The 54,631-nt window shown below is 73.1% G+C and carries 53 protein-coding genes (1 of these 53 running past the window's edge); 23 read left to right on the forward strand and 30 right to left on the reverse strand.

What is annotated here, in order from left to right; translation table 11 throughout:
- On the reverse strand, positions 1 to 511 hold the 5' end (the start) of the coding sequence (locus ACFV46_RS08210) for a discoidin domain-containing protein (protein WP_385497462.1). 1,553 nt of this gene lie to the left of the window's left edge; the window shows 511 of its 2,064 coding nt (coding positions 1–511); it begins with the start codon at positions 509 to 511; the stop codon falls past the left edge of the window.
- A 241-nt stretch (positions 512 to 752) separates the two neighbouring features.
- Between ACFV46_RS08210 and ACFV46_RS08215 the strand changes: the two genes are divergently transcribed.
- On the forward strand, positions 753 to 2,690 hold the full coding sequence (locus ACFV46_RS08215) for a glycoside hydrolase family 5 protein (protein WP_385497464.1): 1,938 nt from the start codon (positions 753 to 755) through the stop codon (positions 2,688 to 2,690).
- On the opposite strand, the gene lpdA is transcribed toward ACFV46_RS08215, so the two are convergent.
- The 3 genes from lpdA to ACFV46_RS08230 all read right to left on the reverse strand — a co-directional run bounded on the left by lpdA (position 2,680) and on the right by ACFV46_RS08230 (position 6,794).
- The gene (gene lpdA / locus ACFV46_RS08220) at positions 2,680 to 4,092 is read right to left on the reverse strand and encodes a dihydrolipoyl dehydrogenase (protein ID WP_376729824.1); all 1,413 of its coding nucleotides are present in this window, start codon (positions 4,090 to 4,092) and stop codon (positions 2,680 to 2,682) included. The two genes, ACFV46_RS08215 and lpdA, sit on opposite strands and share 11 nt — an antisense overlap.
- Positions 4,093 to 4,238: 146 nt before the next feature.
- Positions 4,239 to 5,135, reverse strand: coding sequence for a hypothetical protein (locus ACFV46_RS08225; RefSeq protein ID WP_385497465.1), 897 nt, complete (start codon positions 5,133 to 5,135; stop codon positions 4,239 to 4,241).
- Between the two features lie 180 nt (positions 5,136 to 5,315).
- Positions 5,316 to 6,794 (reverse strand): glutamate--cysteine ligase, encoded by a 1,479-nt coding sequence (locus ACFV46_RS08230; RefSeq protein ID WP_361929078.1) that lies wholly within the window; start codon positions 6,792 to 6,794, stop codon positions 5,316 to 5,318.
- 303 nt (positions 6,795 to 7,097) lie between these two features.
- Between ACFV46_RS08230 and ACFV46_RS08235 the strand changes: the two genes are divergently transcribed.
- Positions 7,098 to 8,315 carry an MFS transporter gene (locus ACFV46_RS08235; protein WP_385497466.1) on the forward strand — a complete coding sequence of 406 codons (1,218 nt, stop codon included), beginning with the start codon at positions 7,098 to 7,100 and terminating at the stop codon, positions 8,313 to 8,315.
- Between the two features lie 49 nt (positions 8,316 to 8,364).
- A complete protein-coding gene (locus ACFV46_RS08240; RefSeq protein ID WP_361929082.1) occupies positions 8,365 to 8,649 on the forward strand; it encodes a DUF6332 family protein in 285 nt (94 codons plus the stop codon).
- Here ACFV46_RS08240 and ACFV46_RS08245 read toward each other — a convergent pair.
- From ACFV46_RS08245 to ACFV46_RS08255, 3 genes are all read right to left on the reverse strand, one after another.
- Entirely contained in the window at positions 8,610 to 9,275 is a 666-nt protein-coding gene (locus ACFV46_RS08245; protein WP_361929084.1) for a response regulator transcription factor, read from the reverse strand. The two genes, ACFV46_RS08240 and ACFV46_RS08245, sit on opposite strands and share 40 nt — an antisense overlap.
- Positions 9,272 to 10,537, reverse strand: coding sequence for a sensor histidine kinase (locus tag ACFV46_RS08250; protein ID WP_385497467.1), 1,266 nt, complete (start codon positions 10,535 to 10,537; stop codon positions 9,272 to 9,274). The genes ACFV46_RS08245 and ACFV46_RS08250 overlap by 4 nt, the downstream gene beginning before the upstream one ends.
- A gap of 92 nt (positions 10,538 to 10,629) precedes the next feature.
- Complete coding sequence (locus tag ACFV46_RS08255; protein WP_385497469.1) at positions 10,630 to 11,322, reverse strand: TetR/AcrR family transcriptional regulator; 693 nt, start codon at positions 11,320 to 11,322, stop codon at positions 10,630 to 10,632.
- Positions 11,323 to 11,478: 156 nt separating this feature from the next.
- Here ACFV46_RS08255 and ACFV46_RS08260 point away from each other — a divergent pair, with 156 nt between their 5' ends.
- Positions 11,479 to 11,928, forward strand: a complete 450-nt coding sequence (locus ACFV46_RS08260) for a nitroreductase/quinone reductase family protein (RefSeq protein WP_376729814.1) — start codon at positions 11,479 to 11,481, stop codon at positions 11,926 to 11,928.
- Between the two features lie 18 nt (positions 11,929 to 11,946).
- On the opposite strand, the gene ACFV46_RS08265 is transcribed toward ACFV46_RS08260, so the two are convergent.
- A complete protein-coding gene (locus ACFV46_RS08265) occupies positions 11,947 to 13,185 on the reverse strand; it encodes a geranylgeranyl reductase family protein (RefSeq protein WP_361929095.1) in 1,239 nt (412 codons plus the stop codon).
- Between the two features lie 133 nt (positions 13,186 to 13,318).
- On the opposite strand from ACFV46_RS08265, the gene ACFV46_RS08270 reads away from it, so the two are divergent.
- Positions 13,319 to 14,674 (forward strand): dipeptidase, encoded by a 1,356-nt coding sequence (locus ACFV46_RS08270; protein ID WP_361929097.1) that lies wholly within the window; start codon positions 13,319 to 13,321, stop codon positions 14,672 to 14,674.
- A gap of 37 nt (positions 14,675 to 14,711) precedes the next feature.
- Here the strand turns inward: ACFV46_RS08270 and ACFV46_RS08275 are convergent, their stop codons facing one another.
- From ACFV46_RS08275 to ACFV46_RS08285, 3 genes are all read right to left on the reverse strand, one after another.
- Entirely contained in the window at positions 14,712 to 15,755 is a 1,044-nt protein-coding gene (locus ACFV46_RS08275; protein WP_361929099.1) for an NUDIX domain-containing protein, read from the reverse strand.
- Between the two features lie 146 nt (positions 15,756 to 15,901).
- A complete protein-coding gene (locus tag ACFV46_RS08280; RefSeq protein WP_361929167.1) occupies positions 15,902 to 16,231 on the reverse strand; it encodes a hypothetical protein in 330 nt (109 codons plus the stop codon).
- A 31-nt stretch (positions 16,232 to 16,262) separates the two neighbouring features.
- The gene (locus ACFV46_RS08285; protein WP_385497470.1) at positions 16,263 to 17,255 is read right to left on the reverse strand and encodes a TIGR01777 family oxidoreductase; all 993 of its coding nucleotides are present in this window, start codon (positions 17,253 to 17,255) and stop codon (positions 16,263 to 16,265) included.
- 184 nt (positions 17,256 to 17,439) lie between these two features.
- On the opposite strand from ACFV46_RS08285, the gene ACFV46_RS08290 reads away from it, so the two are divergent.
- Positions 17,440 to 19,461 carry an NPCBM/NEW2 domain-containing protein gene (locus ACFV46_RS08290; RefSeq protein ID WP_385497472.1) on the forward strand — a complete coding sequence of 674 codons (2,022 nt, stop codon included), beginning with the start codon at positions 17,440 to 17,442 and terminating at the stop codon, positions 19,459 to 19,461.
- A 19-nt stretch (positions 19,462 to 19,480) separates the two neighbouring features.
- Here the strand turns inward: ACFV46_RS08290 and ACFV46_RS08295 are convergent, their stop codons facing one another.
- Complete coding sequence (locus ACFV46_RS08295; RefSeq protein WP_385497473.1) at positions 19,481 to 20,434, reverse strand: ROK family protein; 954 nt, start codon at positions 20,432 to 20,434, stop codon at positions 19,481 to 19,483.
- Between the two features lie 171 nt (positions 20,435 to 20,605).
- Here ACFV46_RS08295 and ACFV46_RS08300 point away from each other — a divergent pair, with 171 nt between their 5' ends.
- Both ACFV46_RS08300 and ACFV46_RS08305 read left to right on the forward strand, forming a co-directional pair.
- A complete protein-coding gene (locus tag ACFV46_RS08300; RefSeq protein ID WP_361929109.1) occupies positions 20,606 to 21,703 on the forward strand; it encodes a LacI family DNA-binding transcriptional regulator in 1,098 nt (365 codons plus the stop codon).
- 6 nt (positions 21,704 to 21,709) lie between these two features.
- The gene (locus ACFV46_RS08305; protein ID WP_376729819.1) at positions 21,710 to 22,486 is read left to right on the forward strand and encodes a hypothetical protein; all 777 of its coding nucleotides are present in this window, start codon (positions 21,710 to 21,712) and stop codon (positions 22,484 to 22,486) included.
- Positions 22,487 to 22,508: 22 nt separating this feature from the next.
- Here ACFV46_RS08305 and ACFV46_RS08310 read toward each other — a convergent pair whose 3' ends face one another.
- From ACFV46_RS08310 to ACFV46_RS08330, 5 genes are all read right to left on the reverse strand, one after another.
- The gene (locus tag ACFV46_RS08310; RefSeq protein ID WP_385497474.1) at positions 22,509 to 23,807 is read right to left on the reverse strand and encodes a DUF6986 family protein; all 1,299 of its coding nucleotides are present in this window, start codon (positions 23,805 to 23,807) and stop codon (positions 22,509 to 22,511) included.
- A gap of 187 nt (positions 23,808 to 23,994) precedes the next feature.
- Positions 23,995 to 24,957 carry an electron transfer flavoprotein subunit alpha/FixB family protein gene (locus ACFV46_RS08315; RefSeq protein WP_361929118.1) on the reverse strand — a complete coding sequence of 321 codons (963 nt, stop codon included), beginning with the start codon at positions 24,955 to 24,957 and terminating at the stop codon, positions 23,995 to 23,997.
- A gap of 51 nt (positions 24,958 to 25,008) precedes the next feature.
- The gene (locus tag ACFV46_RS08320) at positions 25,009 to 25,797 is read right to left on the reverse strand and encodes an electron transfer flavoprotein subunit beta/FixA family protein (RefSeq protein ID WP_385497476.1); all 789 of its coding nucleotides are present in this window, start codon (positions 25,795 to 25,797) and stop codon (positions 25,009 to 25,011) included.
- Positions 25,798 to 26,039: 242 nt separating this feature from the next.
- Positions 26,040 to 26,549, reverse strand: coding sequence for a flavin reductase family protein (locus ACFV46_RS08325; protein ID WP_385497477.1), 510 nt, complete (start codon positions 26,547 to 26,549; stop codon positions 26,040 to 26,042).
- A gap of 209 nt (positions 26,550 to 26,758) precedes the next feature.
- Complete coding sequence (locus tag ACFV46_RS08330) at positions 26,759 to 27,172, reverse strand: thioredoxin family protein (RefSeq protein WP_361929124.1); 414 nt, start codon at positions 27,170 to 27,172, stop codon at positions 26,759 to 26,761.
- Between the two features lie 76 nt (positions 27,173 to 27,248).
- Between ACFV46_RS08330 and ACFV46_RS08335 the strand changes: the two genes are divergently transcribed.
- A complete protein-coding gene (locus ACFV46_RS08335) occupies positions 27,249 to 27,665 on the forward strand; it encodes a DUF4395 domain-containing protein (RefSeq protein WP_376729822.1) in 417 nt (138 codons plus the stop codon).
- Positions 27,666 to 27,852: 187 nt separating this feature from the next.
- Positions 27,853 to 28,587 (forward strand): lysophospholipid acyltransferase family protein, encoded by a 735-nt coding sequence (locus ACFV46_RS08340; RefSeq protein WP_361929130.1) that lies wholly within the window; start codon positions 27,853 to 27,855, stop codon positions 28,585 to 28,587.
- 98 nt (positions 28,588 to 28,685) lie between these two features.
- Here ACFV46_RS08340 and ACFV46_RS08345 read toward each other — a convergent pair whose 3' ends face one another.
- Genes ACFV46_RS08345 through ACFV46_RS08355 form a run of 3 tightly spaced genes read right to left on the reverse strand, consistent with a single transcriptional unit; the run spans position 28,686 to position 31,950 of the window.
- The gene (locus ACFV46_RS08345) at positions 28,686 to 29,756 is read right to left on the reverse strand and encodes a low specificity L-threonine aldolase (RefSeq protein WP_361929133.1); all 1,071 of its coding nucleotides are present in this window, start codon (positions 29,754 to 29,756) and stop codon (positions 28,686 to 28,688) included.
- On the reverse strand, positions 29,753 to 30,502 hold the full coding sequence (locus tag ACFV46_RS08350; RefSeq protein ID WP_361929136.1) for an SDR family oxidoreductase: 750 nt from the start codon (positions 30,500 to 30,502) through the stop codon (positions 29,753 to 29,755). The genes ACFV46_RS08345 and ACFV46_RS08350 overlap by 4 nt, the downstream gene beginning before the upstream one ends.
- Positions 30,503 to 30,552: 50 nt before the next feature.
- The gene (locus ACFV46_RS08355; RefSeq protein WP_385497479.1) at positions 30,553 to 31,950 is read right to left on the reverse strand and encodes a DUF6421 family protein; all 1,398 of its coding nucleotides are present in this window, start codon (positions 31,948 to 31,950) and stop codon (positions 30,553 to 30,555) included.
- A gap of 386 nt (positions 31,951 to 32,336) precedes the next feature.
- Here ACFV46_RS08355 and ACFV46_RS08360 point away from each other — a divergent pair, with 386 nt between their 5' ends.
- Positions 32,337 to 33,020, forward strand: a complete 684-nt coding sequence (locus tag ACFV46_RS08360; protein ID WP_361929142.1) for a glycerophosphodiester phosphodiesterase family protein — start codon at positions 32,337 to 32,339, stop codon at positions 33,018 to 33,020.
- Here ACFV46_RS08360 and ACFV46_RS08365 read toward each other — a convergent pair.
- Positions 33,010 to 33,597, reverse strand: a complete 588-nt coding sequence (locus ACFV46_RS08365) for a GNAT family N-acetyltransferase (RefSeq protein WP_385497480.1) — start codon at positions 33,595 to 33,597, stop codon at positions 33,010 to 33,012. The genes ACFV46_RS08360 and ACFV46_RS08365 overlap by 11 nt on opposite strands.
- A 71-nt stretch (positions 33,598 to 33,668) precedes the next feature.
- On the opposite strand from ACFV46_RS08365, the gene ACFV46_RS08370 reads away from it, so the two are divergent.
- Entirely contained in the window at positions 33,669 to 34,061 is a 393-nt protein-coding gene (locus tag ACFV46_RS08370; protein ID WP_385497482.1) for a VOC family protein, read from the forward strand.
- 6 nt (positions 34,062 to 34,067) lie between these two features.
- Here ACFV46_RS08370 and ACFV46_RS08375 read toward each other — a convergent pair whose 3' ends face one another.
- Both ACFV46_RS08375 and ACFV46_RS08380 read right to left on the reverse strand, forming a co-directional pair.
- Positions 34,068 to 34,604: a MarR family transcriptional regulator gene (locus ACFV46_RS08375; protein WP_361929151.1), complete on the reverse strand. Its 537-nt coding sequence runs from the start codon at positions 34,602 to 34,604 to the stop codon at positions 34,068 to 34,070.
- A complete protein-coding gene (locus tag ACFV46_RS08380; RefSeq protein WP_385497483.1) occupies positions 34,601 to 36,040 on the reverse strand; it encodes an FUSC family protein in 1,440 nt (479 codons plus the stop codon). Before ACFV46_RS08380 ends, ACFV46_RS08375 begins: the two co-directional genes overlap by 4 nt.
- Before the next feature lie 144 nt (positions 36,041 to 36,184).
- On the opposite strand from ACFV46_RS08380, the gene ACFV46_RS08385 reads away from it, so the two are divergent.
- From ACFV46_RS08385 to ACFV46_RS08395, 3 genes are all read left to right on the forward strand, one after another.
- Positions 36,185 to 36,727, forward strand: coding sequence for a DUF5134 domain-containing protein (locus tag ACFV46_RS08385; protein ID WP_385497484.1), 543 nt, complete (start codon positions 36,185 to 36,187; stop codon positions 36,725 to 36,727).
- A gap of 167 nt (positions 36,728 to 36,894) precedes the next feature.
- On the forward strand, positions 36,895 to 37,596 hold the full coding sequence (locus ACFV46_RS08390; protein WP_361937287.1) for a phosphatase PAP2 family protein: 702 nt from the start codon (positions 36,895 to 36,897) through the stop codon (positions 37,594 to 37,596).
- 156 nt (positions 37,597 to 37,752) lie between these two features.
- Positions 37,753 to 38,439, forward strand: coding sequence for a TetR/AcrR family transcriptional regulator (locus tag ACFV46_RS08395; RefSeq protein WP_385497486.1), 687 nt, complete (start codon positions 37,753 to 37,755; stop codon positions 38,437 to 38,439).
- Here the strand turns inward: ACFV46_RS08395 and ACFV46_RS08400 are convergent.
- Entirely contained in the window at positions 38,427 to 39,923 is a 1,497-nt protein-coding gene (locus ACFV46_RS08400) for an LVIVD repeat-containing protein (protein ID WP_376728517.1), read from the reverse strand. The genes ACFV46_RS08395 and ACFV46_RS08400 overlap by 13 nt on opposite strands.
- 63 nt (positions 39,924 to 39,986) lie before the next feature.
- On the opposite strand from ACFV46_RS08400, the gene ACFV46_RS08405 reads away from it, so the two are divergent.
- The gene (locus ACFV46_RS08405) at positions 39,987 to 40,670 is read left to right on the forward strand and encodes a DUF305 domain-containing protein (protein ID WP_385497487.1); all 684 of its coding nucleotides are present in this window, start codon (positions 39,987 to 39,989) and stop codon (positions 40,668 to 40,670) included.
- 30 nt (positions 40,671 to 40,700) lie between these two features.
- On the opposite strand, the gene ACFV46_RS08410 is transcribed toward ACFV46_RS08405, so the two are convergent.
- The gene (locus ACFV46_RS08410; RefSeq protein ID WP_376728515.1) at positions 40,701 to 41,156 is read right to left on the reverse strand and encodes a DUF6214 family protein; all 456 of its coding nucleotides are present in this window, start codon (positions 41,154 to 41,156) and stop codon (positions 40,701 to 40,703) included.
- 199 nt (positions 41,157 to 41,355) lie between these two features.
- Between ACFV46_RS08410 and ACFV46_RS08415 the strand changes: the two genes are divergently transcribed.
- On the forward strand, positions 41,356 to 42,735 hold the full coding sequence (locus tag ACFV46_RS08415) for an FAD-dependent oxidoreductase (RefSeq protein ID WP_385497488.1): 1,380 nt from the start codon (positions 41,356 to 41,358) through the stop codon (positions 42,733 to 42,735).
- Here ACFV46_RS08415 and ACFV46_RS08420 read toward each other — a convergent pair.
- Complete coding sequence (locus ACFV46_RS08420) at positions 42,732 to 43,091, reverse strand: ArsR/SmtB family transcription factor (protein ID WP_385497490.1); 360 nt, start codon at positions 43,089 to 43,091, stop codon at positions 42,732 to 42,734. The two genes, ACFV46_RS08415 and ACFV46_RS08420, sit on opposite strands and share 4 nt — an antisense overlap.
- A gap of 147 nt (positions 43,092 to 43,238) precedes the next feature.
- Here ACFV46_RS08420 and ACFV46_RS08425 point away from each other — a divergent pair, with 147 nt between their 5' ends.
- Positions 43,239 to 44,318: an NADH:flavin oxidoreductase/NADH oxidase gene (locus ACFV46_RS08425; RefSeq protein WP_385497491.1), complete on the forward strand. Its 1,080-nt coding sequence runs from the start codon at positions 43,239 to 43,241 to the stop codon at positions 44,316 to 44,318.
- A gap of 28 nt (positions 44,319 to 44,346) precedes the next feature.
- Here the strand turns inward: ACFV46_RS08425 and ACFV46_RS08430 are convergent, their stop codons facing one another.
- Positions 44,347 to 45,159 (reverse strand): PaaX family transcriptional regulator C-terminal domain-containing protein, encoded by an 813-nt coding sequence (locus ACFV46_RS08430; RefSeq protein ID WP_376728512.1) that lies wholly within the window; start codon positions 45,157 to 45,159, stop codon positions 44,347 to 44,349.
- Positions 45,160 to 45,234: 75 nt separating this feature from the next.
- Here ACFV46_RS08430 and ACFV46_RS08435 point away from each other — a divergent pair, with 75 nt between their 5' ends.
- Positions 45,235 to 46,929, forward strand: a complete 1,695-nt coding sequence (locus ACFV46_RS08435; RefSeq protein WP_385497492.1) for a DNA alkylation response protein — start codon at positions 45,235 to 45,237, stop codon at positions 46,927 to 46,929.
- A 46-nt stretch (positions 46,930 to 46,975) separates the two neighbouring features.
- Here the strand turns inward: ACFV46_RS08435 and ACFV46_RS08440 are convergent, their stop codons facing one another.
- Positions 46,976 to 47,563, reverse strand: coding sequence for a hypothetical protein (locus ACFV46_RS08440; RefSeq protein ID WP_361930289.1), 588 nt, complete (start codon positions 47,561 to 47,563; stop codon positions 46,976 to 46,978).
- A gap of 184 nt (positions 47,564 to 47,747) precedes the next feature.
- On the opposite strand from ACFV46_RS08440, the gene ACFV46_RS08445 reads away from it, so the two are divergent.
- The 4 genes from ACFV46_RS08445 (at position 47,748) to ACFV46_RS08460 (ending at position 51,692) form a co-directional block, all read left to right on the forward strand.
- The gene (locus tag ACFV46_RS08445; protein WP_385497493.1) at positions 47,748 to 48,890 is read left to right on the forward strand and encodes a WD40/YVTN/BNR-like repeat-containing protein; all 1,143 of its coding nucleotides are present in this window, start codon (positions 47,748 to 47,750) and stop codon (positions 48,888 to 48,890) included.
- A 73-nt stretch (positions 48,891 to 48,963) separates the two neighbouring features.
- Positions 48,964 to 49,641, forward strand: a complete 678-nt coding sequence (locus ACFV46_RS08450; protein ID WP_361930295.1) for a uracil-DNA glycosylase — start codon at positions 48,964 to 48,966, stop codon at positions 49,639 to 49,641.
- A complete protein-coding gene (locus ACFV46_RS08455; protein WP_385497494.1) occupies positions 49,638 to 50,615 on the forward strand; it encodes an N-acetylglucosamine kinase in 978 nt (325 codons plus the stop codon). Before ACFV46_RS08450 ends, ACFV46_RS08455 begins: the two co-directional genes overlap by 4 nt.
- A 153-nt stretch (positions 50,616 to 50,768) precedes the next feature.
- Positions 50,769 to 51,692: a hypothetical protein gene (locus tag ACFV46_RS08460; RefSeq protein ID WP_361930300.1), complete on the forward strand. Its 924-nt coding sequence runs from the start codon at positions 50,769 to 50,771 to the stop codon at positions 51,690 to 51,692.
- A gap of 69 nt (positions 51,693 to 51,761) precedes the next feature.
- Here ACFV46_RS08460 and ACFV46_RS08465 read toward each other — a convergent pair whose 3' ends face one another.
- Both ACFV46_RS08465 and ACFV46_RS08470 read right to left on the reverse strand, forming a co-directional pair.
- Entirely contained in the window at positions 51,762 to 52,814 is a 1,053-nt protein-coding gene (locus ACFV46_RS08465) for a lactonase family protein (RefSeq protein ID WP_385497496.1), read from the reverse strand.
- 94 nt (positions 52,815 to 52,908) lie between these two features.
- Positions 52,909 to 54,402 (reverse strand): FUSC family protein, encoded by a 1,494-nt coding sequence (locus ACFV46_RS08470; protein WP_385497499.1) that lies wholly within the window; start codon positions 54,400 to 54,402, stop codon positions 52,909 to 52,911.
- Positions 54,403 to 54,631: the final 229 nt, after the last annotated feature.

The raw sequence follows: 54,631 nt of genomic DNA on the forward strand, positions 1-54,631 counted from the left end.
CGTTGACGAGGACGCGCTGGCCGCCGCGCCAGGCCCGCTCGATCCAGGCGTAGTAGTTCTGCTGGTGGGTCAGCGAGTCGTGGGCCGGCCAGTCCTTGAAGGTGGGCCAGCCGACGGGGTCGTGCCGGCCGTCACCGCCCTTGGTGATGAAGTCGAAGACGGCGAGCGAGCCGTCGGGGTAGTGCTCGGGGCAGTCCTTGAGGGCGTCCGCGACGCCCTTGTCGGAGAAGGGCCTGCCGCAGATCAGGCGCCCGCCGAAGGCCTCGTTGGCGAAGATGTGGTCGTGGGCGTCGACGAAGCCGCGCACGTCGCCGCTCGCGTCGGTGCCGGTGAACGGCTCGCCGGTCACCCCGATGCCGGAGTCCGGTGCGGGCCGGGCCGTGGGGTTCCACCAGTCGGTGCCGGCCGCGGCGCTCGGGACGGGTCCGAGCGCGAGGGACAGCACGAGCAGGAGGAGCGACACGACGGTGACGTTCTTGCGTCTGCGGTACGGGCGTCCGGCACTGGTCACGGCCCACGTCCCTCGGTCGGCGACGGTACGAGGCCGCATTGTCATGACCTCGTTCAATGTGCGACGAGGATCGCGAGTACCGCCGAACGAGTCAAGAGTCCGGGACGGATGACCTACTGCAGTCACCGACGGGACTCCCCCGAATACGTCCGCGGCTCGAACTCCCCAGTGCTGTACGGCCGTTCCTGCATTACCGTGGTTCCGTCGACGGACGTGACGTAGTCATGTCAAAGGCGGGAGGATGGCCGTGCGCGGTTCCTTGGTGAGGGCGGCGTTCGCCGCGGTGCTCCTGATGGCTCCGGTCACGGTCGTGCCCGAGGCCAGGGCGGCGGCGGAGCCCTCCGCCGAGGCGGCCGTCTCCCCCGCGCCCGCGGTGGAGGACTGGACACCGCCGCTGAGCACCCGGGGCCGCTGGATCGTCGATGCGGACGGCGACCGGTTCAGGCTGCGCTCCGGCAACTGGCACGGGGCGAGCGGCACATGGAACGGCTCGGGCGACGTGGAGGACGACGCCAACCACCACGCCGGCGAGAACTCCGGCCGGATCCCGCTCGGTCTCGACCGCGCCCCGATGGCCGAGATCATCGCCGGTTTCCAGGAGATCGGCATCAACAGCGTACGGCTGCCCTTCTCCAACGAGATGGTCCACGACACCCGCCCCGTGACGGACGACGCCGTCGCCGCCAACCCCGGTCTGCGCGGGAGGACCCCGCTCCAGGTGTACGACGCGGTGGTGCGCGCCCTCACCGACGCCCGGCTCGCGGTGATCCTGAACAACCACACCAACACCACCCGGTGGTGCTGCGGGGTCGACGGCAACGAACGCTGGAACGCGAGCCGTTCGACCGCCGACTGGGAGGCGGACTGGCTGTTCATGGCCCGCCGGTACCGGGACAACCCCCGCGTGGTCGGCGCCGACCTCTACAACGAGGTGCGCCGCTCGGTGTGGGACGACCCCAACTGGGGTCTCGGCGACGACCACGACTGGTTCGCCGCGTCCCAGCGGGTCGGCGACCGCATCCTCCTGGAGGCGAACCCGGACCTGCTGATCGTGGTCGAGGGCATCAACTGGACCGGCATCCCCGTCGACGGTCTCCCGCACGAGCGCCCCACCCTGGAACCCGCCCGGAACCTCTCGCACACGCTCGTCGACTCCGGCAAGCTCGTGTACGCGGCCCACTTCTACGACTACACGGGCCCCCGGCACAGCGGCGCCACCGGCATCGGCGAGACCAGCGACCCCCGCTACCGCGACCTGAGCCCCGGCGATCTCGTCGCCGTGCTGAACCGGCAGGCCTTCTTCGTCTCCGCCGAGCAGGATCAGCATTTCACCGCCCCCCTCTGGATCAGCGAGTTCGGCGTCGGGGGCCGCGCGGAGACGGCCGCGAAACCGCGCGCCTGGTTCGAGAACCTCGTGGACCAGCTCATCCGCGCCGACGCCGACTTCGCCTTCTGGCCGCTCGTCGGCTGGCACGAGAACCGCGGCGGCAACGGCTGGGCCCTGCTGCACTGGGACGCGGCCGGGCACCGGATGGGGGTGTACGACGGTGACGACTGGCGCGCCCCGGCGTGGCGGCGGCTCGTCGAGGCGACCGGCCGCACCGGGCCGGTGCCCCCGGCCGCCGAGTGGTCGCAACTCAGCCCCGATCACGGCGACTTCGTGCAGTCCCGGCGGATGCGCGCGCTGCCCGACTTCGACCCGGGTGCCCGCAAGGCCGTCTGCCCCGACGGGCAGCGGCTGCTGGGCCTCGCCCACACCGGGAACCGCGGCCTGTGCTCGGACGTGTCCACGGGCGCCCTGGGCGGTCCGGCCCTCGGGCACGAGGTGGTCCGCGACGAACGACACGTCCGGCCCGGCGGCGACTGGGCGTCCGGGTACACCAAACTCCAGTGCGCCGAGGGGCAGTTCCTCGCCGGGTACAGCGTGCGCGGGGCGGCGGTCTCGGCCGCCCTGTGCGCGACCGCCCCGGCCGGCACGCTCGGCACCGGCGGCCGTACGGTCTGGTTCGACCGGGCGGACGCGCGCGGGGCGGCGCCCAAGGGCGGCGACTTCGCGTACGGTCGCTACAAGGGGCAGTGCGCCGACGGCGAGTACGCGGCCGGGATCGCGTACACCGGCCGGATCGGCTCGGCGCGGACCCCGGACGCGCTGTACTGCCGTCCGCTGGCTAGAGGTTGATCATGTGCCCGGACAGGCCGTGGACCGCCTCCTGCAGTGCCTCGCCGAGGGTCGGGTGGGCGTGGACGTTGCGGGCGATCTCGTGGACGGTGAGGTCCCACTTCTGGGCCAGGGTCAGTTCGGGCAGCAGCTCGGTGACGTCCGGGCCGATGAGGTGCCCGCCGAGGAGTTCCCCGTACTTCGCGTCGCTGATCAGCTTGACGAAGCCGGTGGCGTCGCCGAGGCCGTGCGCCTTGGCGTTCGCCGTGAACGGGAACTTCGCCACCTTCACGTCGAAGCCCCGCTCGCGGGCCTGCGCCTCGGTCAGGCCGAAGCTGGCGATCTGCGGCTGGCAGTAGGTGGCGCGCGGGATCATCGTGTAGTCGAGCTCCATCGTCTCGGCGTCCGCGATGGTCTCGGCGGCGATGACCCCCATCGCCTCGGCGGCGTGCGCGAGCATCAGCTTCGCCGTCACGTCCCCGATGGCGAAGAGGTGCGGGACGGACGTACGGCAGCGGCCGTCGACGTCGATGGCGCCGCGCTCGGTGACGCGTACGCCGGTGTTCTCCAGACCGTAGCCGGAGACGTTGGGGGCGAAGCCGATCGCCTGGAGCACCTTGTCGGCCTCCAGCACCCGCTGGGCGCCGTCCTTACCGGTGACGGTCACCCGCACCTGGTCACCGGAGTCGTCGACGGCGTCGACGCGGGTGGAGGTGAGCACGTCGATGCCCAGCCGGCGGTACTGCTTGGCGAGTTCGGCGGAGACCTCGGCGTCCTCCAGCGGGGTCATCCGGTCCAGGAACTCGACGATGGTGACCTTCACGCCGTAGTTGTGCAGCACATAGGCGAACTCGACACCGATCGCGCCGGCGCCGGCGATGACGATCGAGCGGGGCAGCTCGTCGGTGAGGATCTGCTCCTCGTAGGTGACCACGCGGTCGCTGAGCCGGGTGCCGGGCAGCAGCCTGGTCGTCGCCCCGGTGGCGATGATGCAGTGCTCGAAGCCGATGGTGCGGGTGGCGCCGTCCGAGCCGGCCACCTGGAGGGTGTGCGGGTCGAGGAACGTGCCGCGGCCGTCGATCTCCGTGATCTTGTTCTTCTTCATCAGGTAGTGGACGCCCTTGACCCGGCCGTCGGCCACCTTGCGGCTGCGCCGGAACGCCTCGCCGTAGTCGAAGCTGATCTCCCCGTCGCTCCTGATGCCGAAGGTCTTCGCCTCGCGGGTGACGATGTGCGCCAGTTCGGCGTTGCGCAGCAGCGCCTTGGTGGGGATGCAGCCCACGTTGAGGCAGACACCGCCCCAGTACTTCTCCTCCACGACCGCGACGCGCTTGCCCAGCTGCGCGGCGCGGATCGCGGCGACGTAGCCGCCGGGCCCGGCTCCGAGGACCACGACGTCGAAGCGATCGTCCTGCTCGACCATGGGGAGTTCCCTCCTGAGTGCCACCAACTGCTCCTGCCGGTGCCGGGCGCGCCGGGACGGCGGCCGGCTCCTTCCAGCATGACCTCAGGCGCGCTGTTTCGCGGTGTCACCGTCACGTGACGGTGATCTCAGGCGGGGTGCGGAGGTCAGCCGAGGCAGAGCAGGTCGAGCACGCAGAGCTGGGCGGGCGAGGTGCCCTGCGGGGCCTGGGGGTCGTTCGGCGCCGGGGTGGCGCCGGTGCCCGTCTCGTCCGTGGGGGCCGGGTCGGGCGTCTGCTGCTGCCCGCCGGGCGAGGTGCCGCCGCCGGTGACGGGTTGTGTGGTGGCGGGCGCGGAGGACGGCTGGGTGCGGGACGTCCGCGAGCTGTCCGAGTCCGGGGTGGAGGCGGCGTCCGGGCGGGTGAGCCGCCGGCTGGTGTGCGAGGAGGACACGGGTTCCCGCGCCACGTCGGTGGCCGTGGGCCGTGCGGTCGGGGTGCTGTCACGCGGGGCCTCGGAACCGTCGGGGACGGTCGCCGCCGGGCTGGTGGGCTCGATGTGCCGCTGCCCGGACAGGTCGGTGTGCGGCTGTTCGGGTGCGGTGGCCGCCTGGGCCCGGTCGCCGGACTGGCGGTCCAGGGAGGTCAGGGTGAGTCCGCCGCCGACGAGGGCCACGGCGGTGGCGACCACGGCCCGGCGCTGGTTCTTCTTCCAGCGGGCCCGCTGGCGCCGCCGGGCGGCCCGGCCCTGGGACCCGGCGGTCACGGCCTCGGCGCCCTCGACGTCCTCGGCGATGTCCGGGGCGTCCTCGGCCGGGCCGGCGGCGCGCGTCGTCCCGTCGTGGAAGGAGGCGTCGAACCAGGGCCCGGTGTCCGCCTGCCTCGCGGACGGATGCCCGGGGGACGGGTGTCCGGCGGACGGATGCCTGCCGGACGCGGCCGGGCCCGGTGTGGCCGGCTGGGCGGGACCCGCCACGGAGGGAGCGATGTCCGGGGCGTAGGCGCCGCACCCGGGGCACACGAGAGCCCCGTTGAGGTGCCGGCGGCACGAGGAGCAGTAGTCCATCGGTGGTCTTCCTGGGTTGCCTGCGCCATCGGGCTCAGCCGCGGCCTGGTCGTGTTCGCGCCGGGGGCCGAACGGCCAGAACGCTAACGAGACCATGGACGGGCCGTGTGCAGCCCGAGTGATACTCCTGCGCAGATCCGGCGGGAAGTGTGCGGGCGCCGGTGCCCGCGGTGGGCCCGGTCAGTCCACCGGCCAGGTGTGCGCGGCCGCGTTGAGATGCATGTAGTCCATGTACGCCATGGTCATCCGGCGCAGGGCCTCCCGCCGGTCGGTGGACGTGCCCTTCTCGAACAGGTGCACCATCTCGGCCTGCCAGAGAGCGCCGTTGCGCCCGGTGACACAGCGCTGCTCGATGATGCCGAGCAGCGGCTCCCGCCACGCGGTGTCCATGCCGGCCAGCTCCAGGCCCCGGTGGGCCAGCGGCAGCAGCCTCCTCAGCACCAGTTCGGTGACGGGGACCTCGCCCACGCCCGGCCAGAACAGGCGGGCGTCGATGCCGTCGCGGGCGGCCGTGTGCAGGTTCTCCTCGGCCGCCGCGAACGACATCCGCGACCAGACGGGCCGGTCCTCGTCGACCAGGGCGCGGGTGAGGCCGTAGTAGAAGGCGCCGTTGGCGATGGTGTCGGACACGGTCGGTCCGGCGGGCAGGACGCGGTTCTCGATGCGCAGGTGCGGTCCGCTGTCGGTGACGGCGTAGACGGGCCGGTTCCAGCGGTAGATGGTGCCGTTGTGCAGGGTCAGCTCGCCCAGTTCGGGGGCCTGGCCGAGTTCGTGCAGCGCGCGCGGGTCCTCGTCGTCGCACAGCGGCAGCAGGGCCGGGAAGTAGCGCACGTTCTCCTCGAACAGGTCGAAGACGCTGGTGATCCAGCGCTCGCCGAACCACACCCGCGGCCGGACGCCCTGGGCCTTGATCTCCACCGGGCGGGTGTCCGTGGCCTGCTCGAACAACGGGATCCGGGTCTCGCGCCACAGTTCCCGGCCGAAGAGGTACGGGGAGTTCGCGGCCAGGGCGATCTGCACACCGGCGATCGCCTGGGCGGCGTTCCAGTAGGCGGCGAAGTCCTTCGGCGCGACCTGGAGGTGGAACTGGGTGCTGGTGCAGGCGGCCTCGGGGGTGATCGTGTCCGCGTACGTGGACAGGCGCTCCTCGCCGTCCACGGCGATGCGCAGGTCCTCGCCGCGCGCCGCGAAGATCTGCTCGTTGAGCAGCCGGTAGCGCGGGTCGCCGGACAGCGCCGCCTCGCCGACGTCGTCCTCGCCGAGGGTGGGCAGGATGCCGATCATGATGAGATGGGCGCCGAGCGCCGAGGCGCGGTCCTCGGCGTGGTTGAGGGCGTCGCGGATCGCCTGCTCCCAGGCTCCGGGGCCGCCGGTGGTCAGTTCCCGGGGCGGGATGTTGATCTCCAGGTTGAAGCGCCCGAGCTCGCTGTCCCAGGCCGGGTCGGCGATGGCCTGGAGCACCTCGGTGTTCCGCATGGCAGGCAGCCCGTCGTCGTCGACGAGGTTGAGTTCGATCTCGAGCCCGACCCGCGGGCGCTCGCTCTCGAACGTCGACTCGCGCAGCATCTGCGCCAGCACGTCGAGACAGGTGTGCATCTTCTCCCGGTAGCGGCGGCGGTCCTCCCGCGTGAACACCAGGGCCGGCACATCGCGTCCCATGGGGCCCTCCCGAGTTCCCTCGGCGGTCACCTTTCCGGTCCCAGAGTCCCACCTCGGACGCCACCCGGACAGCCGGGGCGTGAGAGGCGTACGGCAGAACGCTTGAGTGGGTCTTCTGCCGGACCGCAACGGACCAGGGGGCCCGGCGACTCGGTGGCCGGGCGTCGACGCGCCGGGTGAGCCGTGGGCATGCTGACGCCTCCTGTGGGACCTGTCCCCGGCCACCTCACCGCCGTCTCCTGAGGGCGAACCCACAGGTCGGAGGGGATTGCCTCCTGCCGGGGACCCGCCTAGCCTGCATTTGTGCCGCAAATAAACAAATCACGGTCGCACAGCGTCGTGCGCCGCCCCCTCAGCCCGCTCGGCCGTCTCCGCGTCGCCATCACCGTCTTCTTCGCCCTCGACGGCTTCCTCTTCGCCGGCTGGGTGGTCCGTATCCCCGCCATCAAGCAGCAGACCGGCGCCTCCGCCAGCGCGCTCGGCCTCGCCCTCCTCGGCGTCTCGGCCGGGGCCGTGGTCACCATGGTGTTCACCGGGCGCCTGTGCCGCCGCTACGGCAGCCACCAGGTCACCGTCGTCTGCGCCGTCCTGCTCAGCCTCAGCGTCGCCCTGCCCCCGCTGGCCCACTCGGCCCTCACCCTCGGCCTCGTCCTCCTGCTGTTCGGCGCCGCGTACGGCGGCATCAACGTGGCCTTCAACAGCGCCGCCGTCGACCTGGTGACCGCGCTGCGCCGGCCGGTCATGCCCAGTTTCCACGCGGCGTTCAGCCTCGGCGGCATGGCCGGTGCCCTGCTCGGCGGGCTGGTCGCCGGGGCCCTCTCCCCCACGCGGCACCTGGCGGGCCTCACCCTCGTCGGGCTGGCGGTGACCGCCGTGGCGGGACGCACCCTGCTGCGGCACGACCCGCCGGCCGGCGCGGCACCGGACCGGCCGAGCGCCGCGCCCGGCCGCCGGGACCCCCGCACCCGCCGGCTGGTGATCGTCTTCGGGCTGATCGCCGGCTGCACGGCCTACGGCGAAGGGGCCATGGCGGACTGGGGCGCGCTGCACCTGGAGGAGGACCTGGGGGCCGCGCCGGGTGTCGCCGCGCTCGGCTACTCCTGTTTCGCGCTGTCCATGACGGTCGGCCGGCTCACCGGTACGACCCTGCTCGAACGCCTCGGGCACGGCCGGACCGTCGTCGCCGGCGGCGCCACCGCGGCGGCCGGGATGCTGCTCGGCTCCCTCGCCCCGTCCCTGTGGGCGGCCCTCCTGGGCTTCGCGGTCACCGGGCTCGGCCTGGCCAACCTGTTCCCGGTGGCCGTCGAACGCGCCGGTACGGTCGCCGGGCCGGGCGGTGTGGCCCTGGCCTCCACGTTCGGCTACAGCGGCATGCTCCTGGGGCCCCCGGCGATCGGGTTCATGGCGGACTGGTTCTCCCTGCCCGTGGCCCTCACCAGCGTCGCCCTGCTGGCGGCGGTCGCCACGCTCATCGGGGCCGGGACGCGGCGTGCGGTGCCGGACCGGCCGGGCACGGTGTGAGCCGCCCGGCCCGCTTGTTCCGGCTCGCACGCGGTGTGAGACTCGCCCCATGAGTGACCACGGGGGACGGCGCGGGCAGGCGGAGCGGGACGCGATCACGATCGAGATCGGCTACGCGCTGTGCAGCGCGGCGTTCGCGGCGGCCGTGGTGTGCGGCGCGGTCGTGGGACCGGTGTTCGTGTTCGACGTGCCGCCCGGTGTGCGCCGCGCCGTCCTGGCCGTGGGCTCCGCCGTGGCCGCTGTGCTGTTCGTGGTCCGGGTCGTGAGCGTGCTGACGCGGTTCCGGCCGGGCGCTCAGCCCAGCCAGCCCGGCCGTACCAGGCCGGACTCGTAGGCCAGCACCACCAGTTGGGCCCGGTCGCGGGCGCCCAGCTTCACCATCGTGCGGCTGACGTGGGTCTTCGCGGTGAGCGGGCTGACCACCAGGCGGCGGGCGATCTCCTCGTTGGACAGGCCGATGCCGACCAGCGTCATCACCTCGCGTTCCCGTTCAGTCAGCCGGGCCAAAGCGTCGGCGGCCGCGGGTTCCTTGGAGCGGGCGGCGAACTCGGCGATCAGCCGCCGGGTCACGCCCGGCGACAGCAGCGCGTCCCCGTCGACCACCGCCCGGACGGCGCGCAGCAGTTCGTCCGGCTCGGTGTCCTTCACCAGGAACCCCGAGGCGCCCGAGCGGATCGCCTCGAAGACGTACTCGTCGAGCTCGAAGGTGGTGAGCATGACCACCTTCACGTCCTCCAGCGCGCCGTCCCCGGTGATCCGGCGGGTCGCGGCGAGCCCGTCGAGCACGGGCATCCGGATGTCCATGAGCACCACGTCCGGCCGCAGTTCGCGCACCGCGCGCACCGCCGCCTCGCCGTCCGCGGCCTCCCCCGCCACCTCGATGTCGGGCTGCGCGTCGAGCAGGGCCCGGAAACCGGCCCGCACGAGCGACTGGTCGTCGGCGAGCAGTACGCGGATCACCGGTCCTCCTCCTGAGGGGTCGCGTTCTTCGCGCGCTTCGGCGTCGTGAGCGGCAGGACGGCCAGGACCCGGAATCCGCCGTCGCCGCGCGGGCCCGCCTCGATGGTGCCACCGAGCGCGGCGGCACGCTCCCGCATTCCGGCCAGCCCGTTGCCGCTGCCGCCCGCGTCGGCGCCGGTCGCGGGTCCGTCGTCGTCGACGCACAGGCTGAGCGTCGCCCCGTCCGCCTGCTGGAATCGCACGCGCGCGTGCCGCGATCCCGAGTGGCGTACGACGTTGGTGAGGGCCTCCTGGACGATCCGGAACGCCGCGAGGTCCGTGCCCGGCGGAAGCGGTGGCGGCTGGCCCTCGACCTCGACGGTGAGTCCGGCGCCGGCCGCCTGGGCCACGAGTTCGGGCAGCCGGGCGAGGCCGGGGGCGGGGGCCCGGGGGGCGGCGCCGGGGGCGCGGAGGGTGTCGAGGACCTGGCGGACCTCGCCGAGCGCCTCCTTGCTCTGCGCCTTGATGGTGGTGAGCGCGGTGCGCGCCTGCTCGGGGTCGGTGTCCAGGAGGGCGAGGCCGACCCCCGCCTGGACGTTGATCACCGAGATGCTGTGGGCGAGGACGTCGTGCAGTTCGCGGGCGATCCGCAGCCGTTCCTCGTCGGCGCGCCGCCGCGCCGCCTGGGCCCGTTCGGCCCGTTCCCTCGCCCACTGTTCCCGGCGGGCCCGCGCCAGCTCCGACACCGCCACGACGGCGGCGACCCAGGCGGCGACGACCGCCTCCTGCCCCCAGGGGGCGGGCCCGTCCCCGGCGGGCGGCAGCAAGCGGTACAGCCAGTGGCCGACGAGGACATGCCCCGCCCACAGGGCCCCGACGGCCGTCCACGCGGACCGCCGGTGCCCGGTCACGACGGCGTTGAAGCAGGCCACGGCGACCGTCAGGAAGACCGGGCCGTAGGGGTAGCCGGCGGCCAGGTAGAGCAGGGCGGCCGCCGAGGTGCCGAAGACGACCGGCACCGGGTACCGCCCGCGCCACAGCAGCAGGGCCGACGCCGCGAACAGCAGCGCCCGCGCGAAGGGGTCGAGGTCCTGACGCCCGTCGTGCTGCCCGCGGGCCGCGAACGAGGACCCGGCCAGCACCATGACGGTGACCAGCACGGTGGAGCGCCAGGGCCACCGGGGAGCGCGCTCCCCGTCGTCGTCCCGGCGGTTCCACCACGGCGGCACGTGCCGCCACCACGCCGGTGGACCGCCGGGCCGGTGCGCCTGCTGCTCGTCCATGACGGCCACGCTAGACGCGACGGCCACGGGGTGGCGTCACCCGCGTGTGGTGATCACGCGTACTCCCCATGAAGTACGCCCCTGCTCGCCGCTCAGCGCACCCCGACCTCGTGGGCGATGCGGATCGCCGCGCGCCGGAAGAACGGCGGCCGGTCCTCCACGACCCGGTTGAACTGGCCGAAGAGCTCGAAGCCGACCAGCCCGAACAGCTCGGCCCAGGCGGCGATGAGGGCCACGACCGTCGCCGGGGGCAGGTCGGGCGCGAGGTCGGCCGCCATGCGCCCGGCCTCGGCGGTCAGGTCGTCCGGCAGCTCGGGCGCGTCGGCGAGGACGCCCTGCTCGTGGGCGTCGCGCACGATGCCGATGAACAGCAGCCCCACGCGTGAGGCGGCCGGGACCGTGGTCATGGGAGCGGTGTAGCCGGGCACCGGCGACCCGTAGATCAGCGCGTATTCGTGCGGGTGCTCCAGCGCCCAGGTGCGGACGGCCTCCGCGACCGCCGTCCAGCGCTCCAGCGGCGCGGCGCCGGCGACCCGCTCGTTCGCCGCCTCGGCGGACGCGCCGAGGGAGTCGTACGCGTCGATGATGAGGGCGGTCAGCAGGTCGTCCCGGCTCGGGAAGTACCGGTAGAGCGCGGAGGAGACCATGCCGAGGGAACGGGCGACGGCGCGCAGCGAGAGCCGGGACGCGCCCTCCCGCGCGAGCTGTCTGCGCGCCTCCTCCTTGATGGCGGCGGTCACTTCCATCCTCGCGCGGGCCCGTGCGCCCTGTGGGGTGCTGCTCATACCGCGCAGTCTTCCATGAAATCAGAGCGGTGCACACATTGGAGAGCACTGCTCTTGCTCTGGATCACTGTTCTCGTGCAGACTGTTCTCGAGCGAGAGCAGTGCTCTCGAAGTCCGGTCTCCGGGCCGTCCGGCCCGTCATCCAAAGGGGTCACCATGTCGTCGCCGTACTACCTCAAGGGCAGCCCGCTCAACGTCCGGTTCAACAACGTCGTCGGCTGGCTCGCCCGCCACGGCCTGAGCATCGCGGGCACGGCGGAGCTGTCCGTGCGCGGCCGCACGAGCGGGAAGATGCAGCGCGTCCCGGTCAACCCGCACGTCCTCGACGGTGTGCAGTACCTCGTCTCGGCCCGCGGGCACTCCCAGTGGGTGCGCAACATGCGTGTCGCCGGCGGCGGTGAGCTGCGGGTGGGCCGCAAGGTGCGCACGTTCACCGCGGTGGAGCTGCCCGACGAGGAGAAGCTCCCGATCCTGCGCACCTACCTGGAGAAGTGGGGCTGGGAGGTCAACCAGTACTTCCAGGGTGTGACCGCGAAGTCCACCGACGAGGAGATCGCCGCCTGCGCCCCGGACCACCCCGTCTTCCGGATCACGGTCGACGGGTGAGGTCCCTGGAGGCGCTCGTCAGGAGGCCGGCTGCTCGCCCGCGGACGCCTGCCGGCGGTCCAGCGCGCTCAGGGCGCGGTGCGCCATCGGGTGGGTGCGGACGATCTCGGCGAGGGTCGTCGAGCCGCGGGTGATGTCCGTGAACGCCTTCCAGGCCGGCCGGAACCCGGTCAGCACCGCGTGGAAGATGCCGGGCCGGCGCTCGAACACCGTCAGCAGCCGCTTGCCGACGCTCATCTCCACGCCGAGGCCCGCCTTGACGGCGAACGCGTAGTTCAGCGCCTGGCGCCGGGTGTCGACCGCGTCGTGCGCCTCGGCGACGCGCACCGCCCACTCCCCCGCGAGCCGGCCCGACCGCAGCGCGAAGGAGATGCCCTCGCGGGTCCACGGCTCCAGCAGACCCGCCGCGTCACCGCACACCAGCACCCGTCCGCGCGAGAGCGGCGAGTCCTCCGCGCGGCAGCGCGTCAGATGGCCCGAGGAGATGCTCGGTTCGAACCCGGCGAGCCCGAGCCGCCCGATGAACTCCTCCAAGTACCGCTTGGTCGCGGCGCCTTCGCCGCGCGCGGAGATCACGCCGACCGTCAGGGTGTCGCCCTTGGGGAACACCCAGCCGTAACTGCCGGGCATCGGGCCCCAGTCGATGAGCACCCGGCCCTTCCAGTCCTCGGCGACCGTCTCCGGCACCGGGATCTCCGCCTCCAGGCCGAGGTCGACCTGGTCGACCTTCACCCCGACATGCGCCCCTATGCGGCTGGCGCTGCCGTCCGCGCCCACCACGGCCCGGGCGAGGACGGTCTCCCCGCCCTGCAGGACGAGGGCGACGCTGCGCCGGTCCGGCACGGCCGAGCCGTGCTGCTCGACGCGCTGCACGGTGACGCCGGTGCGCAGCTCGGCGCCGGCCTTCTGCGCGTGCTCGACGAGCCGCTGGTCGAACTCGGGCCTGTTGATGAGCCCGAACAGCGTCTGCCGGGAGCGGCGGGTGCGCGCGAAGCGGCCGTTGTGGGAGAAGGTCACCGCGTGCACCCGGTCCCGCAGCGGGAGCTCGAAGCCGGGTGGGAGGGAGTCCCGCGAGGGGCCGATGATGCCGCCGCCGCACGTCTTGTACCGGGGCAGTTCGGCCTTCTCCAGCAGCAGCACGCGCCTCCCGGCGACCGCCGCCGCGTAGGCGGCCGAGGCACCGGCCGGACCCGCACCCACCACGACGACGTCCCAGACCTGCCGCACGTCGTCCGCCGAAGAGTTCTCGCTGCTCACGATGGCCTACTGCTCCCGCTCTGTTCGCCGCCCGATGCTGTCCCCCGCATCCTACGGCGGGCGTCGTCGCAGGCCACTGTGGGAGGATCACAGCACTCACGCGTACAACGTCGCACCCACAAGGAGCGTGCCCATGTCGTCGATCCCGGTCGCCGAGACCGTCGCCTCGCTGATGCCGCGGGCGAAGGCGGAGCTCACCGAGCTGGTGGCCTTCAAGTCGGTGGCGGACTTCGACCAGTTCCCCAGGAGCGAGAGCGAGGGGGCCGCCCGCTGGGTCGCCGACGCGCTGCGCGCGGAGGGCTTCGAGGACGTCGCCCTGCTGGACACCCCCGACGGCACCCAGTCGGTGTACGGCTACCTGCCGGGCCCCGAGGGCGCGAAGACCGTGCTGCTGTACGCCCACTACGACGTGCAGCCCCCGCTGGACGAGGCGGGGTGGGACACCCCGCCCTTCGAGCTGACCGAGCGCGACGGCCGGTGGTACGGGCGCGGGGCCGCCGACTGCAAGGGCGGCGTGATCATGCACCTGCTGGCGCTGCGCGCGCTCAAGGCGAACGGCGGCGTCCCGGTGCATGTGAAGGTGATCGCCGAGGGCTCCGAGGAGATGGGCACCGGCGGCCTGGAGCGGTACGCCGAGGCGCACCCCGAGCTGCTGAAGGCCGACACCATCGTGATCGGCGACGCGGGCAACTTCCGGGTCGGCCTGCCGACGGTCACCACGACGCTGCGCGGCATGACGATGGTCCGCGTGCAGATCGACACCCTCGCCGGGAACCTGCACTCCGGCCAGTTCGGCGGGGCCGCGCCCGACGCGCTGGGCGCGCTGATCCGCGTGCTGGACTCGCTGCGCGCCGAGGACGGTTCGACGACCGTCGACGGGCTCACCGGCGACTCGTCCTGGGAGGGACTGCGGTACGACGAGGCGCAGTTCCGCGCCGACGCCAAGGTGCTCGACGGCGTGGAGCTGATCGGCTCCGGCACGGTCGCGGACCGGATCTGGGCCCGCCCGGCGGTGACGGTCCTCGGCATCGACTGCCCGCCGGTGGTCGGTGCCACCCCGTCCGTGCAGGCGAGCGCCCGCGCCCTGGTGAGCCTGCGGGTGCCGCCGGGCGTGGACGCGGCCCAGGCCACCAAGCTGCTCCAGGCCCACCTGGAGGCGCACACGCCGTGGGGCGCGCGGGTGAGCACCGAGCAGATCGGGCAGGGCCAGGCGTTCCGCGCCGACACGACCAGCCCGGCGTACCAGGCGATGGCGGACGCGATGGCGGTGGCGTACCCGGGCGAGGAGATGCAGTACGCCGGCCAGGGCGGCTCGATCCCGCTGTGCAACACGCTCGCCTCGCTCTACCCGGAGGCGGAGATCCTCCTGATCGGCCTGAGCGAGCCCGAGGCGCAGATCCACGCCGTGAACGAGAGCGTCTCCCCGCAGGAGCTGGAGCGGCTGTCGGTCGCCGAGGCGCTGTTCCTGCGCAACTACGCCGGGAGCTGAGCCGGCGGCGGGGGGCACGCCGGTGCCCCCCGCCCGTTCAGGACGGTGCCGGGGTCCCCGCCTCGAGGTACAGCGCCGCCCCGCGCTCACGGGCCCGCAGCGCCCACCGCAGCCGTTCGTAGCGCACCGGGGGCAGCAGCTCGGCGGCCTCGGCCTCGGTGACGAAGCGCCAGTCCCGCAGCTCGGGTCCGGGCAGCACCAGCCGCTCGGCGTCGGCGGAGTCCAGCCGGCCGCCGTCGAACAGCAGCCGCAGACCGCCGTAGCGGGGCGGTTCGGGGCGCTCCCAGTCGACCACCAGGAGCCGCGGCACGTCCTGGAGCCGTATCCCGGTCTCCTCCGTGACCTCGCGCATGCCGCCGCGCGCGGGCGCCTCGCCGGGTTCGACGACACCGCCGGGGAACTCCCAGCCGGCCTTGTACGTGGGGTCGACCAGCAGGACGCGGTCCCGCTCGTCGAAGAGGAGCACCCCGGCGGCGAGGGTCTCGGCGGTGGGCTCCGGCGTCTGCACGATGTCGCAGACCGGCACCTCGCCGCTGCCGACCGCCGCGGCGATCCGCACGGCGGTCTCGTACGGCGTCAGACAGCTGTTGTCGACCGGGTGGGCGTCCGCCACCAGCCACGCGGCGAGCGCGGCGCGGTAGGGCTCGATGTGGTCGTAGGACCACTGCCGGACGCGTATCTCGCCGTCGGGCGGGTCGGGCGGTATCTCGCGCCCCGCTATCCGCTTGCGCAGGATCGTTTCCGCCGGGGCGAGGAGGACATGCTGGACGGCGATGCGGCGGGCGGCGAGACCGCCGAAGATCTCGTCGCGGTACTCCTGGCGGAGCAGGGTCATGGGGACCACGAGCGTCCCGCCGAGCTCGGCGTGCAGCGCCGCCGCGGTGTCGATCACCAGGCGCCGCCAGATCGGCAGGTCCTGGAAGTCGCCGACCTCGGCCAGGTGTTTGGGCGGCAGCAGGTGGGTGAGCGCCGCGCCGATGACCTCGGGGTCGAAGAGCGTGCTGTTCGGGATCAGCTCGATCAGCTCCCGTGCGGTGGTGGTCTTCCCCGCACCGAACGCGCCGTTGATCCAGACGATCACGGTTCCCCCTCTTCTGTTGGCCCCCTGTGGCTTGCCCGCTCCACACTGCCACGGAAACCACTCCGAGGAGAGGGCGCATGACGACGGCGCCGCCCTCCGCTCGGGAGCGGGGGTGCGGCGCCGTGCGGGCGGTCCGGAGGGGCCTGTCAGCCCTTCTTCCCGGCGGTGCGGTGCGGGGCGTCGTTCACGGCCCGGTCCGCTTCCCGGTTGACGGCCTCGCCGAAGGTCGTAAGGGCCTGGTCCACATTGACGCCCGCGAGCTTGGTCGCACCGGTCGTGCCGAGGCCGTCGATCTTCTTCCCGCTCACATCCACCCCGGCGGCCTTGATCTGTCCGCCGGTGAGACCGGGCAGCCCGGTGTCGGGGGCGCCGGTCCCGGGAGGGCCGGCCAGCTCGGCCGAGTGCGACGGGGTGACGGCGGCGACGACGAATCCGGTGGCCAGGGAGGCGATGGCGAGCATGCTGCGCTTCTTCATGGCCGGTTCAACTGCGAAAACGGCCGGACGGTCACGCCCCGGCCCCGGACGGATCGGACGACGGCCGGACTCGGGCCGCGCGCCGGACCTCCCGGCGCCGCCCGACGAGCTCGCGGGCCGCGTCCGGCCAGTCCGGGTGGGTGAAGCGGAAGCCCGCGTCGAGCAGTCGGCCGGGGACCACCCGGCGGCTCTTGAGCAGGAGTTCGGTGTCGGAGCGCAGCACGAAGGCGCCGATCTCGGCCATCGCCTTCGTCGCGGGCAGACCGACGGGGACGCGCGCGGCGGAACGCAGGGCGCTCATGAAGGCGCGCTGCGGCAGTGGCCCCGGGGCGGCGAGGTTGACCGGCCCGGCCAGGTCGTCCCGGGCGATCAGATGCTCGGCGGCGCGGACGAAGTCGTGCTCGTGGATCCAGGAGACGTACTGCCGGCCACCCGCGACGGGTCCGCCGAGCCCGAGGCGCGCCAGCCGCAGCAGGACGTCGAACACGCCGCCCCGGTCCGGGCTCATGACCATCGCGGAGCGCAGGGCCACCTTGCGGGTGCCCGGGGTGTCCGCCTCGTCCAGGGCCCGCTCCCAGGCCTTGGCGATGTCGACGCTGTAGGACCAGTAGCCCGGCACATCGGGTTCCCGGCCGCCGATGACGCCGGTCGCCTCGTCGTGGGGCGCGTCGAAACGGTGGGCGTAGACGGTGGCCGTGCTCATCTGGAGCCAGACGCGCGGCGGCCGGGCGGCGCGGGCGATCGCCTCGCCGACGATCTCGGTCGAGCGCACCCGCGAGTCCATCATGGCCTTGAGGTTGGGCGCGGTGTAGCGGCAGCTGACGCTGCGTCCGGCCAGGTTGACGACGACGTCGCTGCCGTCGATCTCCGCCGCCCACGGCCCCAGGGTCGTGCCGTCCCAGCCGACCTGGCCCGCCCGGGCCGGGCGCCTGGTCAGGACGACGACCTCGTGGCCGGCCGCCGTGAGTGCGCGGTTCAGGATCGCGCCGACCTGCCCGGTGCCCCCGGGGATGACGATCTTCATGGGGTTCCCCTCTCGTACGGGATGACCCTAGCCCATATTTGAACGCGTTCAAAACCTCAAACGCCCCCCGTTTGCGGAGACTTCAAGTCCGACCACTTTCCAACACAGTCCGACAGGTTCTAACGTGAACCGAACCATGACGCGTACATGACGCCACCCTTTGCAGGGACGGAGGAACGTGACCATGCGTCACCTTCACACCCGCACCATCCGGACGAGACTGATCGGGACGCTCACCGCGGCACTGCTCTGCGCGGCCGGGCTCGCCACGCCCGCGGCGGGCGCCGTGAGTGCCGCTCCCTCGGCTCCCGCCGTGGACGACGGTCTCGCCCTGACCCCGCCCATGGGCTTCAACAACTGGAACTCCACCCACTGCCGTGCCGAGTTCGACGAGGCCATGGTCAAGGGCATCGCCGACCTCCTGGTCGAGAAGGGGCTCAAGGACGCCGGATACCGGTACGTCAACCTCGACGACTGCTGGGCGCTGCCCTCCCGGGACGCCGACGGCAAGCTGGTGCCCGACCCGGCCCGCTTCCCGCACGGCATCAAGGCGGTCGCCGACTACGTCCACGCCAAGGGGCTGAAGTTCGGGATCTACACGAGCGCCGGCACCAAGACCTGCGACAGCACCGGCTTCCCGGGCGCGCTCGGCCACGAGTACAGCGACGCACGGCAGTTCGCCGACTGGGGCGTCGACTACCTGAAGTACGACAACTGCAACAACCAGGGCGTGGACGCCCGGCAGCGCTACACGACCATGCGCGACGCGCTGCGGGCCACCGGCCGCCCCATCGTCTACAGCATCTGCGAATGGGGCGAGAACAAGCCCTGGGAGTGGGCCGCCGATGTCGGCCACCTGTGGCGCACGACCGGCGACATCAGCGACAACTGGGGTTCGATGCTGTCGATCCTCAAGCAGAACCTGCCGCTCGCGGACCACGCGGGCCCCGGCCACTGGAACGACCCCGACATGCTGGAGGTCGGCAACGGCGGCATGACCGGCACCGAGTACCGCTCGCACTTCTCGCTGTGGGCGATCATGGCCGCGCCGCTGCTCATCGGCGCCGACCTGCGCACCGCCTCCGCGGAGACCTTCGAGATCCTCGGCAATCGCGAGGTCGTCGCCGTCGACCAGGACCCCCTGGGCCGGCAGGGCAGGGTCGTCTCCTCCGAGGGCGGGCGCTGGGTCGTCGCCAAGGAGATGAGGGACGGCAGCCGCGCGGTGGCGCTGTTCAACGAGTCCGACACCGCCCAGCGCGTCACGACGACCGCCGAGGAGGTCGGGCTGCCCGCCGCCGACGCCTACACCCTGCGCGACCTGTGGCGGCACCGCACCTACAACACGGCGGGCACGATCTCCGCGACGGTGCCCGCGCACGGCACCGTCCTGGTCCGCGTCGCCGCCGACGGCCGGTGGGCCCAGCACCCGCCCGCGGTCGAACTCGGCCTGGACGGCGGCCTGCTGTTCGAGCCCGGCCGGACGGTCCCGCTGACGTCCACGGTCACCGATCTCGGGCGTACGGCCGCCCGGCAGGTGTCCGTGTCCCTGTCCGGGCCCGCGGGCTGGTCCCTGCGGCCGACGTCACCGGCCACCTCGCCCGCACTGCCCACGGGCCGCACCCTGCGTACCGGCTGGGAGGTCACCGTCCCCCGGGGGACGCCCACGGGGCCGTACGCCCTCACGCTCACCGTGCGGCACCGCCCACCGGCCGGCGACCGGGTCGAGACCACACTGCCGCTCACCGCGACCGTGGTGACCGCGCCGCCCGCGGGGACCTCGGAACTCGGTGACCTGCCCTGGCTGTCGGCCACCAACGGATGGGGGCCGGTCGAGCGCGGCACCAGCAACGGCGAGAGCGCGGCGGGCGACGGGAACCCGATCACCATCGGCGGGGTCGTGTACGGCACCGGGCTCGGCGTCCACGCCGCGAGCTCGGTCGGCTACTACACGGGCGGCGCCTGCGAGACGGTGACGGCCCACGTCGGCGTGGACGACGAGGAGGGCGCGGACGGGAGCGTCGTCTTCGAGGTCTGGGCGGACGGCACGAAGGCCGCCTCGACCGGCGTCCTGACCAACGCCATGCCGGCCCGGCCGCTCACCGCGGACGTGACCGGCGCGCAGGTGGTCCGGCTCGTCGTCACCGACGGCGGCGACGGCGTCACCTCGGACCACGGGGACTGGGCCGAGGCGCGGCTGAGCTGCTGAGGCGCCCTCCGGGCGAGGGTCAGACCCCCGCCGCGGCCACGCCCGTCCGGCCGGCGAGCGCGGCCGCGGCGGCACCGACCAGCCCGGCGTCGGTGCCCATCCGGGCGGGCGCGACGGTCAGGCTCCGGACGAAGGACAGGGTCGCGTAGTCGGCGAGGGCCTTGCGCAGCGGTGTGAACAGGACGTCGCCGGCCTTGCCGACACCGCCGCCGATCACCGCTATGTCGATCTCCACGAGGGTCGCGGTGGCCGCGATCCCGGCGGCCAGGGCCCGCGCGGCCCGCTCGAAGGAGGCCACGGCCACCGGGTCGCCCTCGCGCGCGGCGGCGGCGACCGCGGCGGCCGAGGTGTCGCCGTCCGGTCCGGGCCGCCAGCCGCCGTCCAGGGCGCGGCGGGCGATGTTCGGGCCGCTCGCGATGCGCTCCACGCAGCCGCGCGAGCCGCACGGGCACAGGTCGCCGTCGAGGTCCACGCTGATGTGACCGATGTGGCCCGCGTTGCCGGTGGGTCCCGGGTGCAGCCGCCCGCCCAGCACCAGGCCCCCGCCGACGCCCGTGGAGACGACCATGCACAGCGCGTTGTCGTGACCCTGGGCGGCCCCCTGCCAGTGCTCGGCCGCGGTGATGGCCACGCCGTCGCCGATCAGCTCGACGGGCAGCCCGCCGGTCGCCTCCCTGACCCGGCGGACCAGCGGATAGCCGCGCCAGCCGGGGACGTTCACGGGGCTCACGGTGCCCGCCGAGGCGTCCACCGGTCCCGCGCTGCCGATCCCGAGCGCCGAGACCCGCCCCCACGAAGGAGAGGCGGCGAGTTCCTGGACGACCTCCTCGACGGCCCGCATCACGGTCTCGCCGTCCTCCTGCGCCGGAGTCGGGCGCTGCGCCCGGAGGGCGATCGTGCCGTGACCGTCCACCAGCGCCCCGGCGATCTTGGTGCCGCCGATGTCGAGCGCAGCCACGAGGTCGTTGTGCATCTGAGTCAGTTCTCCCCGTCAACCATTCGGAACTCCCGCCCACGACGACGGGAATCGGACGCGCCGGTCTGGCGGTGGGGGCGCAGGCCGGAGATTGCGGTGGACAGTCTCTCCTGGATCTGACAACGTTGTCCAGGCTCTATGCTCGACGCCACATCCTCATACAAGCCCATGGACCGACGCATCCCCGTGGACGAGAACAGGACAGGACACCGCATCGTGCCCGAGACCATCCGCCGTTCCGACCGACTTCCCGAGAGCCGCTACGGCAACCGGCCGACCATGAAGGACGTCGCGGCGCGTGCCGGAGTCGGGCTGAAGACCGTCTCGCGCGTGGTCAACGGGGAGCCCGGAGTCACACCGGAGACGGAGCGCCGCGTCCAGGAGGCCATCGACGCCCTGGGCTTTCGCCGCAACGACAGCGCCCGCGTGCTGCGCAAGGGCCGCACGGCGAGCATCGGCCTGGTCCTGGAGGACCTCGCGGACCCCTTCTACGGCCCGCTGAGCCGCGCGGTGGAGGAGGTGGCGCGGGCGCACGGCGCCCTGCTCATCAACGGCTCCAGCGCCGAGGACCCCGACCGTGAGCAGGAGCTGGCGCTCGCGCTGTGCGCCCGGCGCGTGGACGGGCTGGTGGTCATCCCGGCCGGTGACGACCACCGCTATCTGGAGCCGGAGCTGAAGGCCGGCGTCGCGACCGTGTTCGTGGACCGCCCGGCCGGTCAGATCGACGCCGACTGCGTCCTGTCGGACAACTTCGGCGGGGCCCGCGACGGCGTGGCCCACCTGATCGGCCACGGGCACCGGCGGATCGGCTTCATCGGCGACATGCCCCGTATCCACACGGCCGCCGAACGGCTGCGCGGCTACCGGGCCGCCATGGAGGACGCCGGGATAGCGGTGGAGGACGCCTGGATGTCCCTCGGGGTGACCGACCCCGAGCGGGTGCGCCGGGCCGCGGAGGACATGCTCAAGGGCCCCTCCCCCGTCACCGCGATCTTCACCGGCAACAACCGGGTGACGGTCACCGTGATCCGGGTGCTCGCCGCGCAGAGCCGCCGGGTCGCCCTCGTGGGCTTCGACGACATCGAGCTCGCCGACCTGCTGCAGCCCGGGGTCACCGTCGTCGCCCAGGACGCGGCGGCCCTCGGGCGTACGGCGGCCGAGCGGCTGTTCAGCCAGCTGGACGGCACCCTGGTCGCTCCCGAGCGCATCGAACTGCCGACCAGGCTCGTCACCCGTGGCTCGGGCGAGCTGCCGCCCGAGGACTGACCGGGCATGGACGGCACGTCCGAGGCGGGTCCGGCGGCGGGTGACGACCGCACGCTGGAGGCGCTGGGCCTGGCCGAGGCGCCCCACGACCATCCGCTGCTCTACCCGGGCGCCTGGCCGGCCGACTCCGCGCTCCTCGACGGTGACCGGCTCCTGCCGCTGGAGCGCCTGGTGCACGACGACCGGACCCCGGTCCTCGCGGTGGGCTCCAACGCCTGCCCCGCCCAACTGCGGCGCAAGATGCGGGCGTTCGGGATCGACTCCCCGGTGCCGCTGGTGAGGACACGGGTGACGGGTCTCGCCGTGGGCGTCTCTGCCCACGTGAGCCGCGGGGGCTACCTGGCCGCCGCGCCCTTCCTCGCGCCCGGCCGCGTCACCGAGCTGTTCGTGACCTGGCTGGACGAGGAGCAGCTCGCGGTCATCGACGCCAGCGAGGGCGTGCCCCGGTCCGACGGCAACTACGCCCGCGCGTGGCTGCCCGCGCCGGACGTACGGATCGGCCTGGCGGACGGCAGGACGCTGCCCGGCGCCTTCGTCTACGTCAACCGCCACGGCGTCCTGCACGACGGCACGGGCGCGCCGCGCACCCACCCGGGCCAGCGTCCGCTGCTCACCGGACTGCTGTCGGGGTCGGCCCGGTTGCGGAAGCTGTTCGGCGTCACGCCCGAGGAGTTCAGCGCGCGGGTGCGCGAGGACGTGCGGCTGTGCGCGCTCGGCACGGCGGTGTTCGCGCAGGAGAAGCTGGTGACGGCGTCGGGGCTCGAGCCGTACCTCGGGGCCTGACATCAGCGGGGCGGCGCCGGCCTCAGCTTCCGGACGCCGTCAGGTCGCCGCGGCGGGGTGAGGCGTAGCCCTCCAGGTCGGCGCGGGTCAGACCGGTGAGCCGGGCCACCTCGCCGATGTCGAGGGCGCCGCAGTCCAGGCCGCGCAGCAGATGACCGCTGAGCGCCTTGGCGGTGGCGGGCTCGTCCATGACGTCGCCGTCGGCCCGGTTGGCGTACCGGGCGAGCCGGGCGGCGGCCTGCTGGAACCCCTCGCGATAGAAGGCGAAGACGGCGGCGTAGCGGGTGGGCAGGTGGCCCGGGTGCATGTCCCAGCCCTGGTAGTAGGCGCGGGCGAGGGCGCGGCGGGTGAGGCCGTAGTGGAGCCGCCAGGCCGCGTGGACCTGCTCGGCCGGGCCGACGGGCAGGACGTTCGTCGAGCCGTCGCAGACGCGTACGCCGGTGCCGGCCGCGGCGACCTGCATGACCGCCTTGGCGTGGTCGGCGGCCGGGTGGTCACTGGCCTGGTGGGCGGCGGAGACGCCGAGGCAGGCGCTGTAGTCGAACGTGCCGTAGTGCAGTCCGGTGGCGCGGCCCTGCGCGGCCTGGATCATACGGGCGACGGTGGCGGTGCCGTCGGCGGCGAGGATGGCCTGGCTGGTCTCGATCTGGATCTCGAAGCCGATCCGGCCGGCGTCCAGGCCGTGCGCCTTCTCGAACTCCTCCAGGAGCCGCACCATGGCGGTGACCTGCTCGGCGTAGGTGACCTTGGGCAGCGTCAGGACCAGTCCGCCGGGCAGGCCGCCGGCCTCCATCAGACCGGTCAGGAAGATGTCGAGGGTGCGGATGCCCCGCGCGCGGACGGGCGCCTCCATGCACTTCATGCGGATGCCCATGTACGGGGCGGCCGTCCCGTCCCGGTACGCCTGGGCGATCAGCCGGGCAGCGCGGGCGGCGGCCTCGTCCTCCTCGGCGTCGGGGCGGGCGCCGTAGCCGTCCTCGAAGTCGACGCGCAGGTCCTCGACGGGCTCGCGCTCCAGCTTGGCGCGGACCCGCGTGTACACCGGCTCGGCGAGTGCGTCGGAGAGGCCGAGCACGGCGGCGAACGACGCGGCGTCGGGGGCGTGTTCGTCGAGGGCGGCGAGGGCCCGGTCGCCCCAGGAGCGGACGGTGTCGGCGGCGAAGGCGTCGCCGGGGACGTAGACGGTGTGGACGGGCTGACGGGTACCGGGGTCCCCGGGGTAGCGGCGCTCCAGTTCGGCGTCGACGGGGGCGAGGGAGGCGTCGATCTCCTCGCTGACGGCGCCCGCGAGGCTCGTCGTCACCTTCTCCTGCTGACCCATGGCCGCACCCTCCGCTTCCGCCCCACGAATTCAACAATCTGTTGAACGACCGTATCCGGAGTGCTTCTCCCTGGTCAACACCGTGTCCACGGGCGGCCGGTCCGTACACCCCCGCCCATCATGCGACGCACGAGGCCCCCGTGACCGTCGGAAACGGTCACGGGGGCCTCGGTGTGCCGGGTGGGGATCAGCCCTTGCGGGCCTTGATCTCCTCGGTCAGGGCCGGGACGACGTCGAACAGGTCGCCGACGACGCCGTAGTCCACCAGCTCGAAGATCGGGGCCTCGGCGTCCTTGTTGATCGCCACGATCGTCTTCGAGGTCTGCATGCCCGCGCGGTGCTGGATCGCGCCGGAGATGCCGGAGGCGATGTACAGCTGCGGCGAGACCGACTTGCCGGTCTGGCCGACCTGGTTGGTGTGCGGGTACCAGCCGGCGTCCACCGCGGCACGCGAGGCGCCGACGGCCGCGCCGAGGGAGTCGGCGAGGGCCTCGATGATCGAGAAGTTCTCGGCGCCGTTGACGCCACGGCCGCCGGAGACGACGATCGCGGCCTCGGTCAGCTCCGGGCGGCCGGTCGACTCACGCGGCGTGCGCGCGGTGACCTTGGTGCCGGTGGCCTTGTCGGAGAAGGTCACCGACAGGGCCTCGACCGCGCCTGCGGCCGGGGCGGCCTCCACGGCGGCCGAGTTCGGCTTGACCGTGATGACCGGGACGCCCTTGGAGACACGGGACTTGGTGGTGAAGGACGCGGCGAACACCGACTGGGTGGCCACCGGGCCCTCGTCGCCGGCCTCGAGGTCGACGGCGTCGGTGATGATGCCGGAGCCGATGCGCAGCGCCAGACGGGCGGCGATCTCCTTGCCCTCCGCGGAGGAGGGGACCAGCACGGCGGCCGGGGAGACGGCCTCGACGGCGGCCTGCAGGGCCTCGACCTTCGGTACGACCAGGTAGTCGGCGTACTCGGCGGCCTCGTGGGTGAGGACCTTGACGGCGCCGTGCTCGGCGAGGGTGGCGGCGGTGTCACCGGCACCGTTGCCCAGCGCGACGGCGACCGGCTCGCCGACGCGGCGGGCCAGCGTCAGCAGCTCCAGGGTGGGCTTGCGGACGGCACCGTCCACGTGGTCGACGTAGACGAGAACTTCAGCCATGGGATTGCTCTCCTGCGAAACGAAGTTGAGGGGCGGTCGGCGTGTCGAGCCTTAGATGAACTTCTGGCTCGCGAGGTACTCGGCGAGCTGCTTGCCGCCCTCGCCCTCGTCCTTGACGATCGTGCCGGCGGTGCGGGCCGGACGCTCGGCCGCGCCGTCGACCACGGTGTAGGCACCCTCGAGACCGACCTCCTCGGCCTCGATGTCGAGGTCCGACAGGTCCCAGGACTCCACCGGCTTCTTCTTGGCGGCCATGATGCCCTTGAAGGACGGGTAGCGCGCCTCGCCCGACTGGTCCGTGACGGACACGACGGCCGGCAGGGAGGCCTCCAGCTGCTCGGAGGCGGCGTCGCCGTCACGGCGGCCCTTGACGGTGCCGTCCTCGACGGAGACCTCGGACAGCAGGGTGACCTGCGGGACGCCCAGGCGCTCGGCCAGCAGGGCCGGGACGACGCCCATGGTGCCGTCGGTGGAGGCCATGCCGGAGACGACCAGGTCGAAGCCGGCCTTCTCGATCGCCTTGGCCAGCACCAGCGAGGTGCCGATGGCGTCGGTGCCGTGCAGGTCGTCGTCCTCGACGTGGATGGCCTTGTCGGCACCCATGGACAGCGCCTTGCGCACGGCGTCCTTGGCGTCCTCCGGGCCCACGGTCAGGACGGTGACCTCGACGTCGTCGTCGGAGTTCTCGGAGATCTGCAGCGCCTGTTCGACCGCGTACTCGTCGAGCTCGGAGAGCAGACCGTCCACGTCGTCCCGGTCGACGGTCAGGTCATCGGCGAAGTGCCGGTCGCCAGTGGCGTCGGGCACGTACTTCACAGTGACAACGATCCTCAAGCTCACGCCGGCTCTCCTACTGCGTCGACATTTCTCTGCTGCCTCTTGCAGGCAGCATAGGCGCCCCAAGCGGCCGATCCCGATCGGGGCGACCCGCGCCCCGAGCGAAATATTACTCGTCAGTACACCCAGTTCGTTCCCGCTAAGCAAGCGCTTTGAACTGTGACCTTCGCAACGCAGCGTAATCGGAATCCGACGGCGCCGCAGAACACGGGGAGCGCCTGATCGGTCACATGGCCGCGGTGACCTCAGTCACGCAGCGCGGTGAACCGGCCCTGGTGGTACAGCAGGGGGCGGCCCTGCCCGGAGGGGTCGCCGAGGGCGACCTCGGCCAGCACGATGCGGTGGTCGCCCGCCGGGACGCGCGCCACCACCCGGCACACCATCCACGCGAGCACGCCGTCGAGCACCGGGACCCCCTCGGGGCCCTCCCGCCAGACGGTGGGCGCGCCGAAGCGGTCGGCGCCGCTGCGGGCGAAGGTCGCGGCCAGGTCCCGCTGGTGCTCGCCGAGTATGTGGACGCCGACGTGGTCCGTCGCGGCGATGGCCGGCCAGCTGGAGGCGCCCGCGCCCACGCCGAAGGACAGCATCGGCGGTTCGGCGGAGACGGAGCTGAGGGAGGTCGCCGTGAAGCCCACGGGCCCGCTCTCACCGCGGGCGGTGATCACCGCCACCCCGGCGGCATGGCGCCGGAACAAGGAGCGGAGCAGGTCGGGGGAGGCGAGCTGGGCGGATTCCAGGCCGGGAGAGGCCGTCATGGAGTTGTCCTTCTGCGAGGGGAGTCGGGGCGGTCCGTGGCGCTTCAACAGCCCGGACAGCGCGCGCCCACGGTGCGGGCCGGGTCGGCGGGGGCCCGTCCGGAGAGAAGGAGTTCCTCACACATACGGTCAGGCTGACGATAGGTGGTCCACACAGTCAAGTGCGTTCCGTCATGTGGGAGATGACTCACCTTCGGCGTCACGGCCCCTCAGACCGCCTCGCCCAGAGCCGCGATCACGTCCGCCTTGCGGGGCTGCCCGGTGGCCCGCCGCACGACGGCTCCGTCGGCGTCGAGGACCAGCACGGTCGGCGTCTTGAGGATGTCGAGCCGGCGTACGAGGTCGAGGTGCTCCTCGGCGTCGATCTCGATGTGCCGCACGCCCGGCACCATGCCGGCGACCTCGCCCAGCACCCGCCGGGTGGCCCGGCAGGGGGCGCAGAAGGCGCTGGAGAACTGCACGAGCGTCGCGCGCTCGCCGAGCTCGCCGCCCAGCTCGCCCGCGCCGAGCCGCTTCCCGTCGTCGCGCCCGCGCACCCGTACCCTCCCGTTCCGCCGCCGCTGCAGCACTCCGTAGGCGCTCGCCACCGCGAGCACCGCCACGCACACCATGAGTCCGGTCATCACCCTGCTCAAGCATTCACGCGACTGCAAAGATTCCCGCCTCCCGGAAGCCTGTCCGCTGCGGAATGCTTGATTCATGGACATCGACGTGAGGGGGCCGCGCTTCGGGGCGGCCGTGACGACCGTGGTGCTGGCGGTCGTCCTGGTCACCGGGAGCGCCTGGCTGCTGGCCTGGCAGACGCTGGCGTTCGCGCTCGGCGCCGCGGGCGGGGTGGGGCGCTCGCCGTACGGGGTGCTGTTCCGCCGGGTGGTGCGGCCGCGGCTCGGGCCGCCGACCGCCTTCGAGTCGCCGGAGCCGCCGCGCTTCGCCCAGGCGGTCGGGCTGGTCTTCGCGGGCCTCGGTCTCGTCGGCTACGCGCTGGGGCCGCAGTGGCTGGGCCTGGCGGCCACCGGTGCCGCGCTGGCGGCCGCGTTCCTGAACGCCGTCTTCGGGTACTGCCTGGGGTGCGAGATGTACCTGCTCGTAAAGCGGCTGACGGTGCGTGCCGGGTAAAGAACGATCAAAAGCACGAGGTCGATCATGGCGTGGACGTGACGAGGATCTCGCGGCTTCCGGGCACTTGGGCTTGGCCGTCGGCCGTTCTTCGGGCACGATCGGCGACAAGCCGTAAACCTACGGCTGCGTAACTTACCTCTGGGAGCTTCCTTCCCAGGCACTGAAGGAAGGGTCCACCCCGTCCATGGCAGAGCTTGTCTACCGTCCTGTCGTCGGTTTCGCCCAGACACTGTTCAAGGTGTGGGACCTCAAGATCGACTGCAAGGGGTCGGAGAACATTCCGCGCTCGGGCGGCGCCGTGCTGGTGAGCAATCACATCAGCTACCTGGACTTCGTCTTCAACGGCCTGGCGGCACTCCCCCAGAAGCGGCTCGTGCGCTTCATGGCCAAGGAGTCCGTGTTCCGGCACCGGATCTCCGGTCCCCTGATGCGGGGCATGAAGCACATCCCCGTGGACCGCAAGCAGGGTGAGGCGGCGTTCGCGCACGCGCTGGACTCGCTGCGCTCCGGCGAGGTCGTCGGGGTCTTCCCCGAGGCCACCATCTCGCAGTCGTTCACGCTGAAGAGCTTCAAGTCGGGCGCCGCCCGTCTGGCCCAGGAGGCCGGTGTGCCCCTGATCCCGATGGCCGTCTGGGGCACCCAGCGGCTGTGGACCAAGGGCCACCCGCGCAACTTCAAGCGCAGCCACATCCCGATCACCATCCGGGTCGGCGAGGCCATCGAGGCGTCCCGCGAGAAGTACGCCGGTGCCCTCACGCGCCAGCTGCGCGAGCGCGTCCAGGAGCTGCTGGAGGCCGCCCAGCGCGCCTACCCGGTGCGCCCGAAGGACGCCAACGACACCTGGTGGATGCCGGCGCACCTCGGCGGCACCGCCCCGACCCCGGAGCAGGTCCGCGCGGCGGAGAGCGCCGCGGGCTAGGACGGCCGGCCGCCATACATACGCGAACAGGCCGGCGTCACGAGGACGCCGGCCTGTTGTGTTGCCCGAGTCGAGTGAGCCCTAGGGTCTTTCGTCCCCTAGCGGGCCATCTCCTCCTTGAGCGCCGCGACGAACGCGTCGACGTCGTCCTCACGCGTGTCGAAGGAGCACATCCAGCGCACGACGCCGGCCGACTCGTCCCAGAAGTAGAAGCGGAACTTCTTCTGCAGCCGCTCCGCCACGTCGTGCGGGAGCTGCGCGAAGACGGCGTTCGACTGCACCGGATACAGGATGTCCACGCCATGGACGGCGCGGACGCCCTCCGCGAGCCGCTGGGCCATCTCGTTGGAGTGGCGGGCGTTGCGCAGCCAGAGGTCCTTGGCGAGCAGCGCCTCCAACTGCACCGACACGAACCGCATCTTGGAGGCCAGCTGCATCGACAGCTTGCGCAGATGCCTCATGTGCCGGACGGCGTCGGGGTTGATGACGACGACGGCCTCGCCGAAGACGGCACCGTTCTTGGTGCCGCCGAGGGAGAGGAGGTCGACGCCGGCCGCGTTGGTGAACGTCCGCATGGGCACGTCCAGCGAGGCGGCGGCGTTGGCTATCCGGGAGCCGTCCAGGTGCACCGTCATGCCGTGCGCGTGGGCGTGCTCGCAGATCGCCCGGATCTCCTCCGGGGTGTAGAGGGTGCCGAGCTCGGTGCTCTGGGTGATCGAGACGACCTGGGGCATCGCCCGGTGCTCGTCGTCCCAGCCGTACGCCTGCCGGTCGATCAGCTCGGGGGTGAGCTTGCCGTCCGGGGTGGGCACCGTGAGCAGTTTCAGTCCGCCGACCCGCTCGGGCGCCCCGCACTCGTCGACGTTGATGTGGGCGCTCTCCGCGCAGATCACCGCGCCCCAGCGGTCGGTGACCGCCTGGAGCGCGACGACATTGGCACCGGTGCCGTTGAACACCGGGAACGCCTCCGCGGTGGCACCGAAGTGCCCGCGGACGACCTGCTGGAGGTTCTCGGTGTAGGCGTCCTCGCCGTACGCCACCTGGTGCCCGCCGTTGGCCAGGGCCAGGGCGGCGAGCACCTCGGGGTGGGCGCCGGCGTAGTTGTCGCTGGCGAAGCCGCGGACGTCCGGGTCGTGGTGACGGCGGGCGTCGGTCTTCGGAGGGTTCACGGCTTCTCGGTCAGCCACAGGCGCTTTCCGTTCACTTCGGCGGCGGACTGGTCCCAGACACCCACGACCGCGTCGGCCAGGTCGTGGACGTCCGTGAAGCCCGCGAACTTCGCGTTGGGGCGGTCGGCGCGCATCGCGTCGTGCACCAGCGCCTTCACCACCAGGATGGCAGCCGCCGATGTCGGGCCCTCGGCGCCCCCCGCCTTGCGGAAGGCGTCGGCCAGCGCGAGTGTCCACGCCTCGGCGGCGGCCTTGGCGGCGGCGTACGACGCGTTGCCCGCGGTCGGCTTGGTGGCGCCGGCCGCGCTGATCAGCACGTAGCGCCCCCGGTCGCTGCGCTGGAGCGCCTCGAAGAAGGCCAGCGAGGTGTGCTGCACGGTACGGATCAGCAGCAGCTCCAGGAAGTCCCAGTCGTCGAGGCTGGTCTTGATGAAGGTCTCGCTGCCGCGCCAGCCGCCGACGAGGTGGACCACGCCGTCGACGTGCCCGAACTCCTTCTCGGTGCGCAGCGCCCAGTCACGGGTGGACTCCAGGTCGAGCAGGTCGACCGTCTCCCCGGTCACGCTCGCGCCGCCGGAGGCGTAGCGCGCCGCGTCCACGGCCTCGGCGAGGCGCTCGGGGTCGTTGTCCGCGCCGACGACGGTGGCGCCCGCCTCGGCGAGCCGCCGCAGCGCCGCCCGGCCGGCGGGTCCGCCCGCTCCGGCCACCGCGATCACCGCACCGTTGAGTGCACCGTTCCCCACCATGCGCCTCGCCTCCTGGGCAGCCTGAGCCGTGTCGCCTGTGTCCCGGTCGCTCACGCGGCGATCCGCTCGGCGTCGTCCGCCGTGATGCCCCGGGTCGAGGCGATCACGTTCTTGAGCTTCTTGGACAGGGCCTCATAGAACATGCTCAGCGGAAACTCGTCCGGAAGCACGTCATCGACGAGTTTGCGGGGCGGCTGGCTCAGGTCGAGGGCGTCGGGGCCCTTGGCCCACTTGGATCCCGGGTGCGGGGCCAGGTAGGTCGAGACGAGCTCGTAGCCGGCGAACCAGTGGACGAGCTTCGGGCGGTCGATGCCGTCGCGGTACAGCTTCTCGATCTCGGCGCACAGCTGGTTGGTGACCTGCGGGGCGCGGTCCCAGTCGATGTGCAGCTTGTTGTCCGTCCAGCGGACCACGTCGTGCTTGTGCAGGTAGGCGAAGAGCAGCTGGCCGCCGAGGCCGTCGTAGTTGCGCACGCGCTCACCGGTGACCGGGAAGCGGAACATGCGGTCGAACAGCACGGCGTACTGCACGTCACGGGCCTGCGGAACGCCGTCCGCCTGCAGCTTGACGGCCTCCTTGAAGGCGGTCAGGTCGCAGCGCAGCTCCTCCAGGCCGTACATCCAGAACGGCTGGCGCTGCTTGATCATGAACGGGTCGAACGGCAGGTCGCCGTGGCTGTGGGTGCGGTCGTGGACCATGTCCCACAGGACGAACGCCTCTTCGCAGCGCTTCTGGTCGTGGACCATCGCGGCGATGTCCTCGGGCAGCTCCAGGCCCAGGATGCCGACGGCGGCGTCGGTGACGCGGCGGAAGCGGGCGGCCTCGCGGTCGCAGAAGATGCCGCCCCAGGTGAAGCGCTCGGGCGCCTCGCGTACGGCGATCGTCTCCGGGAAGAGGACCGCGGAGTTGGTGTCGTAGCCCGCGGTGAAGTCCTCGAACTTGATGCCGCAGAACAGCGGGTTGTCGTAGCGGGTGCGCTCCAGCTCGGCCAGCCAGTCCGGCCAGACCATGCGCAGGACGACCGCCTCGAGGTTGCGGTCGGGGTTGCCGTTCTGCGTGTACATCGGGAAGACGACCAGGTGCTGAAGGCCGTCCGCGCGGTTCGCGGCCGGCTGGAAGGCCAGCAGCGAGTCGAGGAAGTCCGGTATCCCGAAGCCGTCCTCGGCCCAGCGGGTCAGGTCCTTCACCAGGGCCTGGTGGTAGGCGTCGTCGTGCGGCAGGAGCGGGGAGAGCGCCTCGACGGCCTCGACGACACGCCGTACGGCGGTCTCGGCGTCACCGCGCTGGGGCGCGCCCTCGGCCGAGAAGTCGATCGACCCGTCCTTGGACTGCCATGGCCGGATCCGCTCCACGGCATCCTTGAGCACGGGCCATGCCGGGTGCTCCACCACCCTGGTCACGGGAGGAACCTGGTCCCCCGAAGCCGCCTGCACAAGAATTTCCGTCATGTCCCATCCTCCACGGGAGAACCTCGCGTAAAGAGACCGTATACATACGAGGTTCCTCCCAGCAAGAGGAGGTCCCGGAAATTATCCTGCGCACCCCCTAGGTCACCGAACTTTTTCCTGCCGGACGCGGGCAACGCGATTCAGACGCCGTCGGGTGGGCATATGCACCTCCTACCCAGGGAGCCTCGGTCAATCCCCACGAGACTCGCCCACCCCAGGGTGACCGCCCGGAGCCGTGTGCGCCAGCCGTGCCACGTCACGCAGCGCGAACCCCACGCACATGTGGGGTTCATCACGCGCGGCGGCCATTAGGCTGCGGGCTGCCACGCGAACAGTGCCCTCCGGTTCGCCGCGCCGAGCCGCCGTCGACGGAAGCGAGTTGAGTCTTGAACTTCCTTACCATCGGTCACCGCGGAGTCATGGGTCTCGAACCCGAGAACACCCTCCGTTCCTTCGTCGCCGCCCAGCAGGCCGGCCTCGACGTCATCGAACTCGACCTCCACCTGAGCAAGGACGGCGCCCTCGTCGTCATGCACGACACCGACGTGGACCGCACGACCGACGGAACCGGCGCCATCGCCGACAAGACCCTCGCCGAGCTGCGCACCCTGGACGCGGGCCGCGGAGAGCGCGTACCGGTGTTCGAAGAGGTGCTGGACGCGGTACGGACGCCGCTCCAGGCCGAGATCAAGGACGTCGCCGCCGCCAGGGCGCTCGCCGAGGTGATGAACCGGCGGGACCTCGTCTCCCGCGTCGAGGTGTCCTCGTTCCACGACGACGCCGTCGCCGAGATCGCCCGCCTGGTCCCCGGGGTGCGCACCGCGCTGATCGCCAGCCGCTACGGCACCGACGTGGTGGACCGTGCCGTGGCCGTGGGTGCGGCGACGGTCTGCCTGAACATCCGCCGCCTCACCCTCGAGGTGGTCGAGCACGCCCGCAAGGCCGACCTCAGGATCATCGGCTGGGTCGTCAACACACAGGACCATCTGCGCCTCGTCCGGGCCCTGGAGCTGGACGGCGCGACCACCGACTACCCGGAGATCAAGCGCACCGGCCGCTTCACCGCGTAGCCGGTCCCGCGGGGGCGCCCTCCGCCTCGTCGAGCTTCTTGACCAGCAGCTCGAACTGGAGGTCGTCGCGCTGCGGGACGCCGAAGCGCTCGTCGCCGTACGGGAACGGCGTCATCCGGCCCGTACGGCGGTAGCCGCGCCGCTCGTACCAGGCGATCAGCTCCTCGCGCACCGAGATCACCGTCATGTGCATCTCGGTCACGCCCCAGGTCAGCCGGGCCTGCCGCTCCGCCTCCGCGATGATCACCTTGCCGAGCCCGGCCCCCTGCAGTTCCGGGCTCACCGCGAACATCCCGAAGTAGGCGTACGCCCCGCGGTGCTCCAGGTGGCAGCAGGCCACCACGCGGCCGTCGCGCTCGACGGTGAGCAGCCGGCTCTCGGGCGCCTTCAGGACCTCTCGTACGCCCTCGGGGTCGGTGCGCTGTCCTTCGAGGATGTCGGCCTCGGTCGTCCACCCGGCACGGCTGGAGTCCCCCCGGTAGGCCGACTCGATCAGCGCGACCAGTGTGTCCACGTCGGCGTCGGTGGCGTCACGGAAGACGAGTCCGGCACGGGCGTCGGGCGCGGCGGTGTCCATGGTGCGTTCTCCCCCGTCTAGGGCGCGGCTAGGGCACCGCAGAGCCTAACCCGCCGCTATGGTGCGGCTGCATGGTGCATGTACTGAGCGGCCGCACTCTCCTTCGTCCCACCGACCCCGAGCGGTCCCGGTTCTTCTACGGCGAGCAGTTGGGTCTCGCCGTTTACCGGGAGTTCGGGACGGGTGCCGAGCGCGGCACCGTCTACTTCCTGGGCGGGGGCTTCCTGGAGGTCTCCGGCCGTTCGGAGGGGCCGCCCTCACCGGCCGTGCGGCTGTGGATGCAGGTCGAGGACGTGACGGCGGCGCACGAGGAGCTGGTGGCGAAGGGCGTCGAGATCGTCCGGCCGCCCCGGCAGGAGCCGTGGGGCCTGATCGAGATGTGGATCGCCGACCCGGACGGCCTGCCGATCGTGCTGGTCGAGGTGCCGGCGGAGCATCCGCTGCGCTACCGGCCCGGTATCTGACGCCGGTCAGGTCCGCAGGCCGCCGAGGCGGCCCTCCAGGCGGGTGAGCAGGTCGCCGAGGAGGGACGCCAGTTCCTGTCGGCCGTCGGTGTCGAGGTCGGCGAGGACGGCCGTCTCGTAGGCGAGCTGCTCGGGCAGGATGCCGTCCACGAGGTCCCGGCCGGCGTCCGTGAGGCGGACGTGGGCGACCCGGCGGTCCCGGGTGTCGCCGCGCCGCTCGACCAGTCCGCGCTCGGTGAGCGCCTTGAGGCGCTTGGTGACGGCGGCCCCGGAGGAGAAGGTCTCGCGGGCGACCTCGCTGGGGGTGAGTTCATGGCCGGTGCGCCGCAGCGCGCCCAGCAGGTCGAACTCGGCCCGGCTCAGCCCGGCCCGCCGCAGCGGCGCGTCCTCCGCCTGCTGGAGCAGGGCGGAACAGCGGTTGATCCGGCCGATGATCTCCATGGGGGCGGTGTCGAGACCGGGGTGCACGGTCCGCCACTGGCGGACGACGGCGGCCACCGTGTCCTGTCGCGTCCCGGTCGGCCCGCCGTTCGTCGCCGTCATGGCCGTACGCCCTCCGTCGTGTCGCTGTCCGTCATGTCGCTGCCGGTGCGCTGGTCGTGGCGCGGGCCCTCGCCGCGTCCCGTCCCGGTGAGCGTACGGGGTGCCTCGCGCGCCCTCCGCACGACCCGCGCGCCGGCGCGGTCCGGAACGGCCACGGCGGCGAGAAGCCCGACCAGCGCGCCGACGACGGTGTCGAGCACCCGCTCGCCGATCAGGCGCCCCGGGTCCTGGAGACCGGCGAACTCGGTGATGAGCAGGGCCATGGGCGTCACGCAGACGCTGCCGAGCCAGTAGTTGCGGCCGATCAGGGCCTCGGCGCCGAAGTTCAGCGCGACGCAGCACAGGACGAGGGCGAGACCACCGGTGTGGGCGAGGGGGACGAGCGCGGCGAAGAGGAGGACGCCGAGGAGATTGCCGACGACACGCTGGACGCCCCGGCCCCAGGTGAGCGTGAGGCTGGCCTGGTAGAGGGAGGCGGCGGTGACCAGCGCCCAGTACGGCCGGCCGACGCCCAGGGCGAGAGAGGCGTACCCGGCGAACGCGCAGCCCAGGGCGGTGCGTACGCCGATCCGGGCGAGCGGGCGGACACGGGCCCACAGCGGGTCCGGCGCGGCGGGTTCGCCCCGCAGGAGCGTGCGGTCGTCGACCAGCGGCACGGGCCGGGTGCCGCGCACCTGGCGGGCCCAGTCGCGCAGCAGGTCCGGGTCGGCGTCGGCCGGGGCCGCGAGGGCGATCTCGGCACGGTCCACGAGGCGGCTCAGGGCGCGCCGGGCGTCGGTGGCGCGGCCCGCGCCGGCCAGGGCGTGCCGGGCGGCGGCCAGGGCGGTCCTGGCCTGGGCCGGATCATGGTCGTCGCGGGACTCCGCGTACGTGGCGGCCGCCCGCAGGGCCGCCGCCGTGGCCCGGCGCTCCGGACCGTGGGGACGGAGCAGGCCGGGGGCCATTCCGACCAGCCAGGACCAGGCGCCGGCCGCGGCCCCGAGGGCGAGGTGCCCGGGGATCTCGCCGAGGGTCTGCGGTACGAACAGGGCGGCGGAGCTGACGAAGGTGAGGATCACGTTGCCGGGCGGGCCGATCCTGGTCGCGTCGCACAGCACCTTCTGGACGGCGGCCAGCACCGCGCCGACGGTGACGAGCACGACGGCGTCGGTGGTCAGCGAGGAGGCGACGAGGGCGGCGGCGAGGCCGGCGAGCATGCCGAGCAGCACCCATGCCAGGGTCCGGGCCCGGGCGGCGTACGGGCGGTTGTGGGCGTAGAGCGCGCACAGGGATCCGGCCATCGTGTACACCGCAAGGTCGAGCCGGTCCAGCGCCACCAGGGTGAGGTTGGGCGGAGCGACGGCGGCGACCACGCTCAGGGCGGGCTTGAACCAGATCTCCGGGGGCCGGCCGAGACGCAGCGCTCCGGCGACCGGAAGCGGAATTCGACTACTCACTTCATCACCTTAGCGAGTGTTTTACTCGTGAATCAAATGCGGGTGCTCCGCCGAACGCTCCCCGTGTACACCTCTGCGCCCGCGTGGCCCCCGCCCGGCCCGGGCATCGACGCACTGTCCGGACCGTCGAGCGGGGAGGTGCGCGTGCACGGACCGGCTTCGCCCGGCTGGCTGCTGGTCGCGCTGTGTGGGATCACCGGCGCCTACTGTCTGCTGCGGATGCGCAGCACTGTCGAGGAGCAGCGCCGGGCCGCGGGCGGCGAGGCGCTGATGGGGTTCGGGATGGCCGCTATGGCCGTACCCGCCGCGGTCTTCACGCCGCCCGCCTGGACCTGGCCCGCCTACGCGGCCGTGTTCGCCGCCGCGGCGCTGCACGCCCTGTGGTCGGCGCGGGCGGGCGGGCACCATCTGCACCATCTGATGGGCGCCGTGGCCATGGTCTACATGTCCCTGGTGATGGCCGCCGCACCCGAGGCCGGGCACGGCGGGCACGGCGACGCGGGCGTCCCGCTGCTGACAGGCGTGCTGCTCGCCTATTTCACGGCCTATGTGCTGCTGTCCGGCGTCCGGCTGGTGCCGGTCACGGCGGGCGGGCCGGGCGTCGGCTGGGGCGACCGCCCCGAACTGGCGCGCGCCTGCCGGCTGTCCATGGGGATCGCCATGCTGACAATGCTGCTGACCCTCTGAACGCCTCGTGGGGACACCCGGACGGGACGGCACGGGTACGCCGGGCCACCGTGGGTATGCGGTGGCCACGGTGTTCATCCTGGGGCGGCCCGGATCGCCCGCGGCGTGTGCCGTGGACGCCACCCCGGATGCTGGTGTCCGCCCCACGAGTCGGCGAGGATCCCCGCATGCCCACCCCGTCCGTCGAGTCCCCGCCCCGACCGAACGCCGAGCGCGCGGTGTCCGGCTGGGCGGGCGCGCTCGCCCTCGCCTCGGCTCTGCTGCTCGCCCTGGTCGCCCTCCGCTGGCACCCGCTCATGGCGCTGGACGGGTCCGTCGCGGACACGACCCACCGCTGGGCGGTCGACGAGCCGTCCCTGACACACGTCTTCCGCATCCTGACCGACTGGGTGTGGGACCCGTGGACGATGCGGTTCGTGACCTTCGTGGCCGCGATCTGGCTGGTGTGGCGCCGGGCCGCCCGATGGACAGCCATGTGGCTGGTGGTCACATGTGCGCTGGCCACACTGGTCCAGCAGACACTGAAGGCAGCCGTCGACCGGCCCCGCCCCACCTGGCCCGACCCCGTGGACTCCGCCCACTACGCCGCCTACCCGTCCGGGCACGCGATGACGGCGACGGTGGTGTGCGGCCTCCTGCTGTGGCTCCTGCACCGGCACGGGATCGCCGGTCCCCTGTGGCACACGGCGGTGGCGGTGGCGGCCGTGTCCGTGATCGGCGTGGGACTCACCCGGGTCTGGCTGGGCGTCCACTGGACGTCGGACGTGGTGGGGGGCTGGCTGCTGGGCGCGTTGGTGGTGGCGCTGGCGGTGGGGGTGGACCTGCGCCGGGCCCGAGAGCGAGCGGAGCCGGCCGGCGAGGCGGTCTGAAGGCGAGCGGACACCGTACGCGGCGCTGCCGAGCCCGCCCTGGACGATCCCCCGCGTCGCCCAGGGCGGACGACATGGCCCGGCCGGGCACGGCGGTGCCGGACGGGACGTGCTGAGTATAGTTGGCTGGCAGCCAGTCAACGCAGGAGTTACAGGATGTCCCCGCGCAGCGCGTCGGTCAATGAAGAGTTGCGGCGGCGTTCCCGGGAGCGGCTTCTGCAGGCGGCGGTGGAGCTGGTCGGTGAGCGCGGGTTCGACGCGACCACCCTGGGCGACATCGCGGACCGGGCCGGATCGGCGCGCGGGCTGGTGTCGTACTACTTCCCGGGCAAGCGCCAGCTGGTGCAGTCGGCCGTGCACCGGCTGATGCACCGCACGCTGGAGGAGGCGCTGGAGCGCGAGCCCCGCACCGAGGACGGCCGCGAGCGGCTGGCCCGGGCCATCGACGCCGTTCTGGGCCTGGCGACGGACCGGCCGGTGCTGATGCGTCAGCACATGGCGGGCATCCTGCAGGCGGAGGGCTTCGTGCAGTGCCCGGAGCAGCGGCGGCTGGCCGAGCTGCTGCGGGAGACCTGTGAGCGGTACGGCTCGCGGGACGTGGACGCGGACTATCCGATGCTGCGCGCGCTGCTGATGGGCGCGGTCTTCGCGGCCCTGGTGCCCGGGGTGCCGATGCCGGTGCCCGTGCTGCGGGCGGAGTTGTTCAAGCGCTACCGGCTGGACTGGGAGATGGGTGTCCCGCCGGACGCGGGAGCCGCTTCCGGCGGGACGTGCGACCAGGATCTGTCGCGGTTCTTCGCGACCGGGGGCGAGCCCGGCCGTGCGGAGGGTCAGTCGAAGTAGTCGGGCTGTGTCTGGACGTTGAGTTCACGCAGGTGGACGCGGCGGGCCGGGTCCGTGCGGCGGTCGTCGAGCTTCAGGACGTCGAGGCCGCGCGCGATCTCGTTGGAGTAGATGTAGCCGTTGTAGTAGTACGCCGACCACGAGCCCGCGATCTGCAGGGTGTCCGTGGTCAGGGGGCCGCGGTCGAAGTAGGCGATCTCCTTCGGGCGCTTGGAGTCGGTGAAGTCCCAGACCGAGAGGCCGCCCTGGTACCAGGCCTGGACCATGATGTCCTTGCCCTTCACGGGGATCAGCGAGCCGTTGTGCGCCACGCAGTTCTCGGTGTCGGCCTGGTGCCGGGGGATCTTGAAGTAGCTGCGGAAGACGAGCTTGCGCTTGTCGCCCTTGCCAACGATGTCGTAGATGCCGTCGGCCCCGCGGTTCGGCCCGATCTCCGCGTTGCAGGTGGCCGCGCCGCCACCGCCGAGCTCGTCGGTGAAGACGACCTTGTCGGCCTTCTGGTTGAAGGTCGCCGAGTGCCAGAACGCGAAGTTCACGTCGTCCCGGACCTGGTCGATGACCTTCGGGCGCTCCGGGTCCTTGATCGACATGAGGATGCCGTCGCCCATGCAGGCGCCGGCCGCCAGGTCCTTCGAGGGCAGGACCGTGAGGTCGTGGCAGCCCGTGGTCTTGCTGACGCGGCCGGGTGTACCGGGGTTGCCGCCGCCGTCGGGTCCCTCACCGGGGAAGAGCACCGGGAAGTCGATGACCGCCGCCTTCTGCGGTGCGTGGCGCGGCACCTTGATGACGGAGATGCCGTCGTGCGGCGGCCGGCAGTCCGGGTAGGAGGCGTCGGGCGAGTACGAGGAGACGTAGATGTAGACGTTCTTGCGCTCGGGAACGAGCGTGTGGGTGTGCGAGCCGCAGGCGGTCTCGACGGCGGCGACGTACTTCGGGTTGCGCTTGTCCTTGATGTCGAAGACCTTCATGCCCTCCCACGACGACTTCTCGGTGGCGGGCTGGGTGGTGCTGTTGCAACTGCTGTCGCTGCGCGAGGAGTCGGTGGACAGGAAGAGCAGGTCGCCGGAGACGGAGATGTCGTTCTGGGAGCCGGGGCACAGCACCTGCGCGACGGTCTTCGGGGCCTTCGGGTTGCTGATGTCGAAGATGCGGAAGCCGTCGTAGTTGCCCGCGAAGGCGTACTTGCCCTGGAAGGCGAGGTCGGAGTTGAGGCCCTGGAGGGTGTCCTTGGGGACGTTCGCCAGATGCCGGATGTTGGCGGAGCGGACGATCTCGTCCTGGCCGGGTATCTCGCCGTCCTTCAGCGCCTTGCGCACCTCGGCACGGGTGCTCTCCGAGATCTTCTGCTCCTGGGCGGGTCCGTCCCCGGGATCGGGGGTCGCGGTCGCCGGCTGCGCGGTCAGCAGAGCGCCGAGGAGTCCGGCGGCGACGGCCACAACTCCCAGGTGTCTGCGTCGGGTTCGGGAATTGCCGAACAGGATCACTGTTTTCCTCCCTTGTGCCGTTCGCACTGGAACGGTTCACGCACGCCCGAGTATCGTCTCAGCATGCCCATATCAAAAGGGGACCAGGCAGATGTGAGACCGCTTTCATGGCGCCTGGCCCGCGTCGCCCTGGCCGCGGCCGCCCTCGCGCTCGCACTCGCCGGCTGCGACTCCGGCACCGACGCCAAGTCGCCTGCCCGCAGCGGGCCTTCGGTGATCGTGCCTGGTGAGCCGGGTGAACCCAACAAGGTGCTGTCCGCCGAGGAGGCCGCCCGGCAGCGCTCCGAGGACGACTCCCCCAACTCCGCGGACGTCGACTACGCGCGCATGATGATCCAGCACCATGAGCAGGCCCTGGTGATGACCGAACTCGTGCCGCAGCGCGCCGAGTCGGCGAAGGTGAAGAAGCTCGCCGCGCGGATCGCCGCCGCACAGGGTCCCGAGATCGACGCGATGAAGGGCTGGCTGAAGACCCACGGCAAGGACACGCGGGCCGAGGGCCACGAGCACGCGCACACGCCGATGCCCGGCATGGCGACCGACGCCCAGCTCGCCACGTTGCGCGCCGCGCGCGGGAAGGCGTTCGACGAACTGTTCCTCACGCTGATGATCACCCATCACGACGGGGCGATCACCATGGCCACCGATGTGAAGGCGCAGGGCAACAACATCCAGGTCGAGGAGATGGCGGACGACGTCGTCGCGCAGCAGACGACCGAGATCTCCCGGATGCGGGACCTGCTCTGACGCAGCCGGCCGCCGTGGCCCCGACGGGCGTCAGCGGCGCGCGCGGCGCGGGGGCAGGAACCCCGCGTCGCGCGCCTGCCCGATGAGCCGCAGCGACCGGCGCCGGCTGTGCCCGGTCGCACCCATCACCGCGAGAACGGGGTCGGCGCCCCGTTCCTGGGCGTCGCGGTACTCCCGCGCGACCAGCCACTGCCCCTCGACGCCGAGCGGCCACTCCGGGCGCGCCCGGCTCGCCGGCGAGCCGTCGGACCCGCGGCCCGTGACGCCGCACGCCTCGGAGAGCGGATCCTCGATCCAGTCGGCGAGCGCCGCGAGGTCGTCCAGCGAGAGCGCCGGTACGGCCCGGACGTCCTCCAGGTAGACGCCGCCGTCGCCGACCACGGCGACCGCGTCCACATGTGCGCCGTCACCGAACTCCAACCGGACACCCAGCCACGAGGTGGCTCCGGCGCCGTCCCGCACTTCCCACGCGGGCCACACGGACACGGTGCCGTCTGTCGCACAACGATCGGAAAGATTAAGAAAGGATGCTTCCAGCACACACGCAACGTAACGGCATGATCACATTCCATAACGAACGAACACGCTCCCCGCGCGTGGGACAGCACCCTGTCAGCGGAGCGGCGGCGGTGCGATGCTGGAGTCGAGAGCGACTCCCGACCTTCCATGACCGAGGAGTTCCGCCGTGCTCAGGATCGCCGTCGTCGGTTCCGGTCCCAGCGGGTGCTACACCGCCCAGGGCCTCGTCCAGCAGCACCCCGGCGCGCTCGTCGACGTCCTGGACCGGCTGCCGTGCCCGTACGGCCTGGTGCGCTACGGGGTCGCCCCGGACCACGAGAAGATCAAGTCCCTGCAGAACACGCTGCGCTCGGTGCTGGAGCACGAGCGGGTGCGGTTCCTCGGCGGGGTCCCGGTCGGCCCGGAGGGCGTGCCCGTCGCACGGCTGCGCGAGCTGTACCACGCGGTGGTGTACTGCGTGGGCGCCGCCACCGACCGGCACCTCGGGATCGCGGGCGAGGATCTGCCGGGCAGCTGTTCGGCGACCGAGTTCGTGTCCTGGTACAGCGCCCATCCCGACGCCGCCGCCGACGGGTTCCTGACCGGGGCGCGCTCGGCGGTGGTCATCGGCGTCGGCAATGTCGCGGTCGACGTGACCCGCATGCTGGCGCGCGGCGCGGCCGAACTGAGCCCCACCGACATCCCGCACGCAGCGCTCGCCGCCCTCTCCGCGAGCCGGGTGTCCGAGATCAGCATGGTGGGCCGGCGCGGCCCGTCGCAGGCCCGCTTCACCACCAAGGAGCTGCGCGAACTGGGCACGCTGCCGGACACCGAGGTCCGTGTGGACCCGCGGGAGCTGGCGATGGACCCGGCGTGCGCCGATCCCGGCTCCCTGCCCGCGCCGCAGCGCCGCAATGTCGAGGTGCTGCGCGACTGGGCCGCGGCGCCGGCACGGACCGCCCGCCATCACATCCGGTTGCGCTTCTTCCTGCGCCCGGTCGAACTCCTCCCCCGCGAGGGCCGGGTGGGCGCGGTGCGGCTCGAGCGGACGGCGCCCGACGGGGCGGGCGGTGTGCGGGGCACCGGCCGGTTCGAGGATGTGGAGGCCCAGTTGGTACTGCGGTCGGTGGGCTATCGCGGAGTGCCGCTGGAAGGGCTGCCGTTCGACCCGGCGACCGGCACGGTGCCGCATCGCGCCGGCCGGGTGCTGCGCGACGGAGTCGTGGCGCCGGGCGAGTACGTGGCCGGCTGGATCAAGCGCGGGCCGACGGGGGTCATCGGCACCAACCGGCCGTGCGCGAAGGAGACGGTCTCCTCACTGCTGGCGGACGCCGCCGCGCTGGAGCGCGAGCCGGTACCGCAGGAGCCGGTCACGGCGCTGCGGGCGGCCGGGATCGACCCGGTGCGGTGGGAGGGCTGGCGTGCGATCGAGCGGGCGGAGGCCGAGCTGGGCGCCTCGCTCGGCCGGGGCACGGTCAAGCTGCCGGACTGGCGGTCGCTCATGAACGCCGCGCACGGCGGGGGTCTTCAAGGGCTGTCCTCGCCGAGCGAGAGCACCGGCCGTTAGGCGCGGTCCTCGCCGAGCCGCGTGGCCTGCCGCCCCGCCGCGTCCAGGAGCGCGTCGAGCAGTCCGGGGAAGAGGCCGTCCAGGTCGTCCGCGCGCAGGCCGTTCATCTTCGCCGTGCCCCGGTAGATCTGCCGGATCACACCGCTCTCGCGCAGCACCCGGAAGTGGTGCGTGGTCGTGGACTTGGTGACGGGCAGGTCGAAGTGCGAGCACGAGAGCTCCGCGCCGACGGCCGCGAGCTCGCGCACGATCCGCAGCCGCATCGGGTCGGCCAGGGCGTGCAGCACGCCTTCGAGGCGGATCTCCTCGCGCGCCGGGTGCGGCAGGTCCCGGCTGGTGACGGCGGGGGTGGTCACGGCGGCTCCAGTTCGTCGGGTCCCCTGACGCGGTTTCCCTCATACGGTTCCCGTCATTGTACGAGAACCATCGTAGTTTGACATCTCCCGTACTACGATGCCTATCGTACGAGTCGACCACCGGCCCCGTGACGAATGGAGTCCGCCGTGAGCGCGCTCTTCGAGCCCTGCACCCTGCGCGATCTGACGATCCCCAACCGCGTGTGGATGGCACCGATGTGCCAGTACTCCGCCGCGCCCGAGGGCCCCGACACGGGTGCCGCCGGGGACTGGCACTTCGCGCACTACGCCGCGCGCGCGACCGGCGGCACGGGCCTGATCCTCGTCGAGGCCACCGCCGTCCACCCCGACGGCCGGATCACCCCGTACGACCTGGGCATCTGGAACGACCGGCAGGTCGCGGCACTGCGCCGGATCACGGACTTCCTGCGCACCCAGGGCACCGTGCCGGGCATCCAGCTCGCCCACGCCGGGCGCAAGGCCTCGACCGGACGCCCCTGGGAGGGCGGCAAGGCGGTGGGACCCGACGCGCACGGCTGGCGGCCGGTGGCGCCCAGCGCGATCGCCTTCGCCGAGGACTCCCCGGTGCCGAGCGAGCTGACCGTCGAGGAGATCCAGGACGTCGTACGGCACTTCGAGGACGCCGCGCGCCGCGCCCTGGCGGCCGGCTTCGACGTCGCCGAGGTCCACGGCGCGCACGGCTACCTGATCAACGAGTTCCTCTCCCCGCACTCCAACCGCCGCACCGACGCGTACGGCGGCTCCTACGAGAACCGCACCCGGCTCGCCCTGCAGGTGGTGGACGCCGTGCGCGCCGTGTGGCCGGACGACAAGCCGGTGTTCTTCCGGATCTCTGCGACCGACTGGCTGGGCGAGGACGGCTGGACCGACGACGACACGGTCCGCTTCGCCGCAGATCTGCACGCCCACGGCGTCGACCTGCTCGACGTCTCCACCGGCGGCAACGCCCCGGACGTCCGGATCCCCGTGGGTCCGGGCTACCAGGTGCCGTTCGCCGCACGGGTCAAGGCCGAGACTCCCCTGCCGGTCGCGGCGGTGGGGCTGATCACCGACACCGAGCAGGCCGAGAAGATCCTCGCGAACGGCGAGGCGGACGCCGTCCTCCTCGGCCGCGAGCTGCTGCGCAACCCGTCCTGGGCACGCCACGCGGCCCGCGAACTGGGCGGCGACGTGCACGTGCCCGACCAGTACCACCGGTCGGTCTGACCGGCTCCGGCAGCGGCGCGCCCACGGCCTATGGCGCGCCGCCGCCGGCGTTCTCACCGGTACGCGCGCGTGCCGCCGCGCGCAGGTGCCCGTCGCCCCGCGCGCGTGCCGCGCCGGCCACTTCCCGCCGGTACCGCGCGTACGCGGCCCGCAGTTCCGCCCCCGGCCAGCCGTCCGGGAGGAGGCCGGGCGGCAGCACCGGGTCCGCCAGCAGATGCCGTACGACCGCCGCGAAGGCGGTGAAGCGCGCGGCCGGGTCGCCGGCGCGGGCGACATGGCCGAGCAGGGCGTGACCCGTGGCGGCCCAGGCGTCCAGGTCCCACAGCCGGGCGGCGAGGTCACGGGGGCCCGTCTCGGGCCGGGACCGGTGGCGCTGGGCGACGTCGTCGAGGGCGCCGGGCAGGGGGCGGCGCAGATTGGCCGGGCGCAGCCAGACGCCCTCCCGCAGTTCCGCGAGGCGGAGCCGGGTCAGCTCGGCGCGCAGTTCCGCGCGGTCGGCCGGGTCGCGCCCGGTCGCCGTGACCACGACCATCTCCCAGTCGCCGTCCCACGTCAGCGTCTCCGGGTGGACGGCGTCGTCCTGCCGGCGCTGCCGTTCGAGGAGCCGGTCGCTGAGGGCGTAGACGGATTCCGCCCGGCGCAGATCGCCCGCGGCCACCATCCGGCTGAGCGCCGCCCGCAGGGTGGTGCCCGCGATACCGAACGGCTCGACGGCACGCACCAGTTCCCGTACGGGCAGCTCAGGGGGGTGCAGGCCCAGCAGGAGGCTCAGGACGACCGACCGGGCGGACAGCGGGCGCAGGGTCACGTCCTCGCCTCGCCGTGCCGCGTTCTCGCCCATGACCGGGTACCTTACGTGCCGGCGCGGCGTATTACAGTATTGCTGCGGTCGTAGAAATGCTGCAACACTGGCGCCATGGTCTCGACACCCGCGCAGGAGCAGCCCGTGGACCCGCAGGACCGGTCCGGGCCGTACGCCACCCATGACGTCGCCAACCAGCCCCCTCCCCTGGCCCCGTACGACGCGTCACTGGACACCGCGCTGCTGGAGGGGCTGCGACGCGAGGGCGCCGGCTGGGCCGAGGAGGACATCCGGCGGCTCGGCCTGCGGGCCGGGAGCGCCGAGGCGCAGGAGTGGGGCGAGCTGGCCAACCGCCACGAACCCGAGCTGCGCACCCACGACCGGTACGGTCACCGCGTCGACGAGGTGGAGTTCCACCCGAGCTGGCACCGCCTGATGCGGGTCGCCGTCGGCGAGGGCCTGGCGGCGGCACCCTGGGCGGACGACCGGCCCGGCGCGCATGTCGCCCGGACGGCGGGCGGACTGGTGTGGGGGCAGACCGAGGCCGGGCACGGCTGCCCGACGTCGATGACGTACGCGGCCGTCCCCGTGCTGCGCCGCCAGCCGGAGCTGGCCAAGGTCTACGAGCCGCTGCTGACCAGCCGGGAGTACGACCCGGGCCTGCGCGTGCCGACGGAGAAGCGGGGACTGCTCGCCGGCATGGGCATGACGGAGAAGCAGGGCGGCTCCGACGTCCGGACGAACACGACGACGGCGTGGCCGTCGGCCGAGCCGGGCGTGTACACGTTGCGCGGCCACAAGTGGTTCACGTCGGCCCCGATGTGCGACGTCTTCCTGGTGCTGGCGCAGGCCCCCGGCGGCCTGTCCTGCTTCCTCGTGCCGCGGGTCCTGCCGGACGGCACCCGCAACACCTTCCGCATCCAGCGGCTGAAGGACAAGCTCGGCAACCGCTCCAACGCGTCCTCCGAACCGGAGTTCGACGGGACGGTGGCCTGGCTCGTCGGACCCGAGGGGCGGGGCGTCAAGACCATCATCGAGATGGTCAACTGCACCCGGCTGGACTGCGTGATGTCCTCGGCGACGCTGATGCGCAGGACGCTCGTCGAGGCGGGCCACCACGTGCGCCACCGCAGCGCGTTCGGGGCCCGGCTGATCGACCAGCCGCTGATGCGCAACGTCCTGGCCGACCTGGCGCTGGAGTCGGAGGCCGCGACGACGCTGACGCTGCGGCTCGCGGGGGCCGCCGACCGGTCGGTGCGCGGCGACGACCCCGACGGCACCGAGACGGCGTTCCGCCGGATCGCCACCGCCGTCGGAAAGTACTGGGTGACCAAGCGGGGACCTGCGTTCACCGCGGAGGCCCTGGAGTGCCTGGGCGGCAACGGCTACGTCGAGGAGTCGGGCATGCCCCGCCACTACCGCGAGGCGCCGCTGCTGTCGATCTGGGAGGGCTCAGGCAACGTCAACGCCCTCGACGTGCTGCGGGCGTTGAGCCGAGAGCCGGCGACCGCGGACGCGCTCTTCGGCGAACTCGCCCTGGCGCGCGGGGCGGACGCCCGGCTGGACGCCTCCGTCACCCGTCTGAAGGCCGAACTGGCCGCGGGGTCCGAGGCCGGGGCCCGGCGTCTGGTCGAGCGGATGGCCCTGACCCTCCAGGCCGCCCTGCTGGTCCGGCACGCCCCGGCCGCGGTCGCCGACGCGTTCTGCGCGACCCGGCTCGGCGGCGACTGGGGGTACGCGTTCGGAACGCTCCCCGACGGGGCGGACGTCGAGGCGATCCTGGCCCGGGCCCTGCCGGAAGGCGCCTGAGGGCCGCGGCCCGCGTCAGGCCGCGGATCGACGGGCCCCACGGCCGTCACCAGGTGGCGCGTCCGCCCCAGGACGGGCCGAAGCGGGCCCACTCCCGGCCCCACCACTCGATACGGCGGCTCTCCAGGCGGGTGCGCAGGGCGCGGCCCGCGACGAACGGGACGGCGGCGGCGCACAGGCCCGCGACGCCGCCGACCAGCGTGGCCCGCGCATGTGCCTCGGCGGGGGTCGCCGGGCGGCCGACCAGGCGCCCCTCCGGGTCCGTCCACACGGTGACCGGGGTGCCGGCCGGGCTGCCGGGGCGGACGCGGACCTGCCCGGTGCGCGGGGAGCCGTCCCGTGCGCTCCAGCGGACCTCGGCCCAGACCCGGTCGCCGCCCGCGGCGCCCGACCGGGGACGGGCCCGGCCCGGCGCGTCCTCGCGGAGGTGGGCCACGACCGGCCGCCACTCGGCCCGTTCACGGGCCATGCCCCGCTCCACGCCACCCGTGGTCGCGAGGGCCGTGACGACGCCGGCGAGGGCCATGCCCGCCCACACGGTGAGCAGGACCCAGGACTCGACGGCGTCGGCGCGGCGCTTGAGCGGATTGCGCCGCCACCGCCACAGCCACACCCTGCGACCACGGAACGCCATCGGCGGCTTCCTCCTCACGAGCGCACGGACGCACGGCACGGACGTGCCGGGCCGCCCCCACCCATACGGGTCCGGGCGCGCGGATGCTCACGTCCCGGGCCGGACGCGGGCGTGGGACGCGTCACGCCCAGCCCGTCATCGCCGCTCCGACCTGCGGTGTCGCCCTGCTCGGGGGTGACTGTCAGTGGTGGGGTGCAGACTGACGGGTGTCTGGGACAAAGGCGTCGCGGAGGTGATCGGCATGACCGAGGTACTGCTCGCAGTGGGCACACGCAAGGGCCTGTTCATCGGCCGGAGGCGAGGGGGGACCTGGGAGTTCGACGAGAGTCCGTACTTCAACGCGCAGGCGGTGTACTCGGTCGCCGTCGACACCCGGGGCGAGCGCACCCGGCTGCTGGTGGGCGGTGACAGTTCGCACTGGGGTCCGTCCGTGTTCCACTCGGACGACCTGGGCCGCACCTGGACCGAGCCGGCCCGGCCGGCGGTGAAGTTCCCCAAGGACACGGGGGCCTCGCTGGAGCGGGTGTGGCAGTTGCACCCGGCCGCCGCCGAGCCGGACGTGGTGTACGCGGGCACCGAACCGGCCGCGCTGTACCGCTCGGAGGACCGGGGCGAGACCTTCGACCTCGTCCGGCCGCTGTGGGAGCACCCGACCCGCTCGAAGTGGGTGCCGGGCGGCGGGGGCGAGGGCCTGCACACGGTGGTCACGGACCGGCGCGACCCGAAGACCGTGACGGTCGCCGTCTCCACGGCGGGCGTCTTCCGCACCACCGACGGCGGCGCGAGCTGGACCCCTTCCAACTCCGGTGTCTCCGCGGTGTTCCTGCCCGACCCGAACCCGGAGTTCGGCCAGTGCGTCCACAAGGTCGCGCAGGACGCGGAGGACGCCGACTGCCTGTACCTCCAGAACCACTGGGGTGTGTACCGCAGCGACGACTCGGGCGGGCACTGGACGGACATCGGCGAGGGCCTGCCGTCCACGTTCGGCTTCGCGGTCGCGGCCCACCCCCGGCGCGGCGGGACGGCGTACGTGTACCCGATCCAGGCCGACTCCGACCGGGTCCCGGCGGACCGCCGGTGCCGCGTCTTCCGTACGGCTGACTCGGGCGGCACCTGGGAGGCGCTGACGGCCGGTCTGCCGCAGGAGGACCACTACGGCACGGTGCTGCGGGACGCGCTGTGCACCGACGACGCCGACCCGGCGGGCGTGTACTTCGGCAACCGCAACGGCGAGGTGTTCGCGTCGGCCGACGACGGCGACTCCTGGCGCCGGCTCGCGTCGCACCTGCCGGACGTGCTCTGCGTCAGGGCGGCGGTGATCGCATGAGCCCGCGCGGCTTACCGGTCACCTCGGGCCACCGGTTGATCGCCGCCGCCCGTACGGCAGTAGGGTGACGCCCGTGGCTCCACGACCCTTGCATGAAATCGTCGAACCGGGCTGGGCGAAGGCCCTCGAACCAGTCGCCGACCGGATCGCCGCGATGGGCGACTTCCTGCGTGCGGAGATCGCCGCGGGACGCACCTATCTGCCGGCCGGACCGAACGTGCTGCGCGCCTTCCAGCAACCGTTCGACGAGGTGCGCGTCCTGATCGTCGGACAGGACCCCTACCCGACGCCGGGGCACGCGGTCGGCCTGTCCTTCTCGGTGGCCCCCGAAGTGCGCCCGCTGCCCGGCAGCCTCATCAACATCTACCGGGAGCTGGGTTCCGACCTGGGGCTGCCGCAGCCGTCCAACGGCGATCTGACGCCGTGGACGCAACAGGGGGTGCTGCTGCTCAACAGGGCGCTCACCACGGCCCCCCGCAAGCCGGGAGCCCATCGCGGCAAGGGCTGGGAGGAGGTCACCGAGCAGGCGATCCGGGCACTCGCCACGCGCGGCAAGCCGCTGGTGTCCATCCTGTGGGGCCGCGACGCCCGTAACTGCCGTCCGCTGCTGGGGACGCTGCCGTCGGTGGAGTCGGCCCACCCGTCGCCGATGTCGGCCGACCGCGGCTTCTTCGGCTCGCGCCCCTTCAGCCGGGCCAACGACCTGCTGATCCAGCAGGGCGGCCAGCCGGTGGACTGGCGCCTGCCGTGACCGGCGCCGGGGGCGGTCCGGCGGGCTTCCTGGCGGTCGACTCCGGCGGTTCCGGGCTGCGGGTCGTCGTCGGCGAGGCCGGACGCGGTGTGCTCGCCCGGCGGGAGTCGCGCGAGCCTCTGCGGACCGGGGACCGCGGGCTCGACCCGGACCATCTGATGGGCCAACTGGTGCCCATGGTGCGCGCCTTGACCGCCGAGGCCGGTCTCGGCGGGCTCGGCGCGGCCGCCGTCGGGGCGGCGGGACTCGCCTCCCTGGGGGACGCCCTGCGGGCCGAGCTGCCGGCCGCGCTGGAGCGGGAGTTCGGCATCGGGCGAGTCGCGCTGGCCGCCGACGCGGTCACCGCCTATGTGGGCGCCCTCGGCTCCCGGCCCGGAGCCGTCGTCGCCGCCGGGACGGGCCTGATCGCCGTCGGCACGGACCTGACGGCCTGGCACCGCGCCGACGGCTGGGGGCATCTGCTCGGCGACTGCGGCGGTGGCGCCTGGATCGGGCGGGCCGGGCTGGAGGCGGCGCTGCGCGCGCACGACGGGCGCTCCGGCGGTTCCGCCGCGCTGCTGGCCGCCGCCGAGGAACAGTTCGGACCGGTGCGGGAGGTGCCGGGCGCCCTGTATCCGCGTCCGGACCGGGCCGCTGTCATGGCCTCCTTCGCCCCCCGGGTGGCCGCCTGCGCGGCCGACGGCGACCCGGCGGCCGGGGAGGTGCTGAGGGCCGCCGCGGGTCATGCCGCGGACTCGGCCGCGGCCGTCTGCCCGCCGACCGGGGCACCCCGGCTCGCCCTCACCGGTGGCCTGTTGAACCTGGGCGCTCCGCTGCTCACGCCGCTGGACGAGGAGTTGGCGCGGCGGCTGCCGCACGCGCGGCGCGTTCCGGCCGCCGGAGACCCGTTGCACGGGTCCGTCTGCCTGGCCACCGACCTGCTGACGGGCCGGCTGACGCTGCCCGGGGACGGGGCGATGCTCACCGTGACCTGAGGCCCGGCCGTGACAGAGGGCGACGACGAGTGATCTTCCCGCGTCGCCCTGCGCCCCTCTTCACGTCACCCAATCCGACAAAAGCGGACGGATACCGCTCACCTGCACCCTCCCCGAACAGGGGAGCCCAGGAAACCAGTAACATGCGGCGCCATGAGCTCCCCCACTGGACCCGCGTCCGGCCTGCCAGTACGAATGCCGCGACCCCGCCAGCCCGGGCGGCACCGCCGACCCGAGCCCCTGGCGGCTCCCGAAGGCGCGCCCGCGCTCGTCCTCGCGGTGCCCGGCACACCGAGCGCCGCCACCCGCGGCCTCGCCGAGGAGGTCGTGAGCATCGCCCGCTCCGAGCTGCCCGGCCTCGACGCCCGCATCGGGTACGTCGACGGTGACGACGGGGAGTTCCCCACGCTCCAGTCCGTGCTCACGAAGGCCGCCGAGGAGCGCACCGCCCGCTACGAGCAGGCTGTCGCCGCGGGCGTGGAGGCCAAGGAGCCCGAGGGCCCCGTCGCCGTGGTCGTGCCGCTGCTCGCCGGCCCGGACAGCGCGCTGCTGCGGGTGATCCGCCAGGCCGTGATGGACAGCCGTGTCGCGGCCGACCTGACCGATGTGCTCGGCCCGCACCCGCTGCTCGCCGAGGCCCTGCACGTGCGCCTGTCGGAGGCCGGTCTGGCCCGTGCCGACCGGGCGCGCCTGTTCACCGTGGCCACCGCCGCGGACGGCATCATCCTGGCCTCGGTCGGCGGTGAGGAGGCCGTGCAGGCGGCCGGTATCACCGGCATGCTGCTCGCCGCGCGTCTCGCCGTGCCGGTGATGGCGGCGGCCCTGGACCAGGAGGGCTCGATCGCAGCGGTCGCCGAGCAGCTGCGGTCCTCCGGTTCGCAGCAGCTGGCCCTGGCCCCCTACCTGATCGGCCCGGAGATCGACGCGGCCCTGATCGAGGAGGCCGCGCGGGAGGTGGGCTGCTCCGCCGCCGAGGCGCTCGGCGCCTACCCGGCGATCGGCAAGCTGGCCCTGTCGCAGTACACGACGGCGCTCGGCATCGCCCCGCAGCAGGCGCAGGGCACCCCGGTGCGCTGACCGCCCCTCGAGGCACCGACGCCGAAGGGCCCGCTCCCTCACACCGGGGGCGGGCCCTTCGGCGTACGGTCACATCGTCCCGGGAGCCTGGCCGACGACCACACAGGAGGCGGCGGGCACCGCGACGGACCCCTCGTGGCGCGGGAGCCCGGAGTCCGGGTCCACGGAGAACCAGGCCACGTCCCCGGACCGCTCGTTCGCGACGTACAGGACACCGTCGGCCTCGGTGAGCGCGCGCGGCCAGTGCCCGGCGCACGGGACCGTACCGACCAGCCGCAGCTCCTCGCCCTCCACGGCGAAGGCCGACAGGACGTCCTCGCCGCGGGTGGCGACCCAGACGAAGCGGCCGTCGGGCGAGACGGCGATCCCTGACGGGTACGCGTCGCCGGACGGGGCGTCCACCAGCACCTCGTGCTCCGTCAGCGGCTTCAAGGTGCCGTCGTCGCCGTCCCAGTGGCAGACCGTGACGGTCGGCCGCAGTTCGTTGACCACGTAGGCGTACGGGCGCAGCGGATGGAAGGCCAGGTGGCGGGGGCCGGAGCCGGGCCGCAGCGCGATCTCCCGGTGCAGGGCCAGGTCGCCGTCGGAGAGGGTGCACACCCGCACCGAGTCGGTGCCGAGGTCGACGCTGACGATCCAGCGGCCGCTCGGGTCCGGCTGGATCTGGTGGGCGTGCGGGCCCTGCTGGCGGGGCGTGTACGGGCCGGAGCCGGTGTGCCGCAGCACGGCGAGCGGACCCTCCGCGAGGGAGCCGTCGGAGCGGACGGGGACGGCGGTGACACTGCCGGAACCGTAGTTGGCGGTCAGGACGTACCCGTCGTGGAGGGCGAGGTAGGTGGGGCCGTTGGCGTCCAGGGCCACCGGGGTGCCGACCCGTTCCGGAGCGTCGCCGGTCACCCGGTAGGCGGCCACGGCCCCCTCGGCGGTCTCGCTGACCGCGTAGAGGGTCTCCCCGCCGGGCGCGAGGGCGAGATACGAGGGGTCGGGCACGTCCCGTACGCCGTTCAGGACGGTCAGCGCACCGCTGTCGGCGGCCACGGCCGCCGTGCTGATGCCCGCGCCTCCGGCGGCCGTGAACGACCCGATGTAGGCCCGTCTCCCCCGCATGCCGGCGTCTGCCACCGCTGTCCCCTTCCGGTCGGGTGCCGTCCGGCCGACGGTAGCAGTGGATCACCGCGCACCGGCCGACACGCGGGTGCGGCGGTCGGGGGAGCCGCTACTCCGCCGTCACGAGCCGCCGCGCGGAGGAGGTCCGCAGGGGGTGCGCGAGCTCGGCCAGGGCGCGTTCCAGGCCGTGCAGGTGGGCGAGGGCGGGGTCGGTCGCCGTCGGCCGCTCGGCGGGGGCGGTGACGTCCGCGCCGCCGGTCAGGGCCTCGACGGCGGCCTCGACGCGCCAGCAGGCGGCGGCGAGGCGTGCGTCGTGCGAGGCCTCCGGGTCGGCGGCGACCGCGGCCAGGCCGCGTACCTCGCGGGCACAGTCGTCCAGCAGGTCCAGGACGTGGCGGGCGCGCCGCTTGCGGGCCGGCAGGGGGTTCAGGGGGTGCACGAGCGGGGCGACCGAGAGCCGTACGCGGGCGAGGAGCTGTTCCAGCTCGGCGACCCGCTGGGCGGGGTCGGCGCCGTCGTCGCCGGCGAGGCGGGCGGCGGCCTCGGCGGTGGCCGTGTGCACGCAGCGCAGGGCCCGCTGGATCCAGGCGTCCGTGATGGCGTGGGTGGTGACGGGCAGGACGAGGAGCACCGCGAGGACGGCGCCGACCGCTCCGACGGCCGTCTCGGCGAGCCGCACCGCCAGCAGGGCGGGCTCGAGGACGCCGAGGACGCCGTAGAGGAGCTCGGCGAGCACGGTGACGCAGAGCATCATCCAGGTGTAGGAGACGGCCGCCGAGTAGAAGATGCCGAAGACGCAGACGGCGAGCAGGGCGGCCGTGGGCAGGTGCGCGCCCTCCAGCGGGACGGCGACGAGGAATCCGAGGCCGATGCCGAGGACGGTGCCGAGGACCCGGCGGAAGCCCCGGACCAGGGTCTCGCCGCGCGAGGTGGTGTTGACGAACACCCACCAGGTGGCGCCGACGGCCCAGTACCAGCGCTCTCCGGACACCAGCTGCCCCACAACCAGGGCGAAGCCGGCACCGGCGGTGGCCTGGACGGCCTGGCGGGTCGTCACCCGGGCGAGTCCGCGGCCGTCCGGCGGCGCGGGGACGGCGGCCGGGGGCATCCGGCGTTCGTAGCACCACATCCCGAAGCGCACGGCGGCCGCGCTCAGCACGGACAGCAGGACGGCGGCGTACAGCTCGGGCAGCCGGCCCGGGGTCGCGTGCAGGAACTGCGCCACGAAGTAGGTCATGAAGGCGAAGACGCCCAGGCTGTGGCCGCGCGGCCCCCAGCGGCGGGCGTAGACGCCGGCGCCGACGACCGCGAGGAAGACGAGGTCGCGGGCGAGCGGATGGGCGTGCAGTTCGGCCGCCGCCGCGAGGACGGGCAGGCCGGCGAGGGGCAGCAGCGCGGTGGTGACGGCCTGCCCGCGCACCGTGGCGTCGGCGACCGTGAACAGGGCGAGCAGCGCGGCGATGCCGCCGGTGACCATGCCGACGAGGGTGTGCCCGGCGAGCCCGCAGACCAGGACCGCCAGCGCGATGCCGAGGACGCCCCGGCCGGCGAAGCGCAGCCGCACCCGTCCCGGGTCCGGCGCGACGAACACCCTCTTCAGCAAGTGAACCCCCTCGTGGCCCTTCGGCCCTCGTGGTCGGTGGTGGCCTGACGGCCCCTCGTGGACGGCATGCAAAAGGCGCCGCGGGTTCCCGCAGCGCCATCGACCGTCCCATTGCAGCATCACCGGGGCGACTGGCTCAAGTGACGTCCCCTAAGCTGAACCATTGGCACAGACATACCGGTCCCGGCACGTCCATCGGCGGGCCAACGGACCAGAGACGGCGAGAAAG

It is taken from the genome of Streptomyces sp. NPDC059852 (genome assembly GCF_042731455.1).
Classification (GTDB): domain Bacteria; phylum Actinomycetota; class Actinomycetes; order Streptomycetales; family Streptomycetaceae; genus Streptomyces.

Coding starts and splice junctions, on each gene's coding strand:
- ACFV46_RS08215 (WP_385497464.1), top strand. CDS start 753: ATGGCCGTGCGCGGTTCCTTGGTGAGGGCGGCGTTCGCCGCGGTGCTC.
- lpdA (WP_376729824.1), bottom strand. CDS start 4,092: ATGGTCGAGCAGGACGATCGCTTCGACGTCGTGGTCCTCGGAGCCGGG.
- ACFV46_RS08225 (WP_385497465.1), bottom strand. CDS start 5,135: ATGGACTACTGCTCCTCGTGCCGCCGGCACCTCAACGGGGCTCTCGTG.
- ACFV46_RS08230 (WP_361929078.1), bottom strand. CDS start 6,794: ATGGGACGCGATGTGCCGGCCCTGGTGTTCACGCGGGAGGACCGCCGC.
- ACFV46_RS08240 (WP_361929082.1), top strand. CDS start 8,365: ATGAGTGACCACGGGGGACGGCGCGGGCAGGCGGAGCGGGACGCGATC.
- ACFV46_RS08250 (WP_385497467.1), bottom strand. CDS start 10,537: ATGGACGAGCAGCAGGCGCACCGGCCCGGCGGTCCACCGGCGTGGTGG.
- ACFV46_RS08255 (WP_385497469.1), bottom strand. CDS start 11,322: ATGAGCAGCACCCCACAGGGCGCACGGGCCCGCGCGAGGATGGAAGTG.
- ACFV46_RS08260 (WP_376729814.1), top strand. CDS start 11,479: ATGTCGTCGCCGTACTACCTCAAGGGCAGCCCGCTCAACGTCCGGTTC.
- ACFV46_RS08270 (WP_361929097.1), top strand. CDS start 13,319: ATGTCGTCGATCCCGGTCGCCGAGACCGTCGCCTCGCTGATGCCGCGG.
- ACFV46_RS08280 (WP_361929167.1), bottom strand. CDS start 16,231: ATGAAGAAGCGCAGCATGCTCGCCATCGCCTCCCTGGCCACCGGATTC.
- ACFV46_RS08285 (WP_385497470.1), bottom strand. CDS start 17,255: ATGAAGATCGTCATCCCCGGGGGCACCGGGCAGGTCGGCGCGATCCTG.
- ACFV46_RS08290 (WP_385497472.1), top strand. CDS start 17,440: ATGCGTCACCTTCACACCCGCACCATCCGGACGAGACTGATCGGGACG.
- ACFV46_RS08295 (WP_385497473.1), bottom strand. CDS start 20,434: ATGCACAACGACCTCGTGGCTGCGCTCGACATCGGCGGCACCAAGATC.
- ACFV46_RS08300 (WP_361929109.1), top strand. CDS start 20,606: ATGGACCGACGCATCCCCGTGGACGAGAACAGGACAGGACACCGCATC.
- ACFV46_RS08305 (WP_376729819.1), top strand. CDS start 21,710: ATGGACGGCACGTCCGAGGCGGGTCCGGCGGCGGGTGACGACCGCACG.
- ACFV46_RS08310 (WP_385497474.1), bottom strand. CDS start 23,807: ATGGGTCAGCAGGAGAAGGTGACGACGAGCCTCGCGGGCGCCGTCAGC.
- ACFV46_RS08315 (WP_361929118.1), bottom strand. CDS start 24,957: ATGGCTGAAGTTCTCGTCTACGTCGACCACGTGGACGGTGCCGTCCGC.
- ACFV46_RS08325 (WP_385497477.1), bottom strand. CDS start 26,549: ATGACGGCCTCTCCCGGCCTGGAATCCGCCCAGCTCGCCTCCCCCGAC.
- ACFV46_RS08330 (WP_361929124.1), bottom strand. CDS start 27,172: ATGACCGGACTCATGGTGTGCGTGGCGGTGCTCGCGGTGGCGAGCGCC.
- ACFV46_RS08335 (WP_376729822.1), top strand. CDS start 27,249: ATGGACATCGACGTGAGGGGGCCGCGCTTCGGGGCGGCCGTGACGACC.
- ACFV46_RS08340 (WP_361929130.1), top strand. CDS start 27,853: ATGGCAGAGCTTGTCTACCGTCCTGTCGTCGGTTTCGCCCAGACACTG.
- ACFV46_RS08350 (WP_361929136.1), bottom strand. CDS start 30,502: ATGGTGGGGAACGGTGCACTCAACGGTGCGGTGATCGCGGTGGCCGGA.
- ACFV46_RS08355 (WP_385497479.1), bottom strand. CDS start 31,950: ATGACGGAAATTCTTGTGCAGGCGGCTTCGGGGGACCAGGTTCCTCCC.
- ACFV46_RS08365 (WP_385497480.1), bottom strand. CDS start 33,597: ATGGACACCGCCGCGCCCGACGCCCGTGCCGGACTCGTCTTCCGTGAC.
- ACFV46_RS08370 (WP_385497482.1), top strand. CDS start 33,669: ATGGTGCATGTACTGAGCGGCCGCACTCTCCTTCGTCCCACCGACCCC.
- ACFV46_RS08375 (WP_361929151.1), bottom strand. CDS start 34,604: ATGACGGCGACGAACGGCGGGCCGACCGGGACGCGACAGGACACGGTG.
- ACFV46_RS08390 (WP_361937287.1), top strand. CDS start 36,895: ATGCCCACCCCGTCCGTCGAGTCCCCGCCCCGACCGAACGCCGAGCGC.
- ACFV46_RS08395 (WP_385497486.1), top strand. CDS start 37,753: ATGTCCCCGCGCAGCGCGTCGGTCAATGAAGAGTTGCGGCGGCGTTCC.
- ACFV46_RS08405 (WP_385497487.1), top strand. CDS start 39,987: ATGCCCATATCAAAAGGGGACCAGGCAGATGTGAGACCGCTTTCATGG.
- ACFV46_RS08430 (WP_376728512.1), bottom strand. CDS start 45,159: ATGGGCGAGAACGCGGCACGGCGAGGCGAGGACGTGACCCTGCGCCCG.
- ACFV46_RS08435 (WP_385497492.1), top strand. CDS start 45,235: ATGGTCTCGACACCCGCGCAGGAGCAGCCCGTGGACCCGCAGGACCGG.
- ACFV46_RS08440 (WP_361930289.1), bottom strand. CDS start 47,563: ATGGCGTTCCGTGGTCGCAGGGTGTGGCTGTGGCGGTGGCGGCGCAAT.
- ACFV46_RS08460 (WP_361930300.1), top strand. CDS start 50,769: ATGAGCTCCCCCACTGGACCCGCGTCCGGCCTGCCAGTACGAATGCCG.